This window comes from Mesorhizobium sp. C416B, from assembly GCF_030323165.1.
Lineage (GTDB): Bacteria > Pseudomonadota > Alphaproteobacteria > Rhizobiales > Rhizobiaceae > Mesorhizobium.
Genome location: NZ_CP100471.1, coordinates 6,639,535 through 6,687,536, shown reverse-complemented (window position 1 = coordinate 6,687,536; position 48,002 = coordinate 6,639,535). Strand labels below are relative to the sequence as shown.

The following is a 48,002-nucleotide window of genomic DNA, read 5'->3' as shown; positions in this document are numbered from 1 at the left end:
AGGAACAGCAGCGCCAATTGCAGGAAGAGCAGGCTCGGCAACGATACGAAGAGGAAAAGCAACGTCTTGAAGACGCAGCTGTGGCCGCTGCCCAGAACAATCTCGGCGGGACCTATCCGCAGGATGGCGGAGCCACCGGCGCCGAACCGCCCCCGATAAGGCAGGGATCCCCCCTGAGGACGGCATGACATCGGCCCGCCACCCGCGACCGGCGCCGAAAGTCCGCCGGAGGCGCAGGCGCCACCGAAACCAGCGCCGCCGCCCATCGACCAGGCGCAAAGCCCTCCTTCCGGCGGCGCCCTTCCACAACCCGAGACGGGCGCTGTCGAGGTGGTGCGCCATCCAACCATCGATGCGCCGGATGAGATTGTCGCCGGCGAGACGGTGACCGTTTCGATCGCCCTTACCGAAGAGCAATTCACGCCCGAAGTGAAGGTGAAGGCAGCGCCGGCTCGTCGGTGACGGAAGATGGCGCCCTGGCCATGGCGATGCCGGCGGGAACCGAGCAATGGCCGATCGATATCGATCTGTTCGCCTCCGGCTTCGATCTCGCTGACGGCGGCAAATGGAGCCGACGGACGACGCTCTACCGCCAGGGCGACAGCGACTTCGTCCGCTTCGACGTCAAGGCGCGCCGATCGCCAAGGACAGCAAGCCGGCCCAGTTCATCGCGCGCATCTACAGCGCCGGGAGGTTCCTGGGATCGGCATCGCGGTCGGTTATCATTCGCCGCACCGCGCCTGTCGAGGCAGCCGCTCTGAGCGCCACAGCCGAACGCTCCGCAGCACTGCCATGCTGATGCTGGCCGCAGCGGCGCCGCAGCCGGCGGTAACTGGCAATGTGACGCTCGGCGGCGCAGCCGGCGATGACGTCCCGATCTCGACGTGACCATCCTCTATGACGATCCGAGCGGGCTGGGTTCGGGGCAGATCATCATCCATTCGCCGCATCTGGCCGGTCCGGTGACCGATACGTTCTCGACGCCACCTGAGATGGCGGCATGGCTGGACTCCGAATACCGCCGCCTGCTGCAGCTCGGATTGAGCCTGCGCGCGCCGTTTCGCTGCAGCAGCCTGCCGCAAGCAGCGATACGGGGGCGCAAAAGCGCTTTGTCACGCTCGCCGCCGAAGGTTTGGCGATGCGCTCTACCGCGACTATGTGCCGAAACCGTTCAAGGACGTGTTCTGGTCGCTGCGCGGCAAAGGCGAACTCCATTCGATCCAGATCACCTCGAACAGCCCGACGCTGCCCTGGGAATTGATCCGCCCGCGCAGCGCCGACGGCGCCGTCGCCGACGGTTTTCTCGGCATGGGCTACCGGCTGGCGCGCTGGGCTCCGCGCAGCAGTGCCTCACAGGTCGACAACCCGCTCGACCGCATGACCTTCACCGGCGTCGCGGCCGTCGCGCCCTCCTATCTCGACAAGCGCTCGCTGCGCTTTCAGCAGGACGAGATCGCGGCGCTGAGCAAGCTTTACGGCTACCGCCGCTTCGATGGCGATTTCACCTCTTTCGAGAAACTGGTCGGTGAAGTCTCGACCGGTTTCATTCATTTCTCCGGTCATGGCGAGGTCAACCAGCCGAGCAGTGGCCGGCCGGTCTTTGCCATCGATCTCGTCGACCAGTCGCTCGACCCGATACATGGGCCGCGCTGGTCGCGGCCGCGCATGGCAAGGGCAATCCGTTCTACTTTTTCAACGCCTGCGACACCGGCCGTTCGCAGATGCTCGGCGGTTTCGTGCAGGCTGGGGTCCGGCGGTGCTGGCGGGCGGCGCTTCCGGCTTCATCGGCGGCATGTGGCCACTGACCGACCGCGCGGCAGCGGCCTTCTCGACCGATTTCTATGGCGGCATCAGCACGCGGATCAAGGACGGGCCGGTCTATCTGGCCGAGATCCTGCAGGATGTCCGCAGAGAATTCTACCGGACCGGCGATCCGACCTATCTCGCCTACACATTCTACGGCAACGCCAATCTGAGGATTGTCGGGCAGTAGGCGACGGATCGTCGTTGGCGGATTGGCTTCGCCTACAATGCGTTTTGCGGGCATGGCACGCCGGCGCCGCCGCAGCGTGAGGCCATCGGCCTGGAGCTCATGTCTTCGGACTGCCGCACAAGCTCCGCAAAGAGAAGGGCGAAACTTCCCATCACAAGGAAGACGATAATCAGGCGTGTCACCGGCAATAGACAGGTCTCGACTGGCTAGCCCCCAGCCACCCATCCTCTGTCGGCTAACATGATCGATCAGGCTTTACGAGTGCTTAAGCTCGCACTTAACCATCACATTCGCCGTTCCGGCGACATGAAGCGCGAGCCGCCGATTTCGTTTCGCCGCGGCCGCAACTGGCCCGGACGATGCCTCCTTTGCAGATGCGCTTGCCCATGCTACCCCACGCAACCGCCGCCGACCGCCATCGGCCGACCGCCATCGGAATGTCATGAGCAAAGCCAATCTCGCCTTCGTCTCCTCCGACACTGCCGATGCCAAGGCGGCGATGGAGAGCCTGTCGGCCCGCTATGGCCAGGCATCCTTCGACGACGCCCAGGTGGTGGTGGCACTGGGTGGCGACGGCTTCCTGCTGCAGACCTTGCGCGACACGATGAGCACGGGAAAGAAGGTCTACGGCATGAACCGTGGCACCATCGGCTTCCTGATGAACGAGTACCGCGTCGGGGGCCTCACCGAGCGCATCGCGGCCGCCGTCGCCGAAACGATCCGCCCGCTGGAAATGCTGGCGTTGACGCATGAGGGCGAGACGGTTTCGGCACTCGCCATCAACGAGGTGGCGCTGTGGCGTCAGTCCTACCAGACGGCAAAGATCCGCATCACCGTCGACGAGCAGGTCCGCATCGAGGAACTGAACTGCGACGGCGTGATGATCGCGACGCCGGCCGGCTCCACCGCGTACAATCTTTCGGCGCACGGGCCGATCCTGCCGCTGGATGCGCCGTTGCTCGCGCTGACCCCGGTCAGCCCGTTCCGGCCGCGCCGTTGGCGGGGTGCCTTGTTGTCAAACAAGGCGACCGTACGCTTCGATATTCTGGAGTCGGAAAAGCGCCCGGTGAACACCGCCGCCGACCACACCGAGGTCAAGGCGGTGGCTTCCGTAACGGTCCGCGAATCGCCGACTGCGACGGCAACGCTGCTGTTTGATCCCAACCATTCGTGGAACGAACGCATTCTCGCCGAGCAGTTCCGCTATTGAGCCGGCGCAAAGAGTGACTACCTAATTAAGCATCGCGATTAAGCTTACGTTTTCACAATCGTGCCAATCCCGCCCGTTTCTGTTGACAAATCGCGGGCTTGCGCCTAATCGCAATACCAATCTTGCAGGCACGCTGTGCTTGCCGCGACGGATGCCGTTGCGCTTCCCCGAACCAGCCAAAGACAGCAACTCTTGTCCTCAGACACCACGACCGCTCTAGAAGCGTTGACCTTTTCAGACCTCGGCCTGTCGCCCAAGGTCCTTTCCGCAGTCACCGATGCGGGCTACACCGTGCCGACGCCGATCCAGGCTGGCGCCATCCCGCATGCCTTGCTCGGCAAGGATATTCTGGGCATAGCACAGACCGGCACCGGCAAGACGGCTTCCTTCGTGCTGCCGATGCTGACCCGCCTCGAAAAAGGCAGGGCCCGTGCCCGCATGCCGCGCACGCTGATCCTCGAGCCGACGCGCGAGCTCGCCGCGCAGGTCGAAGAGAATTTCATCAGATACGGCAAGAACCACAAGCTCAACATCGCGCTGCTGATCGGCGGCGTCTCCTTCGACGAGCAGGACAAGAAGCTGGAGCGCGGCGCCGACGTGCTGATCGCCACGCCCGGCCGTCTGCTCGATCACCGCGAGCGCGGCAAGCTGTTGCTCAACGGCGTCGAGATCCTCGTCATCGACGAGGCCGACCGCATGCTGGACATGGGCTTCATCCCCGACATCGAGCGCATCTGCGAGATGATCCCGTTCACCAGGCAGACGCTGTTCTTCTCAGCGACCATGCCGCCGGAGATCACCAAGCTCACCGAGAAGTTCCTGCATGCGCCGGTGCGCGTCGAGGTTTCCAAGGCGGCATCCGCTGCCACCAACATCATCCAGCGCCTGGTCAAGTCCGGCTCCAAGCCGTGGGACAAGCGCGAGACGCTTCGCAATCTGATAAAGGCCGAAGACGCCGAGCTGAAGAACGCTATCATTTTCTGCAACCGCAAGGTCGAGGTCGCGGAGCTGTTCCGCTCGCTGCTGAAGTATGATTTCGACGCCGGCGCCCTGCATGGCGACATGGACCAGCGCGCCCGCATGCAGATGCTGGCCAATTTCCGCGATGGCAAATTGCGCTATCTCGTGGCGTCCGACGTCGCCGCGCGCGGCCTCGACATTCCCGACGTCAGCCACGTCTTCAACTACGACGTGCCGATCCACGCCGAAGACTATGTCCACCGCATCGGCCGCACCGGCCGCGCCGGACGCTCGGGCAAATCCTTCACCATCGCCACCAAGTCCGACACCAAATACATCGACGCCATCGAGCGGCTGATCGGCAACAAGATCGAGTGGCATGACGGCGACCTGTCGACCGTGGTCGCCAGCGAAGGCGGCGAGGACGAAGCGCCCCGCCGTGGCCGTGGCGCTCCGCGCCGCGCCGGCCGCAAGGACGAGGACCGCAAGGCCCATGATCGCAAGGAGGGTGGCGAGCGCAAGCCGCGCGAACGCCATGCCAAGCGCAGCGACGACGCGCCAGCGGCAGATGCCGCGCGCGAGGAACAGCCGGTGGTAGCCGAGGCCGCGGTCGCCGACATCGGCGAACGGCATCAGCGCAAGGAAGCGATCCGCTCCGAAAACAGCGACCGCAAGGTCTCCGATCGCAACAACGAGAACCGCGCCCCGGAACGCGGCGACACAAGGCCGCAGCGCGCCAGCAACAGCCGCCCTGCCCGCGGCAACAACCGCGGTGAAGACAATGACGGCACCGTCGGCTTCGGCGACGACATGCCGGCCTTCATGAAGATCGTCGCCAAGGTCTGATTCCATGAGCCGCGGCGTCCCGAGGACGCGCGGCTTTCCTGGACGCGATTGGGATGCGAGATCTGGAGCCCGCTCAGGATCAATCAGCGCCATGCGCGGTAATCGCAAGACAGGCTCGATCTGCCCGATCTCTTCCGGCCTGGAGCGCTTCAAATACCCGTCGATGCTACAGGCTTTTGAGTTCCAGGCGGGATGCCAATAAATCCAGAAATGCCCGAACCTTGGCCGAAGATGACCGGCCTTCCTGCCACAAGGCATGGATCGGCACCGGTGCCGGCTCGAATTCCGTCAAAACCAGTTCGACGAGACCGTCGTCGACCAAATGTCTTATCTGCCACAGAGGCGAGAAGCCCAAACCCAGTCCGTGGATTGCGGCGGCATAGACCGAGGTCATCAGATTGGAGCGAAAAGCGCCTGCGACCTTCACGGTCCGGGGTTTCCCGTCGATCTGAAACGTCCATTCACCTGGACGCTCGTTAGCGGTTCTGATGATGCAACTGTGCTCACTCAGCTGGAAGGGATGGGCCGGCCGGTCGCACCGCGCGAAATAGGAAGGCGCGCCGAACACAACGCGCCGCAACGCTCCCAGGCGTTTGGCTTTCAAGTTGGAATCCGGCAAATCGCCGATGCGTATTGCCAGGTCGAGACCTTCGGCGCCAAGATCGGCAAATCCATCGGAAAGTTGAAGATCGACCTCGACCCGGGGAAATGTCCGCATGTATTCCGCGATGACAGGCATCAGGACGTTCGGGCCAAACAGAACCGGCGCCCCGATGCGCAGGACGCCTGCCGGCTCCGATCGTTGATTGATCGCCTGAAGTCTTGCGTCGTTTATTTCGTCGACCGCGGGTTTGATCCGGTTGAAAAAGGCTGCTCCGACTTCACTTGGTGTCGAGCGACGCGTTGTCCTGTGGATCAGCTCGACGCCGACTGATTGCTCCAGTGCCGCCAGGGACCGGCTGACCGACTGCAGCGAGCGGTTCAGCCGATGTGCGGCAGTCGTCAGACTTCCATGCTCGACGATCGCGATGAAAGCCTCGAAATCGTCCATTCGGCTCATGCATTCTCCCGACATTCGACATAATATATCGCAAAAACGGGTAATTGTAACGACAATTGCGACGTCGTACCTCTCTGCAAGTTGTCCCGCGAGGACAGGCTTGATGGAAGGAAATCGTCATGCAAGTAGCCAATCCAACTGTTCTGGTTGTTGGTGCCACAGGCCGAGTTGCGGGACTTGTCGTGCCTGAACTTGTCCGCCGCAATGCCAATGTTCGAGCGCTCGTTCGCGACCCTGCGAATGCCGAAAAGGCCCGGAAGGTGGGGGCATCCGAGGTTGCGACAGGAGATTTGCGAAATCGTCAGAGCCTCGAAAGGGCGGTCGCGGGCGTCGACGGCGTCTTTCACATTGGGCCGGCTTTTGCTCCCGATGAAGCAGCCATGGGCGTTGCCATGGTTGAGGCCGCCACGCGAGCAGGAGTTCGAAAGTTCGTCTTCTCGTCGGTGATCCAGCCTACCAATACGCGACTGAAGAACCATGCCAGCAAGGTGCCTGTCGAGGCTGCTCTCTACTCGACGACGATGGAATATACGATTCTGCACCCTGCCAATTTCATGCAGAACCTCGCAGCGGCCTGGCCGTCCGTCGTTGAACATGGTGTTTTCTCGGAACCGTTTCCAAAGACGGCGAAGCTGGCCCGCGTCGACTACCGCGATGTCGCTGAGGTGGCGGCGATCGCCCTAACCGAAGCGCGATTGTCCTACGCGACCCTCGATCTGTGCGCTGACGGCATGCACAGCCGGGAAGACATCGTTGCGATGATGAGTGAGGAACTTGGCAGACCCATCTCTTCTGGTGAGCCGACATTTGGCGAGTGGGCGGCCGAGGCACGCCTTCCCTACAATGACCGCCAAATGCAGGTGCTGGCCAAAATATACGCCCACTATGCCCACTATGGCCTTGGCGGAAACAGTCTGACATTGCGCGCCGCCCTGGGCCGCGAACCGCGTTCGTTGCGCGGCTTTATTCGAAACCTTGCCCAGCAAATGGCGCAGGCCGCCTGACTGCGCCCAGCCGCGCATACTTCCACTTTTCGAGAAGGAGATAGGTGATGCGACCGTCATCCCACAAGGTTTTGAAATCGAGGAAGCTACCGGCCTCCTACAATGCGCTGGTAATGCCATTCGTACTTTCCATCCTGATGTCGTGCATTGTTTCCGCGGTAGCGACGCTGATCAATGCGGGCTGGACAACCGGTTTCGTGGCGACCTGGCCGTATGCATGGGGAGCATCATGGCTAGTGGGCTTTCCAAGTCTGCTGCTGGTCTTGCCGATCGTGCGCCGTATCGTTGCGGCAATTGTCGATCAGCCGACCTCGTAGGCCTTGATTACGGAGTCCGACATGCCAAACAAGAACGGCCCTTGCGGGCCGCTTTTACCTTCGACTGACGGCTCGCAGCGCCATTGTCGACTTCCGCGACCAGATACCTGTCTTCATGCGGGCAGCCTTCATGCGCGCCGGCCCTCATGCCGATCGTCGTCCGAGCCTGATCCCGAGCGCTCTCAAATGCAGCCGGCCAGCTTGCACTCTTGGCACGCTCCTATCCTGGCCCGTCCGTCACATCGGGCCGGGCATCATCTTGGTCGGTTTTTCCAGCATCGGAAACTCTGCCTTGCTGCATTTCACGTTCGGGTTGGTCGGACTGAACATGCCGTTCGGATTGTCTCTGAACAGCCAGGCATGAAGGTCGTAGTGGACGAACTCCCTCGGAATGAGCGGATAGTGCCCTTCCATCGGTCCCATGAAGGTCTGGCCAAATAGTTTTGGAGGTTCCTTGGTGTCTGGCGTCAGGGGCATCAGCCATTCCACGCCAACCAATTTCAAGCCTTTCTTGGTCGGCTCGTAGATCAGCACATTGGGGCGCATCGGATCGAGTTTCTGACCGACACTCGGGACGTTGACGAAATGGATGCCCATAGCGCCCTTCGGATAGTCCATTGCGCCCTCGATCCTGTCCCCGCTGTAATAGACACACCCGACAGTCGACAGATAAAGGTCGCGGACGGCGACCGTGTAGTCCTCATATTTGGCGAGCGATTTCTTCAAAGCTTCGATGTCGGCTTTGTTGGCGTCCTCGGCTCGAGCCGTGGCGGCTGCGCACCAAGCTGAGGCCAGACCTGTCAAAATGAGGACGCCGCAGCGCCCAAGACGAGCTGTTCTTGTCATGCATTCCTCCCAGATTTCCCTTATCTGGCCGTGCAGGACCGGGGCCGACTAAGTGACTGCGCGGCCGTTTGTATCGCCCCATCCCCTCTGGAACCGCGCCAATGCTAATCCCTTCCAAGGTCTCCGGAAAGGGATTATTAGAAATCTCTAATGCATTAGACCTTTTGGCGGACCACAGGAGCCCAAAAAGAAAGCGGCCCCTTGCGGGGGCGCCTTCGCATTTCGATGCCGAACAATTCAGGTCAGCGGCGAAAGCTGGATCTCGACGCGCCGGTTCTGCGCACGGCCGGCCGCCGTTCCATTGGACGCGATCGGACGGGTCTTGCCGAATCCGGTGACGGCGAAGCGGCGCGAATCGACACCTTGGCCTGAGAGATAGTTGGCGACCGCCAATGCGCGGCGCTGCGACAGATCGAAATTGTGTTCGTCGCCACCGGTCGAATCGGTATGGCCGAACACGTCGACCGTGGTCTGCTTGAACTTCTTCAGCACCAGCGCAACCGAGTTCAGCACCTGGTAGAAGCCGGGCTTCACCGCATCCTGGTCGACGTTGAAAGTAATGTCGGACGGCATGTTGAGGATGATCTGGTCGCCGGTGCGGGTGACGCTGACGCCGGTGCCTTCGAGTTGGCGGCGCAGTTCAGCCTCGTTCTGGTCCATGGTCGCGCCGATGGCGCCGCCGGCCAGCGCGCCGATACCGGCGCCGATCAGCGCGTTGCGGCGGTCATTGCCGCCGGCAAGCAGGCCGAGGCCCGCACCCGCCAGGGCGCCAAGGCCGGCGCCGGCTGCGGTGTTCGAAACCTTCTGCTCGCCGGTGTACGGATCGGTCGTGGTGCAGGCACTCACCAGCACAGCCGTCGCAACGGCGACGAGCACAGTCTTTTTCATAGAATCGTCCCTCTCCAAAGCGCGGCCTTTGCGGCTCGCGCATATAAGCCCTTCTCGGGTCTTGTAACATGAAATGCGGCGAAAAACCGAGCGGCGAAAGCGGCTTTTCCCCGCTCGCGCCACTCTTCCGCTTCGGTGGCTGGTGCTGGCCTACCAGAGGTTCTTGCCGTCAATGACGACCACCTCGACCTTATCGAGGTCGAAATCGTCGAACAGCCGCGAATTGACTGATATCTTGGGATTGTCGAAGTCCGGTTTGCCGGTCGACCAGTCCGGCGTTTCGGTGAAGGTGCCGCAGCCGCAAATGGCGCAAAACCCGTGTTTGACGGTCTTCGATCCCCATTGATAGAAGGAAACGTTTTCCGGCGAGCTGGTGAGCTTGAATTGCGACGGAACGTAGTAAGCCCACAGCGAACCGCGCTTGGAGCAGAACGAGCAGGTGCATTGTGTTACCGTCTCGGGCGCCTGCGAAACCTCGAACGTCGTCGCCTTGCAATGACAGCTGGCCTTGATGGTCATGAAAAGCTTTCCTCTCCGTTGCCGCCACCCATGCGGCAAGGCACCATAAAGGAAGGCTCCTGACAACTGTCTGTCAGCAGGCGCCGGTCGATCGAGCCGAGCGGCGATCTGGCCGAAGCGGACCCGTCGTCACCTCCCAATCGTCGTCACCTGCCGATATAGGCGGCCAGTTCGTCCGGCGTCCCGTTTGGGAAAGCCTGTTTCAGAAAATCCAGGAACGCCGACACGCGCGCGCTGAGCAGCCGCCGCGACGGGTAGAGCGTCCATAGAGAGATCTCCGGGCCGTCGATATCCCCCCAATTCACCAGTGTGCCGTCAGCCAGGTCGTGGGCCACCAACGAAATGGGAAGCCGTCCTGCGCCGATGCCGGCTCGCACCGCATCCCGGACCATGATGAGCGTCGACAAGGCGAGGACCGGCTCGATTCTAAGTGTTGCCCGGCCACCTGGTGTCTTCACCTGCCATGTTTGCCGCTCGCCCGTCCCGCGCGCAACGCCAGGAGCGGCGAGCCCGTCGGCCGGGCGAGGAAGGTCCGGGCTCGCGACGACGACCAGGCGGTCGTGGAGAAACGCCCGTCCGACCAGGCTTTCATCGGGATCCGGATTGACCCGGATTACCAGATCGTAGCCTTCCTCGATCATGTCGACATGCCGGTCTTCGGTGGTCACTTCAAGCCTCACCTCAGGATACCTCAGGGCAAATCCCGCAGCGATCCTCCCCATTGCAGTCTGCGAAAAATGCAAAGGCGCGCTGATCCGCAATCTGCCCTTGGGTCTCTGACCGCCCAAGGCAATCGCCGATGCCGTCTCGTCCAGCTCGGCAAGCAACGCCCCCGTCCGCTCGAAGAGCGCCCGTCCTTCTTCGGTCAGCTTCAGGTTACGCGCACCCCGTTCGAACAGACGCAGATCGAGACTGCTTTCCAATTCGCCAACGCGCCGGGACAATGTTGCTTTGGGCCGGCCGGTGGACCTTGCCGCTTTGCCGAAGCCGCCATGGCGAGCCACGAGGTTAAAATCGGCAAGGGCTAAAAGATCCATGACTGTCCCACCAGTGAGACGACGTGTCTAAAATTGCCGTCTACTGGGCTCTTTGTGAGCCACACATATTGGGGCTGTCAAGCAACCCAACAGGAGAAATTCCATGACCATTCTCGTTACCGGCGCCACCGGCAATATCGGCCGCCAAGTCGTCGAACAGCTCGCCAAGCACGGCGCCGGTGTGCGTGCTCTCGTGCGCGATCCGTCGAAAGCCAGTTTTCCGGCAGGCGTATCCGTCGCGCAAGGCGACTTTCTCGATGTCGATTCGCTGCGCAAAGCCATGTCTGGCGTTTCCACGCTGTTTCTCTTGAACGCCGTGGTGCCGGACGAATTCACCCAGGCTTTGATCGCCTTGAACGTCGCCCGATCGGCCGGCATCGAGCGGATCGTCTATCTCTCGGTGATCCACGCTGACGTCTATGTGAACGTGCCGCATTTCGCGGGCAAGTTCGGCGTCGAGCGAATGATCGAACACATGGACTTCAAAGCTACGATCTTGCGCCCGGCCTACTTCATCCAGAACGATCTGACGGTCGAAGACGTCATCACCGGCTACGGCACCTACCCAATGCCGATCGGCCCCAAGGGTCTCGCCATGATCGACGCCCGCGATATCGCCGAGATCGCCGCCCTTGAGCTGCTGCGTCGCGAACAGTCCAAGGAGCCGCTTGCGTTCGAGAGGATCAACCTCGTCGGTCCGCAGACACTGACCGGGACGGACATTGCCGCAATCTGGTCAGACGTACTCGCCCGCCCGATCAGCTACAGCGGCGACAATACGGAGGGTTTTGAGCAAAATCTCAAGCAGTTCCTGCCCGCCTGGATGGCCTACGACATGCGCCTGATGGGCGAGCGTTTCTTCACCGACGGGATGCTGCCCGAGGCCGGCGACGTCGAGCGCCTGACGGCACTTCTGGGTCGCCCACTGCGCCCGTATCGCGACTTCGCCTCGGCACTCGCTGCTTCCGTCTGACGCAAGCGCCTTCAGCACCACCAAGGCCGGCCTTCCGATGAGAACTGCCAACAGAACTCAGTAGGAACGCGGTGGCACGAACAGGCAGATCGTCTTGCCTGCGTCGAGGCCGGCCTGATGCGCGCACCAGTGGAAATCGCCGTCGGGTGAGTCCTTGACCCGCTTGTCGCTCATCGGAACGACCTCCCCCGTTCCGGCGATGACATAGCCCTCCGGCTTTTCCAGCACCTCGCCGGTATGGGTGGTGCGGCAGTCGTAGTTTGCGCAGCAGGCGAAGGGATAACTCCAGCCTTGCGGCTTCGCCGCCGTAGGCTTGGCGTCATGGGCGAAGGCGGGTGCGGTCAGCACCGCCGCAAGCATCGCGATTGCAAAGATCGGGGTCACGAACAAGGAAAACAGGAGTCGGCCAGCCGGTTGAACGGCTCTGGCCGATCGGAGAGTGGCAGCAGACATGGAAGCGTTCCTTTCAAACGAGCATCAAGCGTTTCGCTTGCCCGTTCCCGGAACGTGTCTTCCCAGTGGCCGGATCGTCAGGTCGCAGATATGCCGCGTCCGGCCATAAATGCTTTTTCTCTTCCAGCCCTCGGATGCTGGGCTGATTCCTAGGCCGGCGCAAGAAGTTGCTGCGCGAGGCCGCACATCTACGCCGCTATCTGCAACCGCTGACGAGATCCAAGGCCAGGCTCAACTCCCGGCAGACGGGCAACGAAACAACGGGATTGGCCGTATGTGGTTCCAGCCTATGCGTCGCCTGGACCGGCGATCACATGCCCTTCATATTGCGGCAAGTCGTCGGCGATGGTGAACCATGGCGCCTTGGAGCCGACGAAGATGTGCGCGGTCGGCCGGATCGTCGGATCGTCGACCAGCGTGCCCATGGCGACATGGACATAGGCGCCGTCGCGGACCAGCGAATACAGCAACGAGCCGCAGCGGCTGCAATGCGCATCGTGGCCGCTGTCATCGCCGAAATGGATGAGCCCGTGATGCCCTTCGGCAAGGGCAAGTTTCTCGCGCTCGATGCCGGCGAAGGGCTTGAAGGCGGAACCTGTGGTGCGCCGGCAGTTCGAACAATGGCAGATCGCGGCATAGACGAACTCGTCCGCCACTTCATACTGAACCGTGCCGCAAAAGCATTTGCCGGTGAGCCTGCGACTCATGGTTCCTCCTTCGCTCCCCCGCCAAGGGATGTTCTTATTCAAGTCAGCCGACTCGAAAGTGGCGGAAGCGCAGGTATCATCCATTCGCAGGCCGGCCTCAGCTGAATATGAACATATCCTAGTCGAGGTCGGCCACGGCTTCACCGGCACCACCCTCGATGCGCTGCGACAACGAGGCTTCCATGAAGTCGTCGAGGTCGCCGTCGAGCACGCTCGAGGGGCTGGTGCTCTCGACGCCGGTGCGCAGGTCCTTCACCAACTGGTAGGGCTGCAGCACATAGGAACGAATCTGGTGACCCCAGCCGATGTCGCTCTTCGACGCTTCTGTGGCATTGGCCACCGCTTCGCGCTTCTTCAGCTCTTCCTCGTAAAGGCGCGAGCGCAGCATTTCCCAGGCCTTCGCCTTGTTCTTGTGCTGCGAGCGTTCGGCCTGGCAGGCAACCGCGATGCCGGTGGCGATATGGGTGATGCGAACCGCCGAGTCCGTGGTGTTGACGTGCTGGCCGCCCGAACCGGATGAGCGGTAGGTGTCGATGCGTACATCCGATTCCGAGACGTCGATCTCGATCCTGTCATCGACGACCGGGTAGACCCAGACGCTGGAGAAGGACGTGTGGCGGCGCGCATTGCTGTCATAGGGTGAAATGCGGACCAGGCGATGAACGCCCGACTCGGTCTTCAGCCAGCCATAGGCATTGTGGCCCTTGATCAGGAGCGTGGCGGACTTGATGCCGGCCTCTTCGCCGTCATGGACTTCCAGCACTTCGACCTTGAAACGGCGACGCTCGGCCCAGCGCGTGTACATGCGCAGAAGCATCGAGGCCCAGTCCTGGCTCTCGGTGCCGCCGGCGCCGGCATGGACTTCGAGATAGGTGTCGTTGGCGTCGGCCTCGCCCGACAGCAGCGTCTCGACCTGGCGGGCCTTGGCCTCGCCCTGCATCGAGCGGAGGGCTGCTTCCGCCTCGGCGATCACGCTCTGGTCGCCCTCTTCCTCACCCAGTTCGATCAGGCCGATATTGTCTTCCAGCGCCTGAGTCAGGCTTTTGACGCCGGCGATCCCGTCTTCGAGGCCCTGGCGCTCGCGCATCAGCTTCTGCGCTTCCAGCGGATCATTCCAGAGGCTGGAATCCTCGGCGCGCACGTTCAGGTATTCAAGCCGTTTTATGGCCTGATCCCAGTCAAAGATGCCTCCTCAGCAGGGTGATCGCCTGCCTGATCTCGTCGACAATATTCTGCGTTTCCGCGCGCATGGCTGGTTGTTCTGTCCTGTTTTCGAAGTGGCGCTTGGGTCGGCGCGATACATAGGCACGGCATTGCTGCCTGTAAAGCGAAATGGGCCGGCTCAACAAGCCAGCCCATTCGACGTAAAAAATCAGGTCGTCAGTAGAGTCCGCCGCCGGGTGCCTGGATGGCTTCCGTTGCCTGCGGCGATAGCGGTCCGCCGGCGCCGTTGGACCCGTCGGCGCCCATGCCGATCACCCAATAGCTGTCGGCTGGGCCGGTGCCAGGCTTGAAGGCTTCGATGATGGTGCCGGGATCGCCCGACGCGGCACGCATGCCGGTCTTGCGGTTGATCGCGACCAGGTTCATGCCTTCCGGCACCTTGAAGTCGACATTCGGCGTGCCGTCCAGCGCAACGCGCATGAAGTCCTTGAAGATAGGTGCCGCCAGACCGCCGCCAGTGGCGCCATGGCCGAGACCGCGCGGCGTGTCGTAACCCATGTAAAGGCCGACTACGAGGTTCGGCGTATAGCCGATGAACCAGGCGTCCTTCTCGTCATTGGTCGTTCCGGTCTTGCCGGCGATGTGGCGGCCAAGCTCGGCGATGGTGGCGCCGGTGCCGCGCTGGACCACGCCTTCCATCATCGAGGTGATCTGGTAGGCCGTCATCGGATCGAGCACCTGCTCGGAATTGTCGACCAGTTCCGGTTCGGGCTGGTTGTTCCATTCGGGCGCGTTGCAGCCTTCGCAGCCGCGCTCGTCCTGCTTGAACACGGTCTTGCCGTAGCGGTCCTGGATGCGGTCGATGAGCGAGGGTTTGATCGACTTGCCGCCATTGGCCATGATCGAATAGGCCGACACCATGCGCATCACCGTCGTCTCGCCGGAGCCCAGCGCCATCGGCAGATACGGCGCCAGATGGTCGTAGACGCCGAACCTCTCGGCATACTCCACCACCAGCTTCATGCCCATGTCGTTGGCGAGCCGCACCGTCATCAAATTGCGCGACTTTTCGATGCCGGAGCGCAAGGTCGCGGGGCCGGCCACCGTGCCGTCATAGTTCTTCGGCGTCCAGGTCGTGTTGCCGCTCTGGATGGTGATCGGTCCGTCCATGATAACCGAGGCCGGCGTATAGCCATTGTCGAGCGCGGCCGAATAGACGATCGGCTTGAAGGACGATCCCGGCTGGCGCATCGCCTGCGTGGCGCGGTTGAACTCCGACTGCGCATAGGAGAAGCCGCCGACCATGGCCAGCACGCGGCCGGTATGTGGATCCATGGCGATCAGGCCGCCCTCCACTTCCGGCACCTGGCGCAACGTGTAGGCGCCTTCCGACCCTTCGTTCTTCTGCACGAAGATGACGTCGCCGGGCTGCAGTACATCGGCCGGAGACTTGGCCTTGACCGTCTTGCCATCGACCACATGGCGCATGGCAAAGCTCATGTCTTCCTTGCTGACGGCGCCTTCGACGCGTTCCTTGACGATATCGCCCGAAATCTGCCGCGTCGGCTGCAGGCCGATGGAAAGGCCGGTCGCCGAGCTGTCGAGCACGACGGCAAGCGACCATTCCGGCACGTCTTCCAGCCCCTTGACGTTGCCCAGCGCCACGCCCCAGTCGCCGGAAGCATCGATATGCGTCACCGGTCCGCGATAGCCGCGCAGCGTGTCATATTTGAGCAAGCCGTTCTGCATCGACTTGCGGGCGATGAGCTGGATCTTCGGATCGAGCGTCGTGCGCACCGAAAGGCCGCCCTCATAGAGCGCGTTCTCGCCATAGCGCGAGATGATCTGGCGGCGCACTTCCTCGGTGAAATATTCACCCGCAAACAGATAGGAGCCGTTACGACGCGGCGTCACGCCGAGCGGCTCGGCCTTGGCCTTGTCGCCTTCCTCGCGCGTCACGTAGCCGTTCTCGACCATCTGGTCGATGACCCAGTTGCGGCGCTCGATGGCGCGGTCGGCATGCTTGAAGGGATGGTAGTTGTTGGGCCCCTTCGGCAGCGACGCCAGATAGGCGGCTTCCGCGACCGTGAGTTCGTTGACCGACTTGTCGAAATAGGTCAGTGCCGCGCCCGCAACGCCATAGGCGCCGAAACCGAAGAAGATTTCGTTGAGGTAAAGCTCAAGGATGCGGTCCTTCGAATAGGCCTGCTCGATGCGGAAGGCCAGGATCATCTCCTTGATCTTGCGCTCGTAGGTCTGGTCCGAGGACAAGAGGAAGTTCTTCGCCACCTGCTGGGTGATGGTCGAGGCGCCGACCTGGCGCCTGCCCGAACCCAGATTCTGCAGGTTGACGTAGATGGCGCGGCCAAGCCCGGTGATGTCGATGCCGGGATGGTTGTAGAAATTCTTGTCCTCGGCCGACAGGAACGCCGCCTTGACCCGGTCCGGAACCGCCTGGATCGGCAGATAGAGCCGCCGTTCGCGCGCATATTCGGCCATCAACGAGCCGTCGGAAGCATGGATGCGGGTCGTCACCGGCGGCTCGTACTTGGCCAGCACCTCGTAGTCGGGCAGGTCTTTCGACAGATGGCTGATGTATATCGCCACGCCCGCGGCGACGATAAGCGCCAGCGTCGTGCCGATACCAAAGAAATAGCCGATAAGACGAATCATGCCCGCTCCAGTCCGAGGTCCGGGAATTTCCTAGACGAAGCCGCCTTTCGCGCAAGCCTTCGCAACTGTCCCGATCCGTGATGGAAAACCCATGTCGCCACCATGTGGGCAAAATACGGCAGTGCCCGGTTTAGGCATCCCCCACCTGAAATAAAAGCGCCTGGTGTTGTCGTCGTGCAACGCTGCCTCCGGTCGTGGGCGGCGGCGACCATCTCAGCCTCCGGTTCCCGTTCCCATCTTGGCGGAGGCAAACAGGGCGACGGCGTTGGTGATGCTCTGCGCCGCCTTGCCGCGCCAGTCGGCGTCGAGCAGTTGCGCTTCATCCTTGGCGTTGGAGAGATAGCCAAGTTCCACCAGCACCGACGGCACATCGGGCGCTTTCAGCACTTTGAAGCCGGCCGAACGCTGCGGATTGTTGATCAGGCCGACGCTGGTGGACAACTGGCCGACCAGAGTGTGGGCAAAGCTCATCGAGAAATTATGCGTCTCGCGGCGGATCAGGTCGATCAGTATGTCGGTGACTTCCTTGTTGTCGTCCTTGATCACCATGCCGGCGAACTGGTCGGAGAGGTTTTCGCGGTCGGCAAGCGCCTGCGCTTCCGGGTCGGATGCCTCGTCGGAGACGGTATAGACGGTGGCGCCTCTGATACCCTTGACGCGGATCGTGTCGGCATGGATCGAGATCAAAAGGTCGGCCTCGTGCTGACGGGCGATGCGCACGCGGTCATCGAGCCGCAGGAACTCGTCGGTATCGCGCGTCATGAACACGTCGTAGTTGCCGACGGCGGCGAGCTTGTCGCGCAGTTCGGTGGCGAAGGCCAGCGTCACGTTCTTCTCGATGGTGCCGTTGAGGCCTTCGGCGCCACCGTCGATGCCGCCATGGCCGGGATCGATGACGATGGTGAAGCGATGCCCGGGATTGGAGATCGGCCCTGTGCCGACCCTGGAGCCCTTGTCGGTGGAGACGGTCGAGCCAGTGGTCAGCGCCTGGTTGGCAAGGGCTTCGTCGAACTCGCGGTCGGAGGCTGCCGACATGTCGATGGCGATGCGATAGCCTGCGCCGTCCTCGTTCTTGAGCACCTCGAGCTTGTCGACCGAGAACGGCCCCTTGCCGGTCAGGATCAGCCGCGATCCCTCGCCCTGATCGCCATAACGCACCGCTTTGACCAGGCCGCGGGCCTTGGCGTCCTTCGCGCCAATGGCGAATCGGGTGCGCGGCAGGTCCACGACCAGCCGGTTGGGGCCGCGCAGCAGGAACCATTTGATGTCGGGCTCGCGGTCGAAATCGATGACGATGCGCATCTTGGTTGCGTCGCCGGCCATCTTGTAGGCGGTGGCGCCGAGTGGCGCATCGGCGGCGCGTGAAACCGGCGCAAAAGCAAGGCAAAGCGCCAGCAGCAACAGCACACCGGCAGCGCGCAGGAAACGGCCTGCACGGCCATGGCCCTTGTCTGTGATGCCCGCCAGTCCCATTTCTTTGCAGTCGCTCCCGGTTTGGCGCTTGCGCCCGCGTGGTTGGTCGAAATGCCGGTCAAGGCCGCAGACTCGATTAACGATTGGTATCCAGAGAAGGTTAACCAAGCCTTTTCATTGAGGATTAAGGCCTGTGCTTCCGTTACGGCACTGCTTTTTGCCGGCATCCGAAATCGGGGTTGCCTTCCACCCCGTCAAATCATAAAAGCGATGGTGGATCACTGCAATCCTGGAACCGCTTCTCCCGCAGCTTCCTGCTACAGGTCAGATGAAAGGCGGCTCCTTTCGCTCCAGCGAAAAGGCTTCAGGTGATCGCGACGAATTTCGCAGGTGTGCGCCCGTGGCGGGGGAATCGCCTGCGTGAGGAAAACGGCCGGGTTTGTTCCCGTGCCGGCTCTGTATGAGCAAACAAGCTGGTCCGGTTCGTCCGGGCTTTGGTTCAAAAGGTTCTGCTGGTGACGATGGCTTCAAGCGCAATCATGGAAAGGTCCGCATCAAACCGCGCCATTGTGGCTGCGGGCGGCACCGCCATGGCGCTCAAGCGGCGTCCGGCGGACATTCAGACATCCGGCACCCACATCCCAGACACGCAGCAGCGGGCTTTGCCTCGCAAGCTGCGGCTGACGGCTGCCGGGAGGAAACGAAATAATGCCCAACAAAATGCTGATAGACGCCTCCCACCCGGAGGAAACACGCGTTGTCGTTATCCGCGGTAACCGTATTGAAGAATTCGACTTTGAATCTCAGGACAAGAAGCAGCTCAAAGGAAACATCTATCTCGCCCGCGTAACGCGTGTCGAACCTTCCCTTCAGGCAGCCTTTGTCGAATATGGCGGCAACCGTCACGGTTTCCTCGCCTTCAGTGAAATTCACCCCGACTATTACCAGATCCCGGTCGCCGATCGTCAGGCTTTGCTGCGCGCTGAAGCGCAGGAAGCGGAGGAAGAGGAGAACGAGGACAATGACGGCGACGACCGCCAGAGTCGCGATCGCGGCCGGCGCGGCCGCCGGCGCGGCGGCAAGGGTCGTGAGCGCGGCGAACACAAGCGCGACGCCGGCGCCGATGATGAGAACGGCGAACATGGCGATGCCGGCAGCGATGCCGTCTCCAAAGCGCCTGCTTCCGAGCATGCCGCGGCCAATACCGCCGGGCATGACGATCATGGCGGGCATGGCGACAGCGAAGCCTCCGACGCCGAGACATCCGGGACCGAACCGTCGGAAGGCGGCCCGACATCGATCGCGGCAAGCGTCGAAGCGGATGTGATCTCCGAAGCTGTCCCTGCGGCGGAGCCGGGTGACGAAAGGTCGTCCAGCGAGGCAAGTGGCGAAGCCACCTCCGAGGACAATGATCGCGGCATGCTGGAAGAGGTGCAGTCCTCGCATCCGGACGACCACGAGATCGAATCCGTAGGCGCCGAGGATGCGCTGGAAGAGGTGCGCAGCCGCCGCAAGCCGGTGCGCCGCCAGTACAAGATTCAGGAAGTCATCAAGCGCCGGCAGATCCTGCTGGTGCAGGTGGTCAAGGAAGAGCGCGGCAACAAGGGCGCTGCACTCACCACCTATCTGTCGCTTGCCGGCCGCTATTCCGTGCTGATGCCCAACACCGCACGCGGCGGCGGCATTTCGCGCAAGATCACCAGTGCGGTCGACCGCAAGCGCCTCAAGGAGGTCGTTGCCGATCTCGAAGTGCCGCAGGGCATGGGCGTCATCCTGCGCACCGCCGGCGAAAGCCGCACCAAGGCGGAAATCAAGCGCGACTACGAATATCTGATGCGGCTTTGGGAAAACGTCCGCAATCTGACGCTGCAATCCACCGCCCCTGCCCTCGTCTATGAGGAAGGCAGCCTGATCAAGCGCTCGGTGCGCGACCTCTACAACAAGGATATTGACGAGATTCTTGTCTCCGGCGAGGAAGGCTACCGCGAGGCCAAGGATTTCATGCGCATGCTGATGCCGAGCCACGCCAAGGTGGTTCAGCCCTTCCGCGACACGACGCCGATCTTCGTGCGCAACGGCATCGAGGCGCAGCTCGACCGCATGCTGCAGCCGCAGGTGACGCTGAAGAGCGGCGGCTACATCATCATCAACCAGACCGAGGCCCTGGTCGCCATCGACGTCAATTCGGGCCGCTCCACCAAGGAGCACTCGATCGAGGACACCGCTCTCCACACCAACCTTGAAGCGGCGGAAGAGGTCGCCAGGCAATTGAGGCTGCGCGATCTCGCCGGCCTGATCGTCATCGACTTCATCGACATGGAGGAGAACCGCAACAACCGCTCCGTCGAGAAGCGGCTGAAGGATCACCTCAAGAACGACCGAGCCCGCATCCAGGTCGGCCGCATCTCACATTTCGGTCTGATGGAGATGTCGCGCCAGCGCATCCGCGCCAGCGTGCTGGAATCGACCATGAAGCCCTGCCCGCATTGCGGCGGCACCGGCCATGTGCGCTCCGATTCGTCGGTGGCGCTGATGGTGGTACGGGCGATCGAGGAATTCCTGCTCAAGGATTCGCGCAGCCACATCACGGTGCGGACCCCGGCGGCGACCGCTCTCTATGTGCTCAACCACAAGCGCGGCACGCTGGTGGAACTCGAAAGCCGCTTTGGCCTGACCATCACCGTCGAGGCCGATGATACGGTCGGTGTGCAGCACTACGCGATCTTCCGCGGCGCCATTGCCGAAAAGCCGGAAGGCTTTGTCGAAGCGCGAACCTTCCCGGCCTATGTCGAGCCGGAAGAGCCCGAGGACGAGATCGTCATCGAGGAGGAAGACGACGAGGTTGTGGTACAGGCAGAGCAGCCGCGTCAGGCGCAGCCGCAGTCGCAGCAGCAGCAGCCGAGATCGGCTGAGGACGGCGAAGGCCGCGATCGCAAGCGTCGCAAGCGCCGCAGGCGGCGCGGCGGCAAGGATCGCGAACGCGAACATGGCGATCGCGAGCATGGCGCCGAAGGTGCTTCGGTTTCGGCGGCAAGCGACGACTTTGCCGCTGAACCAGGCGATGACGATGCAACACAGCAAGACGAAGCCCAGGTTGGCGCCGTCGAAACGGTGGAAGCATCAGATGACGCCCAGGGCAAGAAGCGCCGTCGCGGCAAGCGCGGCGGCAAGCGCAATCGTCGCGAAGACGGCACGGAGACCGAAGCCGGCGAAACCGCCTCGGTGGCCGAGGCCGCTGAAGTCGGAACGGCCGCAAGCGAGCCCGTGGCAGCCGTAGCGGTTGAAGAAGCAGCGGCTCCCGCCGCGGCGAACGACGACGCTCCAGCCGAAAAGCCGAAGAAGAAGCGCGCTTCAAGGGCAAAGAAGGCTGTGGTGGAAGTCGCCGATGAGACGGCGGCCGAGGCTGCACCGGAAGCTGCCGTCGAAGCAGCCGCCCCCGCTGCGGCCGATGCCGCCACGGAAACGACAGTCGACGACGAGCCCGCCAAGGCTCGCCCGTCACGGCGCAAAGCCGTGGCCGCGGATACCTCCGCGGTGCCGGTGGTTTCCTCCAGCGTTGCTGACGAGGCAAAGTCAGAGGAAAAGCCGAAGCGCGCCGGCTGGTGGCAGCGGAAGGGCTTTTTCTAAGCTATTCAGCCGATTAAGATAGGTTCCTGACAAAAATCCCGCGCCGTTCAAACCACGGCGCGGGATATTTGCATGCGCGAATGACGGAAGGCGTCAGGGGGCGAAAATCGACCAGTTCATCATCCTGGCCAGTTTTTCCAAGGCGATCGACCCCAGCTTGGAATTGCCGTTGGCGTTCAAGCCCGGCGACCATACGGCGAGCGAAGCAACACCCGGCACGATCCCCAATATGCCACCGCCGACGCCGCTTTTGCCGGGAATGCCGACACGGAAGGCGAAATCGCCGGAGCCGTCATAGTGGCCGCAGGTCAGCATCATGGCGCCGATGCGCCGCGCCCGCTCGGCAGACACCACGGAGTGCCCGGTTGCCGGGTTTCTGCCGCCATTGGCGAGGAAGCGGCCGGCCAGCGCCAATTGCCGGCAGCTCATGGCGATGGCGCAATGGTGGAAGTACACGCCCAGCGCCAGCTCCGGTGCATGGTGGAGATTGCCGAAGGATTTCATGTAGTTGGCAAGCGCGAAGTTGCGATAGCCGGTGGCGCGTTCGGAAGCCGCGACCTCGCGGTCGATGATGATCGCTTCGTCATCAGCAAGGAACTGGATGAAGCGCAGGATTTCGCCGATCGCCTCGCGCGGCTGGTGGCCGGCAAGCAGTATGTCGGAGACGACGATGGCGCCGGCATTGATGAACGGATTGCGCGGAATGCCGTTCTCATGCTCGAGCTGCACGATCGAGTTGAACGGATTGCCCGACGGCTCGCGTCCGACACGCTGCCACAGCGCGTCGCCGACATTGCCGAGCGCCAACGTGAGCGTAAACACCTTGGAGATGGACTGGATCGAAAACGCCTGGTCGGCGTCGCCGGCGACCAGCACGCGGCCGTCATTGGTCACGGCGGCAATGCCGAATTTCTTCGGATCGACCTTGCCGAGCTGCGGAATGTAGGTGGCGACCTCGCCGCGATCGGAGCGCTCGGCCATCTCGGCGGCGATGTCGGCCAGCGCTTGTTCAAGATCCGGCATGCTCGTCCCCGCTATTTCAGCCAGCGCTCGATGCGCGCCATCGCCTCGACCATGTCGTCATGGCTGCCGGCATAGGAAAAGCGCATCGTGCGGTGTCCTGCCAGCGGATCGAAATCGCGACCGGGCGTCGCCGCCACATGCGCTTCGGCCAGCATTTTGCGCGCAAAGGCCATGCTGTCATTGGTATGCCGGGTGACATCGCAGAAAGCGTAGAAGGCACCGTCCATCGGCGCCGCCAAGGGAAATCCGAGTTCCGGAAGGCGCCGCATCAACAGCTCGCGGTTCCAGGCATAGCGCGCCTTCACTGCTTCCAGCTCTTGCGTCGCCTTGAAGGCTTCGATCGCCGCGATCTGCGACAGTTCCGGCGGCGAGATGTAGAGGCTCTGGGCGATGCGCTCGATCGGCCTCACCAGAGCTTCCGGCAGCACCATCCAGCCAATGCGCCAGCCGGTCATGCAATAATATTTCGAGAAGGAATTGATCACCGTCACGCCTGAGCCATGGGCCAGCGCAGTGGTGTCGGGCGCGGCATAGGCCAGCCGATGATAGATTTCGTCCGATATCACCGCGATGCCGAGTTCTTCGGCTGTCCTCACCAGTGCGGACAACTCGTCGGCGGGAATGACCGCACCTGTCGGATTGGCCGGGCTGGCGAACAACACGCCCTTCAGCGGTTTTTCCTGGTGCGCCGATTTCAAATGCTCGGCGTGCAGGTAGGCGTCCGTGCCGAGCTCGATCTCGACGATCTCGATGCCGAGCGCGGCCATGATGTTGCGGTAGGCCGGATAGCCGGGTGCTGCGATGGCGACGCGGTCGCCGGGATCGAACATCGCCAGGAATGCCAGATTGAAGGCGGCCGACGATCCCGTGGTCACGGCGATCCGGTTCGGCGCGACATCGATCCCGTAGTGATCGCCATAATGTCCGGCGATCGCCTTGCGCAGATCCGCCAGACCGAGCGTGTCGGTATAGCCGATGCGTCCGATCCTCAGCGCATTTGCGGCTGCTTCCCTCACGCCCACGGGCGCCGGATCGGATGGCTGGCCGACGGCCATGGAGACGACAGGCACGCCCGTCGCCTTCAGCCGGTTGGCTTCGGCCAGAATGTCCATGGCGTGAAACGGCTCGACTTCACCGCGGCGCGACAGCGAAACTACCATTTGACCTCAATCTTTCCGTCCGGCCCGCCGCTCAAAGCCATCAACCGGCGGCAGCGCCGCACAAATGCCCGATTGATGTGAGGATCACAAGTTCGCCTAGTTTCGGTGCCGTGACTTTTCATCGTTCGCGCGCTCGTTTACCAGTGGACCTCATGCAGAGCCGACCCAAATCAACGATGTCCAAATCTTCCATCAGGAAGACAGCGCGCGGCTTTGCGACGCTTTTGCTTGCCGCCGCCGTCGCTGCAACCGGCTCGGTGACGGCCTTCGCGCAGGCGGTGCCGGTCGTGCGCGATGCCGAGATCGAGGCGCTGGTGCGCGACTATGCGCGGCCGATCTTTAAGGCGGCCGGTCTTGCCAATGACGGCGTCGATATCGTTCTGGTCAACGATCAGAGCTTCAACGCCTTCGTCACCGGGCGCCGGCTGTTCATCAACACCGGCGCGCTGATGCAGGCAGAAACGCCCAACGAGATCATCGGCGTCATCGCCCATGAGGCCGGCCACATCGCAGGCGGCCATCAGCAGAAATTGCGCGACCAGCTCGAGCGCGCCAAGACCATGGCCATCATCGCCACGCTGCTTGGCGCCGGCGCCATCGTTGCCGGCGCTACCACCAACAGCCGCGGCCTTGCCGGCGCCGGCATGGGTGTCGCCGCGGGCGGCGGCGAGATGGCGCAGCGCAGCATTCTTGCCTACCAGCGCACCGAAGAGTCGACCGCCGACCGCTCTGCCATCACCTATCTCAATGCCACCGGCCAGTCCGGCATGGGCATGCTGAAGACCTTCGCCCGCTTCCAGAGCGCGCTGTCGCTTTCCGGCACGCAGGTCGATCCCTACCGCATCAGCCACCCGATGCCGCAGGAGCGCATCGCCAATCTCGAAGTGCTGGTCAAGCAGAGCCCTAACGTCGACAAGGTCGATCCGCCGGCACTGCAGCAGCGGCACGACATGATGCGCATCAAGATCGCCGCCTATATGGGCGGCCAGGCCGCCGCCACGCGGCTGATCCGCAAGGCCCCGGGCAGCCTCGCCTCGCGCTATGGCGAAGCGCAGATGGCCTATCTCTACGGCAATCTGGGTGCAGCACTGACCAAGGCCAATGCATTGATCAAGGAACAGCCGAAGAACCCCTACTTCCAGGAAATGCGCGGCGACATACTGATGAAGGCCAACAAGCCCAAGGACGCCGCGGACGCCTATGCCAAGGCGGTCAGCCTCGATCCGGTGAGGTCGGGCCTGTTGCCCGTTTCCCTCGGCCAGGCGCTGATGGCCATCGGCACGCCCGACTCGCTGAAGAAGGCGGTGGTGCAGATCAACAACGGTCTCGGGCGCGACAAGGAAAACACGGTCGGATACCGCTATCTCGCCCAGGCCTATGGCGAGCTTGGCAACATTCCGGCGGCGGAACTCGCCACCGCCGAGGGCCACTTTTATTCCGGCGATTACACGAATGCGAAAATTTTCGCCATGCGCGCGCAAAAAGACTTGAAGCGCGGCGAGCCCGGCTGGATTCGGGCGCAGGACATCATAAACTACAACCCTTCAGGCAAACTCAAGAAATGAACCTTCCGGTCGCCCGCGGCGACTAGGATAGACCGGAACCGGTAAAGAGGATGAGACGATGAACAAGGCAATATTGCTCGGCACGACGGGAGTGGCGGCTGCTCTTGCCATGCTGGCTTTCGGGTTCGTCGCCGGCAGTCCGCAGGTGGCCAAGGCCGGCACGGCGCAGACCGTGCAGACCGCCTCTGCCGACACCAAGATCGATCGCACCGAGGTCGAGGGCATTATCCGCGACTATCTCCTGAAGAACCCCGAAGTGCTGCTCGAAGTGCAGGAGGCGCTCGAGGCCAAGCAGAAGGAAGAGCAGCGCATAGCCAGCCTCGGCGTCATCGAGAAGGCCAAGTCCGAGATTTTCAACTCGACCTTCGACGGCGTCGTCGGCAATCCGAAGGGCAAGGTCACCATCGTCGAATTCTACGACTACAATTGCGGCTTCTGCAAACGCGCCATCGACGACATGCAGGCTCTGACAAAGGCCGATCCGGAGCTGCGCTTCGTGCTCAAGGAATTCCCGATCCTCGGGCCGGATTCGCAAAAGGCCAGCGTCGTCTCGATGGCTTTCCACCTGATGCATCCAGAGAAATACGGCGAGTTCCACAACGCCCTGCTCGGCGGCCAGGGCCGCGCCACCGAGGCGGCGGCCATCAAGGTTGCGCTGTCGCTAGGCGCCGATGAGGCGAAATTGCGCGAGAAGATGAAGGATCCGACCATCACCGAGGCTTTCTCCAAGACCTTCGACCTCGCCAACAAGCTGGCCATCACCGGAACGCCTTCCTACGTGGTCGGCAATGAGGTGGTGTTCGGGGCGCTCGGCCAGGAAGTGCTGGCTGAAAAGATCGAGGCGGCGAAAGCCGCGCTCTGATCTTGCACGCGAGCCTATCTCTCACGGGCACATTTCCGCCTGTTGTGGACAGTGAAAGATCGCACTTGTGCTCTTTCCGCGGGCGGCTATGCCCATTATAGAAGGCCCTGCGCGCCGGCTTGAGGCCGGCGTCGGAAAAGGTCGGCATTTTTGAAAACGATTTTCGTCCTGAACGGCCCCAACCTGAACGCGCTCGGCAAGCGCGAGCCGGGCATCTATGGCGGCAAGACGCTTGCCGCGATCGCCGACGACTGCAAGCAGGCGGGCGCCGCGCTTGGCCTCGAGATTGATTTTCGCCAGTCGAACCATGAGGGCGACCTCGTCGACTGGATCCAGGAAGCCGGCGACAAGGCAGCCGGCATCGTCATCAATCCGGGTGCCTACAGCCACACCTCGATTGCCATTCACGACGCCATCCGCGCTGTCGCGCCGCTGCCGGTCGCCGAAGTTCACCTCTCCAACATCCACGCGCGGGAACCATTCCGCCACGTCTCCATGGTCGCGCCGGTCGCTGTCGGCATGATCTGCGGGTTCGGGCCGCTTGGCTACTCGCTGGCGCTGCAGGCGCTGGCGGCACGCCTATGACCGGCCCACAAACAGAAGGCTCGAAAATGTCGATAAAGAAGACCGGTGTTGACCAGCAACTGATCCGCGATCTCGCGGGCATACTGAACGACACCAATCTCACCGAGATCGAAGTCGAGCTCGGCGACCTGAAGGTGCGCGTGTCGCGCCAGGCGCCGGCCGTCCACGCCATCGCCGCCCCGCAGGCCGGTTATGCTCCGGCAGCGCAGCAGCCCGCGGCGGGCGCGGCTGCCGCACCAGCAGTGGCCGACCCGTCCAAGAACGCGGTCCCCTCGCCGATGGTCGGCACCGCCTATCTCGCGCCCTCGCCCGACGCCAAGGCCTTCATCGAAGTCGGCCAGAAGGTCAAGGAAGGCCAGACGCTGCTGATCATCGAAGCGATGAAGACGATGAACCAGATCCCTTCGCCGCGCGCCGGCACGGTGACGGCGATCCTGTTCGAGGACGGCCAGCCGGTCGAGTACGGCATGCCGCTCGTCGTGATCGAGTAGAGCGGGCCGGATGTTCCAGAAGATCCTCATCGCCAACCGCGGCGAAATCGCGCTTCGGGTGCTGCGCGCCTGCAAGGAACTCGGCATCCAGACCGTGGTCGTGCATTCGACCGCCGACGCTGACGCCATGCATGTCAGGCTCGCCGACGAAAGCGTGTGCATCGGTCCGCCGCCGTCGCGCGACAGCTATCTCAACATCCACCAGATCGTCGCAGCCTGCGAGATCACAGGCGCCGATGCCGTGCATCCGGGCTATGGCTTCCTGTCGGAAAACGCCAAGTTCGCCGACATTCTCGCCGCCCACAACATCACCTTCATCGGCCCGTCGGGCGACCACATCCGCATCATGGGCGACAAGATCGAGGCCAAGCGCACCGCAAAGCGGCTCGGCATTCCGGTTGTGCCGGGCTCCGACGGCGCCGTCACCGATCAAAAGGAAGCCAGGCGCATTGCCGCCGAGATCGGTTATCCCGTGATCATCAAGGCATCGGCAGGCGGTGGCGGGCGCGGTATGAAGGTCGCCCTTACCGAGGCTGACCTTGAGATCGCCTTGCAGACAGCGAGCACGGAAGCGGGAGCCGCCTTCGGCGACGATGCCGTCTACATCGAGAAATACTTGGAAAAGCCGCGCCACATCGAGGTGCAGGTATTCGGCGACGGCGCCGGCCGCGGCGTGCATTTCGGCGAGCGCGACTGTTCGCTGCAACGCCGCCACCAGAAAGTCTGGGAAGAGGCGCCCTCGCCGGCCCTTAACGCCGAGGAGCGCGCCCGCATCGGCAATATCTGTGCCAAGGCCATCGCCGACCTCGGCTACTCCGGCGCAGGCACCATCGAATTCCTGTACGAGAATGGCGAGTTCTACTTCATCGAGATGAACACGCGGCTGCAGGTCGAGCATCCGGTGACGGAGGCCATCACCGGCATCGATCTCGTCCACGAACAGATCCGCGTTGCCTCCGGCGGCGGGCTTTCGGTGCGCCAGGAGGACATCAAGTTCAACGGCCACGCCATAGAATGCCGCATCAATGCCGAGGACCCGCGCACCTTCACGCCTTCGCCCGGCACGATTACGCATTTCCACACGCCTGGCGGTCTGGGCATCCGCGTCGATTCCGGTGTCTATTCCGGCTACAAGATCCCGCCCTATTATGACAGCCTGATCGGCAAGCTGATCGTGCACGGCCGCAACCGCGTCGAATGCATGATGCGGCTGCGCCGGGCGCTCGACGAGTTCGTCGTCGATGGCATCAAGACGACGCTGCCGCTGTTTCGCGACCTGGTCGGCAATGCCGATATCGCCAATGGCGACTACGACATCCACTGGCTGGAAAAGTATCTGGCCAAAGAGGAATAGCGCCCGACTTGCCGCTATGATGCCGCGATGACCCGTCCTTACGCTCCCGGCTATCGCATTCCGACCGACCTGTTGCTCAAGGCCTATGCCTCGGGCGTCTTCCCGATGGCCGAGAGCGCTTCCGACCCGGAAGTGTTCTGGGTGCGGCCGGAGACGCGCGGCATCATACCGCTCGATGGCTTCCACACGCCGAAGAGCTTGCGGAAGACAATTCGCAAGCACCCGTTCGACATCCGCTTCGATTTCGATTTCGAGGCGACGATCGACGGCTGCGCCGAAAAGCGCGAGGAGCGCCGCTCGACCTGGATCAACGCGCCGATCCGCGAAGCCTATATCGAGCTGCACCGTCTGGGGCACTGCCATTCGGTCGAGGCATGGCGCGAGGAACGGCTGGTCGGCGGCCTCTATGGCGTCTCGCTCGGTCGCGTGTTCTTCGGCGAAAGCATGTTCGCCCGGGAAACCGACGCGTCCAAGACCTGCCTGTATCATCTGGTCGAGCGGCTGAAGGCGCGCGGCTTTGCCCTGCTCGACACGCAATTCACCACCGAGCATCTCAAACGCTTCGGCGCGGTCGACGTGCCGCGCGTCAAATACGAGAAGATGTTGGCCGAGGCGCTGAAGGGCGAAGCCGTTTTTTATCCCTGATCGGAGACCGAGCGGCCGAGCCGGCTCGACCGGTGAAAGGGGTCAGCCCTTCGCGGTTTCCATCGGCGTCTGCGAATGGAACATCATCTTCCAGCCGTTGACACGGTGGACATAGCCAGTGCTGACCAGCGCCGCGTAGGGCTCGCCGTTTTCCCGTGTCGCATGAGCCTCATAGGTCAGCATGATAATGTCGCTGCCGGGCTCGATGATACCCTTGAGGTCGATCTGAAGGTCGCGCCAGCGGTTGGGCTTGGTCGCGGTCTTGGCCAGATCGGCATTGTCCATTGCCTGTGCCATCTCAGGAAATGCCACCAGGCATTCTGTGTCGACGTTGGCGGCGTAGTAAGCTTCGTCGCCCGTCCAGAACCCCTTTTCGAGTTCGAGCAGGTCGTCTTTGCTGGCCGTGATCCGTTTGCTGTCCGACATCAGAATATCCTCCAAGCGCGCAAATGCGCGGTCGTCCATGGCCCAACGCATGGTGGCCATGACGGTTCCGGAGGATCAGTTGGTGTTGGTAGCGTCAGGTTCCGTGGGGTCCGGCTGTTCGGCGGCCGGAGCAGCGGCGGGCTTTGGCTTGGACGTGTCGACCTTGGGCGTCTCGGCATTGGCCGCGTCGGGCGGCGGCACATCCGACTTCTGCTTGCAGCCCTTTAGCCAGACGTCATAGACGGCGTGCTCGACGGCGTTTAGGCCGGGGCTCTCGGCGAACATCCAGCCGGTGAAGATGCGGCGGATCTTGCGGTCGAGTGTGATTTCGTCGACTTCGACGAAGGAATCGGTCTTCGGCTCTTCATTCTCCGGCCGCGAATAGCAGATGCGCGGCGTCACCTGCAAAGCGCCGAACTGCACGGTTTCGTCGATGTAGACATCGAAGGTGATGATACGGCCGGTGATCTTGTCGATGCCGGCAAATTCGGCGACCGGATTGGTGATGCGATCGGAGATTGCGGGTGCTGCCGCAGGCGCCTGCGCCGCGGCAAACGCTGTCGGGAACATGGCGACAGCGCCAATTGCCGCCAGTCCGGCCATCGATGTCAGGCTGAAAATGTTCATGCGGAGATACCGGTGGTTTGGGCCCGGGTGATTCTGTCACGCCCAAGGCTATTCGCCGTTGTCATATCAGCAAGCAGCTAAACGCCAATTGTGGCGACAAAGGACCGGCCGGCGGTCAAGAACCAGGCGTCCACGCATCGTAGTCGCCCGTCACCTGCGGACGGTGCTGATTGGTGAGCACGGAACCCTTCGGGCGATAAGCCGCCGGTGTTCCCGTGAGGTTCGGCTCATGCGCCTTTTCCCATTCGCGCGGCCGATAGTCGTCGCTTGGCGGCGCCACATCGACGCGGTGATGCATCCAGCCGTGCCAGCCCGGAGGGATCGCCGACGCCTCCGAATAATTGGCGTAGATGATCCAGCGGCGGGTGCGGCCTTCCGAATCGACGCCGCCTTCGTAGTAGACATTGCCGGCCCCATCCTGGCCGACCTTGTTGCCGTGGCGCCAGGTGTGAAAACGGGTTCCCAGCGTCTGGCGGTTCCACCAGGTGAAAAACTGCAGAAGGAAAGTTTTCATTCAGATCCTCGCGGGCGCGCGGCGGTGGCTGTTCCCTGCTTATGGCGTCAGGCCTTGGCGAAGGCAAGGGTTTTGCGGCGCCTGCGGCACTGACGGCATGCCGAAACGCTCGGTCATTGGCCGATCCATTTCGCACCTGCGAACCGACGCTTGCCAAGCCGGCTGCGTCTTCCTAAAGCTCTCATCGCCCGGCGCTGCCGCATGACCCCGGAGGTGAGGAATGGCCTTAGCTGTCGCCAGGATCAGTGCGGAGACAATACGCGCCCGCAAGGGCGGCGTGCCGGTCGTATGCCTTACCGCTTACACCTATCCCGTCGCCCGCCTGCTCGACGATCATGTCGACCTTCTCCTGGTCGGCGACAGCGTTGCCATGGTGCTGCATGGCCACAAGACCACGCTTGGCGCGTCGCTGGAAATGATGATCGTCCATGGCCAGGCCGTGATGCGCGGCTCGGCAAAGGCCTGCGTGGTGGTCGACATGCCGGCCGGCAGCTACGAGACTTCGGCCGCGCAAGCCCTTGCCTCGGCGCGCCGCATCTCTGAGGAAACCGGCTGCCAGGCGGTGAAGCTGGAAGGCGGCGTCGAAGTCGCCCTCCAGATCGCGGCAATCGTCGCGGCCGGCATTCCTGTGATGGGCCATATCGGCTTGCAGCCGCAATCGGTGGAAAAGGACGGTGGCTACAAGATCAAGGGCCGCACCCCGGAGAATGTGGCCGCGCTCATGCGCGACGCCGACGCGGTCGCAAAGGCCGGCGCGTTTTCGCTGGTCATCGAAGGCACGGTCGAGGCCGTTGCCACCGACCTCACCCGGCGGATTGCCATTCCCACCATCGGCATCGGCGCCAGCCGCGATTGCGACGGCCAGATCCTGGTCATCGACGACATGGTCGGCCTGACGGTCGACCGGGTGCCGAAATTCGTCAAGGAATACGCCGATTTGCGCAGCGTGGTCGCCAATGCCGCCGCGCGCTACGCGGCGGAGGTGCGCAGCCGCACCTTCCCCGGGCCGGGCCACGTCTTTTCAGCCGCGAGCGACAAGGACAAGGCATGAACCGGCCCCCCATCAGCCAGCCGCTCGTCGTCGACACCGTGCCCGGCCTTCGCGCGCAGATCCGCGAATGGCGGCGCGAAGGCCTGAGCGTCGCCATGGTGCCGACCATGGGCGCTTTGCATGACGGCCATATCTCGCTGGTCAGGGCCGCGCTCGCAACCGCCGATCGCTGCGTCGTCTCGATCTTCGTCAACCCGGCCCAGTTCGCCCCCACTGAAGATCTCGACAAGTATCCGCGGCAGCTGGCCCGCGATCTCGACCGGCTGACCGAGGCCGGCGCACAGCTTGCCTTCACGCCTACGGTTTCCGAAATGTATCCGGCAGGCTTTGCGACGAAGATTTCGGTCGGCGGCCCGTCTTCTGGCCTGGAATCGGATTTCAGGCCGACCTTCTTCGAGGGCGTCGCCACGGTCGTGGCCAAGCTCTTTCTGCAAGCCCTGCCCGACTACGCCATCTTCGGCGAAAAAGACTACCAGCAGCTTTGTGTCGTCCGAAAGCTCTGCCGCGATCTCGAACTTCCGGTGCACATCGTCGGCGCGCCAACCGTGCGCGATGCGCATGGCCTGGCAATGTCGTCGCGCAACGCCTATCTCGACGCCGCCGAACTCGACGTCGCGCGACAGCTCAATGTCATCTTGCGCCAGACGGCGGCAGCGCTCGCGGCCGGCGCCGATGAAAACGGCGTTACCGGTAAAGCCACTGCCGCGCTTCTCGAGGCAGGCTTCGACAGCGTCGACTACGTCGCCGCGCGCAAGAGCCTGACGCTCACCTCGTGGCGGCGTGACGGCGATGGCCGCCTGCTTGCCGCGGCGTGGCTTGGCAGAACCAGGTTGATCGACAATGTGGAACTTTCCTCATTATTCCCCGAAAAATTCCAATTCCGTTCACTTTGATTTGTATCGCAGACCGGCCCGAGCGCTCTTAGACAACGGCTCATCAGGCACGTTCTGGCCAGCCCTTAAGCGCTCACAATACTCCGCACGCCGCTGTGAGACGTTTCACAGACGTAACCAAGCCGGCTATGTTGTGTGCGACCCCAGGCAGAGACAGTGTGTGACCTGCCACTACGCTGCAATACTTACGAGGCTCTACGTGTCTGTCCGAGCCAACATATTCGGTCGCGCCCTGCCGCAGATCGTCGAAGCGATTTGCGATTCGATTGCCGATGTCGGCCGTTGGCCATCGACGCTCGAATCAATCTGCAAATTGGCGCTCGGCCGGCTTGCTATGCTGGCGGTCGTCGATACGGTGAGAAACTCGGCCCGGTTTTCGACTTCCTGCGGCGATCCGGTCCTGCTTGAGCCGCTGCAGCGCGACTACGCCTGCGAGGTGCCCTTCTTCAAGGCGGTGCCGAAGATGGAAATCGACATGCCGTTCACCGTCGACAGCGTCTACGCCCTGCAAGGCCCCGACGCCCGCCAGAACTGGCTCGAAAGCCGCATCGTGCGCGAGTGGGTGGAACCCAACCGTCTCGACGATTTCTTCTGGGTGGCGCTGATGAAGCAGCCGGCGCGCACCGGCACGCTGATGGTGGTTACCGACAAGGACAGGCCCCAGATTTCAGCCAGGGATATCGACCTGATGTCCACGCTCGCCCCCCATGTCCGGCGTGCGGTGACCATCGGCGACCTGTTCGAGGCCGAGCGGCGCAAGGCCGACATCTTTCGCTCGATCGTCGAGTGCCTCGATCATCCAGTGCTGATCGTTTCCGACGACATGCAGATCATTTTCGCCAATCCGGCAGCCGAAGCCCTGCTCACCGAAACCGCCTCAGTGTCCTCGGTGCGCGGCCAGCTGTCCTTCGCTTATGCCAACGCCAACACCGCCATCGGCCGCGCCGTCCAGCTCGGCACGCGCGACGAATTCGCGCTCGGACCGTCCGGCATCAACATTCCGCTGGTGAAGGCCATGTCTCCGGCGGTGGCGCATGTCATGCCTCTGGCGCGACGCGACATTTCGGCCCGCATATCGCCGCGCGCCGCCGCGGCCATTTTCATTGCCGCCGCCGGCGCCGCATCAGTGCCGGCGCTGGAAGCGATCGCTGCGCTGTTCGGACTGACCGCAGCGGAAAAGCGTGTCGCCGGCCATGTCGCCGCCGGGCTGACACGGCGTGAAATCGCGGCTGCCAGCGGCGTCTCGGACGGCACCGTCAAATCACAGCTGGCAACCATCTTCGACAAGACCGCCACCGGCGACCAGCGAGAGCTGGAACTCCTGATGCGCGAATTGACGCCGCCGCTGCGCTCGGCCTGAAGCCATACTCGGAGCCAATCGTCAAATTTTTCAACTATTTGCCGGTACGCAGGCGTAATCCACGATACCAAGCCGGCATCGTTGCAATTCGGCCAAAATCATGGTGCGGTTCTGCTCCGGTCCGGAGACGGTGCATCGTGCACGACCGGACGTGGAAACCATTTCCTGGGCGGTCCCCGAACTTGATACCGACACGAATTGAACGGCTGCTGCCTTACCTCTTCCTGCTGGCCCTGCTTTGCATCGCGCTCGCTTTCCGTCCGCTACTGCCGGTCGACGAGACGCGTTATCTCAGCGTCGCCTGGGAGATGTATCTCGGTGGACATGTCTTCGTACCGACGATGAACTTTGCGCCCTATCTGCAGAAGCCGCCGCTGTTGTTCTGGCTCATCGATCTCGTCTGGAACATCTTCGGTGTGAGCCGCGCGGCGGCGATGCTCGTCATCTTCGCTGCCTCGTCGCTGGTCATCTGGCTGACGACACTTCTGGCCAAAACCCTGTTTCCCGAGCGCCCGGAAATCGCCAGTCGCATCCCCTGGCTGGTGGCCGGCAGCACCGTCTTTGTCATCTATTCGACCCTGATCCTGTTCGACATGCTTTTGACGGCCTGTGTGGTCGCCGCACTGCTGGCGTTGCTGGGCTTCGCCAGGACCGGCAACCGCTGGCAGGCGGTGCTGGCGGGTCTCTTCATCGGGCTCGGCGTGCTGGCCAAAGGCCCGGTCGTGCTCATTCACATCGGCGCGCCCGTCCTGCTCTATCCCCTCTGGCGTGACCGGCGAGCCGGCCTTGCCCCTTTGCAGTTCTTTGCCGGAGCCGGCCTGGCAATTCTCGCCGCCCTTGTCCCGGTCGCTATATGGCTGGCGCCCGCGACCATCCTGACCAAGGGCAGTTTCGTCTACGATCTCGTCTGGAACCAGTCGGCAGGTCGGGTTACCGGAAGCCTGCACAATTCGCATGGCCGGCCGTTTTACTTTTACCTGATGCTGTTGCCGCTCATGTTCGTGCCCTGGGCCTTTATCCCCCCGGTGTGGCGGCTGAGGCCGGTTGCCCGGATACGCAGCCTGATCGACACCAAATCCCCGGATCTGCGTGCCCTGCGCCTGCTGTCGTTCTCGTTCATTGCGGTGCTGCTGGTCTTCAGCGCCATATCCGGCAAGCAGCCGCACTATGTCGTGCCGGCACTACCGTTCGCGACCATTCTGCTGGGCTATTTCATGGCCGAGATTTCAGTCGCCAGGCTGAGGGCGACGGCCTTTGTCATGCTTGCCCTTTTCGCCATCGGCCACGCCGCCGCCTCGGCGACCGTGTTCAAACGCTACGATCTCACGCAGCTGGCGAGCTTCATCGACGAACGAAAGGACGCCGACTGGGCCGTCGCTTACGACTATCAGGGCGAGGTCGGTTTCCTTGGGCGAATAGAGAAGCCATTCGAGAACGCCGACAAGCCTGAGGAATGGCTCAAGTCTCACCCCGGCGGCTACGTCATCGAAAAGCAATCGAAAGATCCGGGCACATCCGAACAGATCGCCTTCCGGCAGCCGGTGGAACGCGGCTATCTGGTCGTGCTGAAAGGACAGCACTGAGCGTTTCGTCGGGCGCCTATCCCAGCGGTTTCTCGAAGATCAGCGCCGGCAACCCCGAACCGCCGCCGCAATCGGCGGTGCTGCCGACCGGCAAAAATCCCTTCGAACGGTAGAAGGCGATGGCCGGCACGTTGGCCTCTTCCACCTCGACGCGCAACCTGTTCGCCTCGGGAAAGCTGGCTTCGACCTCGTCCAGCAAGGCCTGGCCGATGCCTTGCCGCTGGCAGGCCGGCAGTACATAGAGCTGGTTCAGCAGCACGATCTTCGCATCCGTCGTTGCGGCGGCAAAAGCCATGCCGCCGATACGCTTGCCGTCATCGGCGACCAGGAATTCCGAGTTCGGCCTTGTCAGCCGCGCCTTGAGCGAGGCGATCGAATGCCAGTCGTCGGTAATTTCGATCACCCGCTGGGCGCCATAGATCGCGTCGTAGGTTGCGTGCCAGGTTTCGACCAGCAGCGCGCGGACAGCGGCAAGGTCACGTTCGCTGGCGGTGCGGACGAACATTGTTCTATTCGATACCGAGCTTGGCCTTGACCAGATCGTTGACCGCCTGCGGGTTGGCCTTGCCGCCGGTGGCTTTCATCACCTGGCCGACGAACCAGCCGGCCATGGTCGGCTTGGCGCGAGCCTGCTCGACCTTGTCGGGGTTGGCGGCGATCACCTCGTCGACCGCTTTCTCGATGGCGCCGGTGTCGGTGACCTGCTTCATGCCGCGGCTTTCGACCAACTGGCGCGGATCGCCGCCCTCGTTCCAGACGATCTCGAACAGATCCTTGGCGATCTTGCCGGAGATGGTGCCTTCCTTGATCAGGTCGATCACGGCACCGAGCTGCTCCGGTGTTACAGGAGCATTTTCAATGCCCTTGCCGGCCTTGTTAAGCTGGCCGAGCAGGTCATTGATGACCCAGTTGGCGGCAAGCTTGCCGTCGCGGCCCGAGGCCACCTGCTCGAAATAGTCGGCGATCGGCTTTTCCGACACCAGGATCGAGGCGTCGTATGTCGACAGGCCAAGTGAGGAGATCAGGCGCGCCTTCTTGTCGTCGGGCAGTTCCGGCAACTCCTTGGCCAGCGCGTCGACATAGGCCTGGTCGAACTCCAGCGGCAAAAGGTCGGGATCGGGGAAGTAGCGGTAGTCATGCGCCTCTTCCTTGCTGCGCATCGAGCGCGTCTCGCCTTTGACGGCGTCGAACAGCCTGGTTTCCTGGTCGATCTTGCCGCCATCCTCGAGGATGGCGATCTGGCGGCGCGCCTCGAACTCGATGGCCTGGCCGATGAAGCGGATCGAGTTGACGTTCTTGATCTCACAGCGCGTACCGAATTCGCCGCCGGGCTTGCGAACGGAGACGTTGACGTCGGCGCGCATCGAACCTTCGTCCATGTTGCCGTCGCAAGTGCCGAGATAGCGCACGATGGTGCGCAGCTTGGTGACATACGCCTTGGCCTCGTCGGCGGAGCGCATGTCGGGCTTGGAGACAATCTCCATCAGCGCCACGCCGGAGCGGTTGAGATCGACATAGGACATGGTGGGATGCTGATCGTGCATCGACTTGCCGGCGTCCTGCTCCAGGTGCAGGCGCTCGATGCCGATCTCGATATCCTCGAACTCGCCCTGCCGGTCGGGACCGACCGAAATGACGATCGTGCCTTCGCCAACGATCGGCTGCTTGAACTGCGATATCTGGTAGCCCTGCGGCAGGTCGGGATAGAAATAGTTTTTCCGGTCGAAAACCGACTTGTGGTTGATCTGCGCCTTCAATCCGAGGCCGGTGCGGATCGCCTGCTTGACGCATTCCTCATTGATGACCGGCAGCATGCCGGGCATGGCCGCGTCGACCAGGCTGACATTGGCGTTGGGCGCCGCGCCGAAAGTCGTCGACGCCCCGGAAAACAGCTTTGCTTCCGAGGTTACCTGCGCATGGACCTCGAGGCCGATGATGATCTCCCAATCGCCGGTAGCGCCGGGAATAAAACGTTTGGCATCGGGCGTGCGGGTATCGATAAGGGTCATGGTGGCCTGCGCTTTTGGCTCGCGAAAACTGCGATTTTCGCGAATTTGGGTATCGGTCTTCGCTAGTGCAAACCGCTTCGCGAGACAAGCGCCCAAAGCAGCGCAGAGCAGTGGGCTGGCCTTTTCAGCCCCTTTCGGCCGCTCGGCAACCGATAGAATGAACGCCGCCGGCCGGTATTCGGACGGCGGTTTCTTCGTCAGGTCAGGCCGTTGCGATATAGGCCCTGATTTCGTCGGCCTCGCGCTCGACATCCTCGATGCGGCGCTTGACCACGTCGCCGATCGACACGATCCCGTCGAGCAGCCCATCCTTTTCCACCGGCAGATGGCGGAAACGGCCTTTGGTCATGATCTCCATCACCTCGTTGACCGTGTGGTTCTCGTTGCAGATCTTCACTTTCGGCGTCATCGCCGAGCGTACCGTTATATCAAGTGCGGCAGCGCCTTCCCTGGCAACGACCCGCACGATGTCACGCTCGGAAAGGATGCCGACGATCTTGCGATCGCCGTTGGTGATGACCAGTGCACCGATCTTGTGGTCGGCCAGGATTCGAATGGCTTCGCTGAGCTTTACATTCGGCCCGAGCGTGAACACGTCATGGCCTTTTCTCTCGAGAATTGCCTTAACCGTCATGGCGTCCTCCTCCTCCTGCTTGGCTAGCCAGCTCCCGCCCTGACCGGCTTCACATAAGAGTGAACATCGTGCGCCGTGATCGGTTGCTTTTCAAGTGTGCCAGTGGGGTGTGCCAGTGGGGTGCGCCAATAGAGTGCGCTAGTGGGGGGTGCGCTGGTCGTCGGGGATCTCCCATTCAGGCGCCCGCCAGCGCCGGTCGAACCAGCGCAATCCGAAGAAGCCTGCGACGAGGCCGCCAATGTGCGCTTCCCAGGCGATCTGGCCGGGTTCTCCGAGCCCGAGACCGTAAAGGCCGGTGGCGAGATTGATGACCATCCAGGCGCCGAGAAAATTGACGACGCCGCGCATGCGCAAAACGACTGCGATCGGCAGCACGGGACCGGCAAAGGCCGCCCTGCCGGAGGAGCGGTCGGTACGGAACCCGAAGCGAGCCGCCGCACCCATCATGCCCGATATCGCCCCGGAAGCGCCGACCAGCGGTGCTTCGCCGTATGGATGGACCGCCCAGAACAGCACCACCGCGGCCAGCCCGGTGGCGGCGAAAAACAAGGCGAACCAGAACCAGCCGAGACGGTTGGCCAGCGGCGACCCGAAGGCGGCCAGCGCAACCATGTTGATGGCAATGTGGGCAACGCCACCATGCATGAAGGCATAGGTGAAAGGACGGGTGAAGAGGAACCAGTCGAAACCGTATTGGCCGGTGTAGAGGACCGGAATGAAGGCGCCGTCGGTGAGCAATGTTATCTGCTGCTCTTCGGTCAGCACATATTGCTGCAGCAGGAAGACGGCAACGCAGATGCCGATCACCGCCAGCACCGCCGGTGGCAGGTTGAACACCGGCTCGCGGCGCGGCGGCGGCGCCTCCGCGGTCTGTTCGGTCTCCAGGGGGCCGGCCGGTTCGCTCATATGCTCTGATCCAGGGATTTGCGTGTCGCGAGCATCTAGGCCATGCCCGGACAAATCACAAACTACGAATCACAAAGCGCGAATCACAAACCGCGAATCAAAAAGAAGCCGTCCAAGGTTTCCCTTGAACGGCTGGTCGAGCCCCCTGCTCCCCTAAAACTATTGACCGAAGTGCTGTTGGTCGTCGCGAAACGACCGCTTCTGGAGTGGTTTTGGTGTGCCATGGCAAGCCTGCGCGCGCAACGTAAACCACTTGTTAACCTTAACGCCCCCGACCCGTGAACAAGTCTTAACGACGCTGGCACGCATCCTGCTCCGGAACGCATGTAGGTCATCGGAGGGCGCCCTTTCTGTTCACCGATGGGACCATCAGACGGCAGAATGCGCGGAGTTTAATAGCATGAACCAGAACGGATCAATCGCGCTGTTCCATTATTGGAATCGCCTGCGTGGTGGACGTCCTGCCCCAAAGCGTTCGGAGATCGAACCTGCCGACATCAAGGCGCTTTTGGCCGACACCTTCATCCTGGAAAGGGATACGCGTGGCGAAGCGGTGTTCCGGCTTGCCGGCACCAGGCTTTGCGCCGGCTACGGCCGCGAGCTCAAGGGTTTTTCGTTCCCCTCGCTATGGCGTGAGAAGGACCAGCGGCTGGTGTCGCGCCTCATTCACGGGGTTTTCGAGCAGAAATCCGTGGTGCTGATCACTTATGAGGGGTTCAGCCGCAGCGGCCGTTCCAACCACTTCGAACTGCTTGCGCTGCCGCTCGATGGCGGCGTCGAGAACCCGCGCTGCCTCGGCGTCATCAGCGCCGTGGAAAAGCCGTTCTGGCTGGGCGCCGACCCGATCACCGATGCGCTGATCGATGCCATCCACGTCATCGATCCCGACAAGGACCCGATGTTCCTGAAAAACCGGCCGGAAATATCCGTTCCGTCGTTGGCTCCCGAACTCGAAGCGCCGGAGACCATCTCGGCGCTCGGTCGGTCGCGCCGTATCCGCCACCTCGTCGTGTTCGACGGCGGGCGCGAGCAATAGTCTCCAAGCCGGCGCTAATCTTAACTATCGGCGGCCCGCTTTTCCCCTTTGTTAACCTGCTTGGCTGTAGTTTTTGCCGAGATTCCACGCACGACGCGGGAATGCCAACGGGGTGTAGGCAGTCATGAGGTCAGCGGCGGTCGAATACGCACCGTCCCGCGCCGAAAGGCGTAATTTTCAGCGCGTCCGGGTCAAGATCTACGGGCGCTTCATGCTGGAGGACCGCACCGAGCACCCCTGCCAGGTCGTCGATATGTCGCCGGGCAATGTCGCGCTGCGCACCGAGCGCGTCGGCATGCCGGGCGAAAAAATCATTGCCTATATCGATCATATCGGCCGCATCGAGGGCGTGGTGACGCGCACTTCGCAGGACGGCTTTGCCATGACCGTCATTGCCTCGGATCGCAAGAAGGACAAACTGGCCGCGCAGTTGACCTGGCTCGCCAACAAGCATGAACTCGACCTGCCGGAAGACCGCCGCCACGAACGCGTGGCGCCGCGCAACCCGACAAGCGTGCTGCAGCTCACCGATGGGCGGCAGTACCAGTGCCGCATCATCGACCTGTCGCTGTCGGGCGCGGCGGTCGAGATCGACGTCAAGCCGGCGCTCGGCATCCAGGTGATGCTGGGCACCATGCGTGGCCAGGTGGTGCGTCATTTCGAGGATGGCGTCGCCATCGAATTCGCCGTCATCCAGCGCCCGGAAACGCTCGATTCCGAGTTCAACGCTCCGCGCGCCTGAACGATCGGCAACAGGCAGCAAAGACGAACCCGCCCTGCGCGGCCGGTTTTTGTTGCCGGCGTTCCGCCTGCCTCTGCAGCTTGTAGCGGCACTCGCAAATCCACGGCTCCACCCGGAATCCGCGCCTCCGACACCGCGGTTTTACGCCGAGACCCTGAACGATTTTATATTAAAATAGATCAAATTTTACGCTTATTCTATTGGGGTTTTACTCAATGTCTACTTCGGGTTTTTGCGTCAAATAAATCCAACGCTGTCATTGTCTCCTCAAACGGGGAGACTGACGAATGGCAAAGACGTGGGGCAAGCTGTTGCTCTTGGCAATGGCGATGCAGCTTCCCGCTTGGGGAACGGCGCAAGCAGCAGGACCGGCCTACATGCACACTGGCGGCCGCACGACACAGCCGGTCGGTCACTACGAATTCTGCCAGAAGCTGCCGCAGGAATGCGCTCAGCGCACGCCGAAGCAGACACCGGTCGAACTGACCCGCAAGCTGTGGGCGGCGATCGTCGACGTCAACAATTCTGTCAACACCCGGATCGTGCCGCGCACCGACATGGAAATGTGGGGCAAGGAAGAGGTCTGGTCCTATCCCGACAGCGGCTTCGGCGACTGCGAGGATTATGCGCTGGAGAAGCGCCGCGAATTGATGGCGCTTGGCGTTCCCGCCGGCAATCTCTTGATGACCGTGGCGCGCCAACAAAATGGCGACGGCCATGCGGTGCTGACCGTGCGCACCAGCCTCGGCGAGTTCATCCTCGATAATCTGGAGTCCAAGGTGCTGTCCTGGACCGACACCGACTACACCTACCTGAAGCGCCAGTCCGACCAGAATTCCGGCGTGTGGGTGACGATCAACGACGGCCGCGCCGACGCGGTCGCCAGCGTCCGCTAGGACGCCATTACAGAGGTCAAGCACATCGAATAATGCGACGTGCCTAACGAGAAAGCCCGGTCGAGTCCCCACCCTCCCCGTCCCCAACGACCGGGTTTTAAGGAGCCGGCCCCGTCCCCGGGCCGGCTCCACCATTTCAGACCATGATCCCGAACCGAAGGACCGCGTCAGCGAAAGCGAGAAACGATTTTTGCTGCGCTGACCCGCCGTTCGGGAAAGATCATCGTCAAACAGGAATAGAGTTCAGGCCTTCTTCAGCCCGGCCTTGAAGCGCTTGCCGTTGGCGACATAGTGCGCGGCCGAGGCGCGCAGCCTGGCGACCGCGGCATCGTCCAGCGTCCTGATCACCCGCGCGGGCGAGCCGACGATCAGGCAATTGTCGGGGAACTCCTTGCCTTCGGTGACCAGTGCGCCGGCGCCGACCAGGCAATTCCTGCCGATCCTGGCGCCGTTGAGCACGATGGTGCCCATGCCGATCAGGCTGTTGTCGCCGATCGTGCAGCCATGCAGCAAGGCGCGGTGGCCGATGGTGCAGCCTTGCCCTATCGTCAGCGGAAAGCCGGGATCGGTGTGCATCACCGTATGCTCCTGGACATTGCTGTCGGCACCGACGACGATCGGCTCATTGTCACCGCGGATGACTGCGCCAAACCAGAAGCCGGCATTGCGACCGACGCTGATGTCGCCGATCAAGGTCGCATCGGGCGCGATCCAGTTGCTGTCGGCATCCTCGAAACGGGGCGATTTTCCGTCGATTGCATAGGTCGGCATTTCCAGTCTCCGATTCGTCGCAGGCCGGGACAAACCCTAGAACAATCCTGGGAAAACCGCGTAGCGGTTTCCCCAGCAATTGCCTCAAGGCAAATACCGCGCCAGCGATTCCACCAAAAGCTGAAGCGCACCAGGAGAGCCAATGCCCCAGGAGGCAATGGCGATCAGCACGATGCCCAGCGCCAGCGCCCAGGCGATCACCGTGCAGCCGCAGGACACCAGCATCAGCATCGAAATGCGGCCTTCGCGCCGCGCATCGAGCGCATCGTTGGCGAGCATGAACGGACCGGCGCAAGCGGTCGCGGCCAGCGAGCGCAGGATGTACGCCGGCGACACATAAGGCTCGGCAAAGGCAAGCCGGCGGCCCGCCGCCAGTTCCATCACGGACCCGGTAAGCCCGCAGGCAGTGAGGCCGACTGCAGAAGCGAAGAGAACGGGCAGCAGCAGGCTCATCTTTACCTTCCGTTTACCATGAGATCGCACAGTCGCGTCCAGCGCAGCAAGAGCCGTGCCACGGCATGTGTGCCGCCCAGGGACAGACGGCGGCGACTATGGGGATTGCGATGAAGCAGGCAGCGACCGCCGAAGAGTTCAACGTCGTCGATTCCGTGCTGATGAAGCGGGTGTTCTATGCCTTTGCCGCACTGGCGCTGCTGTCGCTGGCGATCAGCCTTGGCGGAAAATGGTTCGGCCGCTCGATCGCCATGGCCGGCTACACCGACGACTCCACGGTCCACCGGGTGGTGATCGGCAACAATGTCATTGCCGTGCCGGCCAACGCCATCCGCTTCCTACAGGCGCGGCGCGACGGCATCGCTTCGCGCCTCGACCTCTATCTGCGCTATCCCCAGATGGACGGTTACAGCGAAGCCGCACGCGACGATTTCAACCACACGGGCACGGCCAAAAACATCATCTTCCTGTCGTTCGAACCGCAGATGATGTCGCGCGACATGAGCGGCCGTTTCGCGCCGATCTACAGCGCGCTCATCAGCCAGCCCGGCGCGCCCGGCCCCGGCGGCACGACGATTTACGGTTTTACGGAAAAATCAGGCTATCTCAACGAGGTGCTCGCGGTCGCCGGCCGGCCCGGCAAGGACCCGTTCGTCGCCCGCTGCCTGAGCGGACCGAGCGCCGAGGAATCGCTGGCGCCCTGCGAGCGGGACATCCAGGTCGGCGACAGCCTCAGCCTGACCTACCGCTTTCCCCGGGAGTTGCTGGGCAACTGGCCGGCGCTTGACGCCGCTATCGTTGCCGAGGCCACGCGCGTCTTAAAGACCGCACGGTAGCGGCCCTCTGCTTTTGTCATACACGGGCGCGAAGCCGCGCGGACCCGAGGATCCGTTCCATGCCCTTAAGGCAGCGAAGCGGTGCAGAATTACTGTTGGGAAGCAGCAGAGGCAGTTCTGGACCGCCACATTCCTGAGCCGAGGCCCGGAATGTATCCCAGGGTCTCAGCGACGCCGCTGTGCGGCTGCTTCTCCCCGGGATGACGATGGCGCAGGTGGCTGCCGCCAATCGCCGAAGTCCGTAGCCCTCTGGGCTCAGGCCAGATCGATGTCGAGGATCGCCATCGAGAAATTATAGTCGCCGTCGTCCTCGTCCTTGAAGACGATGCCGAGGAACTCGTCGCCGACATAGACCTCGGCCGAATCTTCCTTGCGCGGCCGCGCCTTCACCTCGAGTTTGGGATTCTGGAAGACGCGCTTGAAATAGGCGTCCAGCTTTCTGATTTCGTCCGGCTTCAAAAGTCTTCTCCGATCGTCGGGCTTGCTCGTTGGAACGCGCTTCTGGCACGTCGACAATGGCGATGTAAAGGCAAGCCGGTTGGATAGAACGCGAACCCTGGAGCCGGATGATTTCAGGTCGAATCCAAATCCGCCTCTAAATCAAGGAGGTAGAGCATGATGTCGTCCGAAAACCGCTTCACACTTTTCGGCATCATGCTCCAGAGGCAACGGCGCCGGCAACCGGACTCAGTCCGGCACGCCGGGTGTTGCAAATCAGATGTCGAAGCTGACGACCTGGTCCATCGACTGCGACGGCAAAAGCTGGTCCATCTGCCGCGAAGGCTGGTCGCAGCCGGTCTCGCCGACGACGCGGGCCGGTACGCCGGCAACCGTCTTGTTGTGCGGCACCGGCGACAGCACGACCGAGCCTGCCGCGATCTTCGAGCAATGGCCGATCTCGATATTGCCGAGAATCTTGGCGCCGGCGCCGATCAGCACGCCGTAACGGATCTTGGGGTGACGGTCGCCGCCGGCTTTGCCGGTGCCGCCCAGCGTCACGCCGTGCAGGATCGACACATCGTCCTCGATCACCGCCGTCTCGCCGACGACGAGGCCGGTGGCGTGGTCGATGAAGATGCCCTTGCCGATGCGGGCGGCCGGGTTGATGTCGGTCTGGAACACCGAGGACGAGCGGCTCTGCAGATAGAGCGCGAAATCCTTGCGGCCCTGATTCCACAGCCAATGTGCCAGCCTGTGCGTCTGGATGGCATGGAAACCCTTGAAATAGAGCACTGGCATGATGAAGCGGTCGCAGGCCGGATCGCGGTCGTAATAGGCCTGGATGTCGACACGAACGATCGACGACCATTCCTTGTCGTCGGCCAGCATCGACTTGAACGTCTGGCGGATGAGGTCGGAGCCGATGTCCTGATGCGCGAGCCGCTCGGCGAGCCGATGGATGACAGCTTCCTCCAGGCTCTCCTGGTTGAGGATGGTCGAATAGAGGAACGCCGCCAGAAGCGGGTCGCGGTTGACCGCTTCCATCGCCTCGTCGCGGACCGAACGCCAGATCGGATCGACCGGCTGCACCTTTGTGGGGCGGGAAATGCTGATGCTGTTCATCGACGTCTTGTCCTGCGTCCTGGCCGCTTGCCTATTCTCCGGCGGCACATATAAGCCAGATCATAGCACGATTGAACTCAATTTTCCTTAGTGCTCGGTGAAATGGATTTGGTTCACGGAAATTCAAGCCGCCATGGAAAACGAACCCTTGATCGACGCCCCGCTGAAACGCGCGCTTTGCCGGCTCTATCAAGCTCCGGATCGCCACTATCACAACCTCGCCCATATAGAGGCGTTGCTGGCGCTGGCGGACGAATATCGAGCATCGCTGCATGATTCCGGCGCCGTCGAAGCCGCAATCTGGTTCCATGACGCCATCTATGACAGCCGCGCCAAGGACAACGAGGCCAGGAGTGCGGCACTTGCTCAGGACAAACTTGGCGCCCGCACCGATCCGGAGCGCCTCGGCCGCATAGCGGCGATGATCGTCGCCACCGCCACGCATGAGCTGCCCAGCCTTCAACCACGGGGCCTTGCCGATGAGAACGCCCTCCGCGACGCAGCGCTTTTCCTCGACATGGACCTGGCGATCCTGGGTGCGTCACCCGACGCTTTCGACGCCTACGAACAAGCGGTCCGCCGCGAATATGGCTGGGTCGAGGAGCCGATGTGGCGCGCCGGCCGCGGCGTGATTCTCAAGACTTTCCTCGCGCGCCAGCATATTTTTCACTCGCAGGAATTCCGCCAGAGGTTCGAGCCCCAAGCCAGGCAAAACATGGCGCGGTCGCTCGAAACGCTCAAACCCTAATCCGGAAAGGTCTCCATGCGTTGCGCATAGGCTTTGAAACCGGCACGCCGGTAAACCGCTTGCGCGCCAGGGTGATCGAAGGTGTCGGTGTGAAGCCAGACCCTTTGCGGCGCATGCAACCAGACGGCGCGAAGCGGCTGGTCGAGCAGGAATGGCCCAAACCTGCGGCGGTGGAAGACGGGGATCAGCCCGAAATGAACCAGCTCGACCTCAGGCTGGCCGACGCCGTTGAATTCGCACAGGCCAGCGGCCACGCCCTCGACGCGCAGCACGTGGATATGTGTCGAGGGCAGCGCCAGCAGGCGCTCGAGGTCTTCCGCCGGCATGCGCAGCCGCTGGTCCCATTGCACGGGCTCGCCGACCGCGTGGTAGAGGCTGATATAGTCGGCCACATCAAGTGTTTCACGCGCCACCGTGGCGCCCGATAGCGGGCAGTCGAAAGCCGGCGCCGAATTCGGTTCGCGCATGTCCATATAGGTGACAAAAGCGGCACCGCCTCCGGCTGCAAGCCAGACGAAGATCGATCACCTGAAGGCGCCAACGGACTTGGTGGCCGCCCAAACAAAGAACAGGCCGATCACCAACGACAGCCCGTTGAGGATGATACCAACGATGCCGAGGACACGATTGTCGTTTGAACGTCCCAGTGCCATCAAGCCAAAAACCACGCCGGTGATGTGCGCCAGCGGCGCCGCAACGAGAAACACCACCAGAAAAACCCCGCCGAGGACGTTTTGAGCGGCCAGCGACGCCTCGCCTGGCATCAACGCCAGCGTGACCACCGCCGCAAAATCCATTGCGAACGCCAGCAGGGCCAGGATCACCGAGCGTTTGCCCAAGCTGCTCCGCCCCGCCACGCCGGGCATTGCTATCGTGCTTCTTCCCCATCCGGCCATTACTCGTCCCCGATCAGGTGAAAGCGCCGATCGTCGATGCCATTGCCACAAGCAGCAGGAAGCCAACCGCCAGGGAGCCGCCGTTGAGCAGGATGCCGACGACCCCAAGCACGCGGCTATCGTTCGAACGCACCAGCGCCATCAGCCCGAAAATCAATCCGGCAATATGCGCCAACGGCCCTGCCAGCAGGAAAACCGCCATGAAGAAAGCCGTGGCGATGTTCTGGGCACGCTCGGATGCGTGGGCCGGCAGCGCCACCATTGTGGTCAGCGCTATCACACCGGCACCGAAGGCGAGCAGCGCCAGGATGACGGAACGCTTGCCGAACATGCTTGTCACGACGGCGCCCGGCAGAGCGTCGGCGCTTCTTCCCCATTGAGCCATTGTTTGCCACCCCTCGCCGGCCGCCCAATCCATATCGCCCGAAAAATCGCTTACCGGTTAAAGCGGATTTTCGGCATAAAACTCCAAAACCCGCTGCTTGAAGGTCTTGTCGCCCACAGCCAGCATATGGTCGCGGCCGTCTATGTGAAACACCTTGGCGTTCGGCATCAGCGCGGCGAGCTCGTCGGGCGAGCCGCCGATATCGTCTGTCGTCCCGACCGCAATCAGCGTCGGTTGGGCGATGCGCGTCATGTCGTGTTCGCTGAGCAGTTCGCGCGACGTGGCGATGCAGGCAGCC

Annotated in this window: 54 protein-coding genes (1 of these 54 running past the window's edge); 25 read left to right on the top strand and 29 right to left on the bottom strand. The window is 62.5% G+C overall.

The genetic code is table 11. The features are described from left to right. From NLY43_RS32425 to NLY43_RS32415, 3 genes are all read left to right on the top strand, one after another. The coding region (locus NLY43_RS32425; RefSeq protein WP_286459390.1) for a hypothetical protein at positions 1-188 on the top strand (188 nt) is incomplete at its 5' end. 142 nt (positions 189-330) lie between these two features. Then, positions 331-462: a hypothetical protein gene (locus NLY43_RS32420; RefSeq protein WP_286459388.1), complete on the top strand. Its 132-nt coding sequence runs from the start codon at positions 331-333 to the stop codon at positions 460-462. Next, positions 459-761: a hypothetical protein gene (locus NLY43_RS32415; RefSeq protein WP_286459387.1), complete on the top strand. Its 303-nt coding sequence runs from the start codon at positions 459-461 to the stop codon at positions 759-761. The genes NLY43_RS32420 and NLY43_RS32415 overlap by 4 nt, the downstream gene beginning before the upstream one ends. Before the next feature lie 393 nt (positions 762-1,154). On the opposite strand, the gene NLY43_RS32410 is transcribed toward NLY43_RS32415, so the two are convergent. Next, positions 1,155-1,310 (bottom strand): hypothetical protein, encoded by a 156-nt coding sequence (locus NLY43_RS32410; RefSeq protein ID WP_286459386.1) that lies wholly within the window; start codon positions 1,308-1,310, stop codon positions 1,155-1,157. A 40-nt stretch (positions 1,311-1,350) separates the two neighbouring features. Next, positions 1,351-1,641, bottom strand: coding sequence for a hypothetical protein (locus NLY43_RS32405; protein ID WP_286459384.1), 291 nt, complete (start codon positions 1,639-1,641; stop codon positions 1,351-1,353). A 115-nt stretch (positions 1,642-1,756) separates the two neighbouring features. Here NLY43_RS32405 and NLY43_RS32400 point away from each other — a divergent pair, with 115 nt between their 5' ends. From NLY43_RS32400 to NLY43_RS32390, 3 genes are all read left to right on the top strand, one after another. After that, positions 1,757-1,993, top strand: coding sequence for a hypothetical protein (locus NLY43_RS32400; protein ID WP_286459381.1), 237 nt, complete (start codon positions 1,757-1,759; stop codon positions 1,991-1,993). A gap of 442 nt (positions 1,994-2,435) precedes the next feature. Then, positions 2,436-3,203: an NAD kinase gene (locus tag NLY43_RS32395; protein WP_023681482.1), complete on the top strand. Its 768-nt coding sequence runs from the start codon at positions 2,436-2,438 to the stop codon at positions 3,201-3,203. A 192-nt stretch (positions 3,204-3,395) separates the two neighbouring features. Continuing rightward, the gene (locus tag NLY43_RS32390; protein ID WP_031196539.1) at positions 3,396-5,009 is read left to right on the top strand and encodes a DEAD/DEAH box helicase; all 1,614 of its coding nucleotides are present in this window, start codon (positions 3,396-3,398) and stop codon (positions 5,007-5,009) included. Between the two features lie 166 nt (positions 5,010-5,175). Here NLY43_RS32390 and NLY43_RS32385 read toward each other — a convergent pair whose 3' ends face one another. Beyond that, complete coding sequence (locus tag NLY43_RS32385) at positions 5,176-6,069, bottom strand: LysR family transcriptional regulator (protein WP_023691233.1); 894 nt, start codon at positions 6,067-6,069, stop codon at positions 5,176-5,178. Positions 6,070-6,188: 119 nt separating this feature from the next. Between NLY43_RS32385 and NLY43_RS32380 the strand changes: the two genes are divergently transcribed. Beyond that, positions 6,189-7,073 carry an NmrA/HSCARG family protein gene (locus NLY43_RS32380; RefSeq protein WP_023691232.1) on the top strand — a complete coding sequence of 295 codons (885 nt, stop codon included), beginning with the start codon at positions 6,189-6,191 and terminating at the stop codon, positions 7,071-7,073. A 47-nt stretch (positions 7,074-7,120) separates the two neighbouring features. Continuing rightward, positions 7,121-7,390, top strand: coding sequence for a DUF2798 domain-containing protein (locus tag NLY43_RS32375; protein WP_023667468.1), 270 nt, complete (start codon positions 7,121-7,123; stop codon positions 7,388-7,390). Between the two features lie 237 nt (positions 7,391-7,627). On the opposite strand, the gene NLY43_RS32370 is transcribed toward NLY43_RS32375, so the two are convergent. From NLY43_RS32370 to NLY43_RS32355, 4 genes are all read right to left on the bottom strand, one after another. Next, positions 7,628-8,236 carry a hypothetical protein gene (locus NLY43_RS32370; RefSeq protein WP_023695361.1) on the bottom strand — a complete coding sequence of 203 codons (609 nt, stop codon included), beginning with the start codon at positions 8,234-8,236 and terminating at the stop codon, positions 7,628-7,630. Positions 8,237-8,473: 237 nt separating this feature from the next. Continuing rightward, positions 8,474-9,124, bottom strand: a complete 651-nt coding sequence (locus NLY43_RS32365) for a YiaD family glycine zipper/OmpA-like lipoprotein (protein ID WP_023667470.1) — start codon at positions 9,122-9,124, stop codon at positions 8,474-8,476. Positions 9,125-9,274: 150 nt separating this feature from the next. Beyond that, positions 9,275-9,643, bottom strand: a complete 369-nt coding sequence (locus tag NLY43_RS32360; RefSeq protein WP_023667471.1) for a GFA family protein — start codon at positions 9,641-9,643, stop codon at positions 9,275-9,277. 146 nt (positions 9,644-9,789) lie between these two features. After that, positions 9,790-10,680, bottom strand: coding sequence for a LysR family transcriptional regulator (locus tag NLY43_RS32355; protein ID WP_023695362.1), 891 nt, complete (start codon positions 10,678-10,680; stop codon positions 9,790-9,792). 103 nt (positions 10,681-10,783) lie between these two features. Between NLY43_RS32355 and NLY43_RS32350 the strand changes: the two genes are divergently transcribed. Further along, positions 10,784-11,653, top strand: a complete 870-nt coding sequence (locus NLY43_RS32350) for an NmrA/HSCARG family protein (RefSeq protein ID WP_023710566.1) — start codon at positions 10,784-10,786, stop codon at positions 11,651-11,653. A 57-nt stretch (positions 11,654-11,710) separates the two neighbouring features. Here NLY43_RS32350 and NLY43_RS32345 read toward each other — a convergent pair whose 3' ends face one another. The 5 genes from NLY43_RS32345 to NLY43_RS32325 form a co-directional block, all read right to left on the bottom strand. Next, positions 11,711-12,106 (bottom strand): hypothetical protein, encoded by a 396-nt coding sequence (locus tag NLY43_RS32345; protein WP_023667474.1) that lies wholly within the window; start codon positions 12,104-12,106, stop codon positions 11,711-11,713. A 287-nt stretch (positions 12,107-12,393) separates the two neighbouring features. After that, the gene (locus NLY43_RS32340; protein WP_023710567.1) at positions 12,394-12,813 is read right to left on the bottom strand and encodes a GFA family protein; all 420 of its coding nucleotides are present in this window, start codon (positions 12,811-12,813) and stop codon (positions 12,394-12,396) included. A gap of 118 nt (positions 12,814-12,931) precedes the next feature. Beyond that, positions 12,932-14,063 (bottom strand): peptide chain release factor 2 gene (gene prfB / locus NLY43_RS32335; RefSeq protein ID WP_155922402.1). Its coding sequence is split into 2 segments (ribosomal slippage): positions 12,932-13,996 and positions 13,998-14,063, totalling 1,131 coding nucleotides; the frame shifts between segments, so codons are not numbered across the junction. Positions 14,064-14,193: 130 nt separating this feature from the next. Next, positions 14,194-16,650, bottom strand: coding sequence for a penicillin-binding protein 1A (locus tag NLY43_RS32330; RefSeq protein ID WP_023695364.1), 2,457 nt, complete (start codon positions 16,648-16,650; stop codon positions 14,194-14,196). A 213-nt stretch (positions 16,651-16,863) separates the two neighbouring features. Beyond that, entirely contained in the window at positions 16,864-18,123 is a 1,260-nt protein-coding gene (locus tag NLY43_RS32325) for an N-acetylmuramoyl-L-alanine amidase (protein WP_023710569.1), read from the bottom strand. A gap of 648 nt (positions 18,124-18,771) precedes the next feature. On the opposite strand from NLY43_RS32325, the gene NLY43_RS32320 reads away from it, so the two are divergent. Continuing rightward, complete coding sequence (locus NLY43_RS32320) at positions 18,772-21,690, top strand: Rne/Rng family ribonuclease (RefSeq protein ID WP_023710570.1); 2,919 nt, start codon at positions 18,772-18,774, stop codon at positions 21,688-21,690. A gap of 93 nt (positions 21,691-21,783) precedes the next feature. On the opposite strand, the gene NLY43_RS32315 is transcribed toward NLY43_RS32320, so the two are convergent. Beyond that, complete coding sequence (locus NLY43_RS32315; RefSeq protein WP_023710571.1) at positions 21,784-22,713, bottom strand: glutaminase; 930 nt, start codon at positions 22,711-22,713, stop codon at positions 21,784-21,786. A gap of 11 nt (positions 22,714-22,724) precedes the next feature. After that, positions 22,725-23,873, bottom strand: a complete 1,149-nt coding sequence (locus NLY43_RS32310) for a pyridoxal phosphate-dependent aminotransferase (RefSeq protein WP_023710572.1) — start codon at positions 23,871-23,873, stop codon at positions 22,725-22,727. A 152-nt stretch (positions 23,874-24,025) separates the two neighbouring features. On the opposite strand from NLY43_RS32310, the gene NLY43_RS32305 reads away from it, so the two are divergent. From NLY43_RS32305 to aat, 6 genes are all read left to right on the top strand, one after another. Beyond that, a complete protein-coding gene (locus NLY43_RS32305) occupies positions 24,026-25,438 on the top strand; it encodes a M48 family metalloprotease (protein WP_023710573.1) in 1,413 nt (470 codons plus the stop codon). Positions 25,439-25,496: 58 nt separating this feature from the next. After that, positions 25,497-26,300: a DsbA family protein gene (locus NLY43_RS32300; RefSeq protein WP_023667484.1), complete on the top strand. Its 804-nt coding sequence runs from the start codon at positions 25,497-25,499 to the stop codon at positions 26,298-26,300. Positions 26,301-26,450: 150 nt separating this feature from the next. Continuing rightward, complete coding sequence (gene aroQ / locus NLY43_RS32295; protein WP_023667485.1) at positions 26,451-26,885, top strand: type II 3-dehydroquinate dehydratase; 435 nt, start codon at positions 26,451-26,453, stop codon at positions 26,883-26,885. Positions 26,886-26,911: 26 nt separating this feature from the next. Continuing rightward, positions 26,912-27,376, top strand: coding sequence for an acetyl-CoA carboxylase biotin carboxyl carrier protein (gene accB / locus NLY43_RS32290; RefSeq protein ID WP_023681496.1), 465 nt, complete (start codon positions 26,912-26,914; stop codon positions 27,374-27,376). 10 nt (positions 27,377-27,386) lie between these two features. Continuing rightward, complete coding sequence (gene accC / locus NLY43_RS32285; RefSeq protein WP_023681497.1) at positions 27,387-28,730, top strand: acetyl-CoA carboxylase biotin carboxylase subunit; 1,344 nt, start codon at positions 27,387-27,389, stop codon at positions 28,728-28,730. A 27-nt stretch (positions 28,731-28,757) separates the two neighbouring features. Further along, the gene (aat, locus tag NLY43_RS32280) at positions 28,758-29,375 is read left to right on the top strand and encodes a leucyl/phenylalanyl-tRNA--protein transferase (RefSeq protein WP_023710574.1); all 618 of its coding nucleotides are present in this window, start codon (positions 28,758-28,760) and stop codon (positions 29,373-29,375) included. A 42-nt stretch (positions 29,376-29,417) separates the two neighbouring features. Here aat and NLY43_RS32275 read toward each other — a convergent pair whose 3' ends face one another. The 3 genes from NLY43_RS32275 to NLY43_RS32265 form a co-directional block, all read right to left on the bottom strand. Then, positions 29,418-29,801: a hypothetical protein gene (locus NLY43_RS32275; RefSeq protein ID WP_023667489.1), complete on the bottom strand. Its 384-nt coding sequence runs from the start codon at positions 29,799-29,801 to the stop codon at positions 29,418-29,420. A gap of 75 nt (positions 29,802-29,876) precedes the next feature. After that, a complete protein-coding gene (locus tag NLY43_RS32270; RefSeq protein ID WP_023681499.1) occupies positions 29,877-30,428 on the bottom strand; it encodes a DUF2155 domain-containing protein in 552 nt (183 codons plus the stop codon). Between the two features lie 115 nt (positions 30,429-30,543). Continuing rightward, positions 30,544-30,942 (bottom strand): NADH:ubiquinone oxidoreductase subunit NDUFA12, encoded by a 399-nt coding sequence (locus tag NLY43_RS32265; RefSeq protein WP_023710575.1) that lies wholly within the window; start codon positions 30,940-30,942, stop codon positions 30,544-30,546. A gap of 220 nt (positions 30,943-31,162) precedes the next feature. On the opposite strand from NLY43_RS32265, the gene panB reads away from it, so the two are divergent. The 4 genes from panB to NLY43_RS32245 all read left to right on the top strand — a co-directional run bounded on the left by panB (position 31,163) and on the right by NLY43_RS32245 (position 35,829). Beyond that, entirely contained in the window at positions 31,163-31,993 is an 831-nt protein-coding gene (panB, locus tag NLY43_RS32260; protein ID WP_023710576.1) for a 3-methyl-2-oxobutanoate hydroxymethyltransferase, read from the top strand. Between the two features lie 11 nt (positions 31,994-32,004). Then, positions 32,005-32,886, top strand: coding sequence for a pantoate--beta-alanine ligase (gene panC / locus NLY43_RS32255; RefSeq protein WP_023710577.1), 882 nt, complete (start codon positions 32,005-32,007; stop codon positions 32,884-32,886). 199 nt (positions 32,887-33,085) lie between these two features. Next, complete coding sequence (locus NLY43_RS32250; RefSeq protein WP_023710578.1) at positions 33,086-34,246, top strand: helix-turn-helix transcriptional regulator; 1,161 nt, start codon at positions 33,086-33,088, stop codon at positions 34,244-34,246. A 182-nt stretch (positions 34,247-34,428) separates the two neighbouring features. Further along, positions 34,429-35,829: an ArnT family glycosyltransferase gene (locus NLY43_RS32245; RefSeq protein ID WP_050485847.1), complete on the top strand. Its 1,401-nt coding sequence runs from the start codon at positions 34,429-34,431 to the stop codon at positions 35,827-35,829. A gap of 16 nt (positions 35,830-35,845) precedes the next feature. On the opposite strand, the gene NLY43_RS32240 is transcribed toward NLY43_RS32245, so the two are convergent. The 4 genes from NLY43_RS32240 to NLY43_RS32225 all read right to left on the bottom strand — a co-directional run bounded on the left by NLY43_RS32240 (position 35,846) and on the right by NLY43_RS32225 (position 39,378). Beyond that, a complete protein-coding gene (locus NLY43_RS32240) occupies positions 35,846-36,334 on the bottom strand; it encodes a GNAT family N-acetyltransferase (protein WP_023710580.1) in 489 nt (162 codons plus the stop codon). Positions 36,335-36,338: 4 nt separating this feature from the next. Continuing rightward, entirely contained in the window at positions 36,339-37,838 is a 1,500-nt protein-coding gene (gatB, locus tag NLY43_RS32235; RefSeq protein ID WP_023688375.1) for an Asp-tRNA(Asn)/Glu-tRNA(Gln) amidotransferase subunit GatB, read from the bottom strand. Positions 37,839-38,040: 202 nt separating this feature from the next. Beyond that, a complete protein-coding gene (locus NLY43_RS32230) occupies positions 38,041-38,472 on the bottom strand; it encodes a CBS domain-containing protein (RefSeq protein WP_023667498.1) in 432 nt (143 codons plus the stop codon). 138 nt (positions 38,473-38,610) lie between these two features. Continuing rightward, a complete protein-coding gene (locus tag NLY43_RS32225; RefSeq protein WP_023706620.1) occupies positions 38,611-39,378 on the bottom strand; it encodes a rhomboid family intramembrane serine protease in 768 nt (255 codons plus the stop codon). Between the two features lie 400 nt (positions 39,379-39,778). Here NLY43_RS32225 and NLY43_RS32220 point away from each other — a divergent pair, with 400 nt between their 5' ends. From NLY43_RS32220 to NLY43_RS32210, 3 genes are all read left to right on the top strand, one after another. Then, on the top strand, positions 39,779-40,414 hold the full coding sequence (locus tag NLY43_RS32220) for a PAS domain-containing protein (protein ID WP_023706619.1): 636 nt from the start codon (positions 39,779-39,781) through the stop codon (positions 40,412-40,414). A gap of 124 nt (positions 40,415-40,538) precedes the next feature. Beyond that, positions 40,539-41,156: a PilZ domain-containing protein gene (locus tag NLY43_RS32215; RefSeq protein ID WP_023667501.1), complete on the top strand. Its 618-nt coding sequence runs from the start codon at positions 40,539-40,541 to the stop codon at positions 41,154-41,156. Positions 41,157-41,443: 287 nt separating this feature from the next. Then, positions 41,444-42,052, top strand: a complete 609-nt coding sequence (locus tag NLY43_RS32210) for a transglutaminase-like cysteine peptidase (RefSeq protein WP_023710582.1) — start codon at positions 41,444-41,446, stop codon at positions 42,050-42,052. A gap of 243 nt (positions 42,053-42,295) precedes the next feature. Here the strand turns inward: NLY43_RS32210 and NLY43_RS32205 are convergent, their stop codons facing one another. Next, the gene (locus NLY43_RS32205) at positions 42,296-42,823 is read right to left on the bottom strand and encodes a gamma carbonic anhydrase family protein (protein ID WP_023710583.1); all 528 of its coding nucleotides are present in this window, start codon (positions 42,821-42,823) and stop codon (positions 42,296-42,298) included. 84 nt (positions 42,824-42,907) lie between these two features. Beyond that, a complete protein-coding gene (locus NLY43_RS32200; RefSeq protein ID WP_023710584.1) occupies positions 42,908-43,276 on the bottom strand; it encodes a DUF6949 family protein in 369 nt (122 codons plus the stop codon). 110 nt (positions 43,277-43,386) lie between these two features. Between NLY43_RS32200 and NLY43_RS32195 the strand changes: the two genes are divergently transcribed. Then, positions 43,387-44,112: a hypothetical protein gene (locus NLY43_RS32195; RefSeq protein WP_023710585.1), complete on the top strand. Its 726-nt coding sequence runs from the start codon at positions 43,387-43,389 to the stop codon at positions 44,110-44,112. A gap of 255 nt (positions 44,113-44,367) precedes the next feature. Here NLY43_RS32195 and NLY43_RS32190 read toward each other — a convergent pair whose 3' ends face one another. Continuing rightward, a complete protein-coding gene (locus tag NLY43_RS32190; RefSeq protein WP_006200852.1) occupies positions 44,368-44,571 on the bottom strand; it encodes a DUF3126 family protein in 204 nt (67 codons plus the stop codon). A 255-nt stretch (positions 44,572-44,826) separates the two neighbouring features. Next, positions 44,827-45,675 (bottom strand): serine O-acetyltransferase, encoded by an 849-nt coding sequence (gene cysE, locus NLY43_RS32185; protein ID WP_023695384.1) that lies wholly within the window; start codon positions 45,673-45,675, stop codon positions 44,827-44,829. Positions 45,676-45,808: 133 nt separating this feature from the next. On the opposite strand from cysE, the gene NLY43_RS32180 reads away from it, so the two are divergent. Next, complete coding sequence (locus NLY43_RS32180; RefSeq protein ID WP_023695385.1) at positions 45,809-46,423, top strand: HD domain-containing protein; 615 nt, start codon at positions 45,809-45,811, stop codon at positions 46,421-46,423. Here the strand turns inward: NLY43_RS32180 and NLY43_RS32175 are convergent. The 4 genes from NLY43_RS32175 to NLY43_RS32160 form a co-directional block, all read right to left on the bottom strand. Continuing rightward, positions 46,420-46,890: a GNAT family N-acetyltransferase gene (locus tag NLY43_RS32175; RefSeq protein ID WP_245263957.1), complete on the bottom strand. Its 471-nt coding sequence runs from the start codon at positions 46,888-46,890 to the stop codon at positions 46,420-46,422. The two genes, NLY43_RS32180 and NLY43_RS32175, sit on opposite strands and share 4 nt — an antisense overlap. 57 nt (positions 46,891-46,947) lie before the next feature. Continuing rightward, on the bottom strand, positions 46,948-47,262 hold the full coding sequence (locus NLY43_RS32170; RefSeq protein ID WP_023710587.1) for a hypothetical protein: 315 nt from the start codon (positions 47,260-47,262) through the stop codon (positions 46,948-46,950). Positions 47,263-47,332: 70 nt separating this feature from the next. Further along, on the bottom strand, positions 47,333-47,704 hold the full coding sequence (locus tag NLY43_RS32165; RefSeq protein ID WP_023695388.1) for a hypothetical protein: 372 nt from the start codon (positions 47,702-47,704) through the stop codon (positions 47,333-47,335). Positions 47,705-47,761: 57 nt separating this feature from the next. Beyond that, on the bottom strand, positions 47,762-48,002 hold the 3' portion of the coding sequence (locus tag NLY43_RS32160; protein ID WP_023710588.1) for an alpha/beta fold hydrolase. It continues 527 nt past the right edge of the window; the window shows 241 of its 768 coding nt (coding positions 528-768); its start codon lies off the right edge, out of view — the gene reads right to left on this strand; the stop codon is at positions 47,762-47,764.

Excerpts from the sequence above, each read along its gene's own strand:
- NLY43_RS32175 (WP_245263957.1), bottom strand. The coding sequence starts at position 46,890 with ATGCGCGAACCGAATTCGGCGCCGGCTTTCGACTGCCCGCTATCGGGC.
- NLY43_RS32205 (WP_023710583.1), bottom strand. The coding sequence starts at position 42,823 with ATGCCGACCTATGCAATCGACGGAAAATCGCCCCGTTTCGAGGATGCC.
- NLY43_RS32320 (WP_023710570.1), top strand. The coding sequence starts at position 18,772 with ATGCCCAACAAAATGCTGATAGACGCCTCCCACCCGGAGGAAACACGC.
- gatB (WP_023688375.1), bottom strand. The coding sequence starts at position 37,838 with ATGACCCTTATCGATACCCGCACGCCCGATGCCAAACGTTTTATTCCC.
- NLY43_RS32345 (WP_023667474.1), bottom strand. The coding sequence starts at position 12,106 with ATGTCTGCTGCCACTCTCCGATCGGCCAGAGCCGTTCAACCGGCTGGC.
- NLY43_RS32180 (WP_023695385.1), top strand. The coding sequence starts at position 45,809 with ATGGAAAACGAACCCTTGATCGACGCCCCGCTGAAACGCGCGCTTTGC.
- NLY43_RS32350 (WP_023710566.1), top strand. The coding sequence starts at position 10,784 with ATGACCATTCTCGTTACCGGCGCCACCGGCAATATCGGCCGCCAAGTC.
- accC (WP_023681497.1), top strand. The coding sequence starts at position 27,387 with ATGTTCCAGAAGATCCTCATCGCCAACCGCGGCGAAATCGCGCTTCGG.
- NLY43_RS32330 (WP_023695364.1), bottom strand. The coding sequence starts at position 16,650 with ATGATTCGTCTTATCGGCTATTTCTTTGGTATCGGCACGACGCTGGCG.
- NLY43_RS32215 (WP_023667501.1), top strand. The coding sequence starts at position 40,539 with ATGAGGTCAGCGGCGGTCGAATACGCACCGTCCCGCGCCGAAAGGCGT.
- NLY43_RS32200 (WP_023710584.1), bottom strand. The coding sequence starts at position 43,276 with ATGAGCCTGCTGCTGCCCGTTCTCTTCGCTTCTGCAGTCGGCCTCACT.
- NLY43_RS32385 (WP_023691233.1), bottom strand. The coding sequence starts at position 6,069 with ATGAGCCGAATGGACGATTTCGAGGCTTTCATCGCGATCGTCGAGCAT.
- accB (WP_023681496.1), top strand. The coding sequence starts at position 26,912 with ATGTCGATAAAGAAGACCGGTGTTGACCAGCAACTGATCCGCGATCTC.
- NLY43_RS32325 (WP_023710569.1), bottom strand. The coding sequence starts at position 18,123 with ATGGGACTGGCGGGCATCACAGACAAGGGCCATGGCCGTGCAGGCCGT.
- NLY43_RS32315 (WP_023710571.1), bottom strand. The coding sequence starts at position 22,713 with ATGCCGGATCTTGAACAAGCGCTGGCCGACATCGCCGCCGAGATGGCC.
- NLY43_RS32300 (WP_023667484.1), top strand. The coding sequence starts at position 25,497 with ATGAACAAGGCAATATTGCTCGGCACGACGGGAGTGGCGGCTGCTCTT.
- NLY43_RS32165 (WP_023695388.1), bottom strand. The coding sequence starts at position 47,704 with ATGGCTCAATGGGGAAGAAGCGCCGACGCTCTGCCGGGCGCCGTCGTG.
- NLY43_RS32305 (WP_023710573.1), top strand. The coding sequence starts at position 24,026 with ATGCAGAGCCGACCCAAATCAACGATGTCCAAATCTTCCATCAGGAAG.
- NLY43_RS32340 (WP_023710567.1), bottom strand. The coding sequence starts at position 12,813 with ATGAGTCGCAGGCTCACCGGCAAATGCTTTTGCGGCACGGTTCAGTAT.
- NLY43_RS32265 (WP_023710575.1), bottom strand. The coding sequence starts at position 30,942 with ATGAAAACTTTCCTTCTGCAGTTTTTCACCTGGTGGAACCGCCAGACG.
- NLY43_RS32355 (WP_023695362.1), bottom strand. The coding sequence starts at position 10,680 with ATGGATCTTTTAGCCCTTGCCGATTTTAACCTCGTGGCTCGCCATGGC.
- NLY43_RS32365 (WP_023667470.1), bottom strand. The coding sequence starts at position 9,124 with ATGAAAAAGACTGTGCTCGTCGCCGTTGCGACGGCTGTGCTGGTGAGT.
- NLY43_RS32240 (WP_023710580.1), bottom strand. The coding sequence starts at position 36,334 with ATGTTCGTCCGCACCGCCAGCGAACGTGACCTTGCCGCTGTCCGCGCG.
- NLY43_RS32270 (WP_023681499.1), bottom strand. The coding sequence starts at position 30,428 with ATGAACATTTTCAGCCTGACATCGATGGCCGGACTGGCGGCAATTGGC.
- panB (WP_023710576.1), top strand. The coding sequence starts at position 31,163 with ATGGCCTTAGCTGTCGCCAGGATCAGTGCGGAGACAATACGCGCCCGC.
- NLY43_RS32395 (WP_023681482.1), top strand. The coding sequence starts at position 2,436 with ATGAGCAAAGCCAATCTCGCCTTCGTCTCCTCCGACACTGCCGATGCC.
- NLY43_RS32360 (WP_023667471.1), bottom strand. The coding sequence starts at position 9,643 with ATGACCATCAAGGCCAGCTGTCATTGCAAGGCGACGACGTTCGAGGTT.
- cysE (WP_023695384.1), bottom strand. The coding sequence starts at position 45,675 with ATGAACAGCATCAGCATTTCCCGCCCCACAAAGGTGCAGCCGGTCGAT.
- NLY43_RS32225 (WP_023706620.1), bottom strand. The coding sequence starts at position 39,378 with ATGAGCGAACCGGCCGGCCCCCTGGAGACCGAACAGACCGCGGAGGCG.
- NLY43_RS32310 (WP_023710572.1), bottom strand. The coding sequence starts at position 23,873 with ATGGTAGTTTCGCTGTCGCGCCGCGGTGAAGTCGAGCCGTTTCACGCC.
- NLY43_RS32275 (WP_023667489.1), bottom strand. The coding sequence starts at position 29,801 with ATGTCGGACAGCAAACGGATCACGGCCAGCAAAGACGACCTGCTCGAA.
- NLY43_RS32405 (WP_286459384.1), bottom strand. The coding sequence starts at position 1,641 with ATGTATCGGGTCGAGCGACTGGTCGACGAGATCGATGGCAAAGACCGG.
- NLY43_RS32375 (WP_023667468.1), top strand. The coding sequence starts at position 7,121 with ATGCGACCGTCATCCCACAAGGTTTTGAAATCGAGGAAGCTACCGGCC.
- NLY43_RS32380 (WP_023691232.1), top strand. The coding sequence starts at position 6,189 with ATGCAAGTAGCCAATCCAACTGTTCTGGTTGTTGGTGCCACAGGCCGA.
- NLY43_RS32195 (WP_023710585.1), top strand. The coding sequence starts at position 43,387 with ATGAAGCAGGCAGCGACCGCCGAAGAGTTCAACGTCGTCGATTCCGTG.
- NLY43_RS32230 (WP_023667498.1), bottom strand. The coding sequence starts at position 38,472 with ATGACGGTTAAGGCAATTCTCGAGAGAAAAGGCCATGACGTGTTCACG.
- NLY43_RS32220 (WP_023706619.1), top strand. The coding sequence starts at position 39,779 with ATGAACCAGAACGGATCAATCGCGCTGTTCCATTATTGGAATCGCCTG.
- NLY43_RS32210 (WP_023710582.1), top strand. The coding sequence starts at position 41,444 with ATGGCAAAGACGTGGGGCAAGCTGTTGCTCTTGGCAATGGCGATGCAG.
- aat (WP_023710574.1), top strand. The coding sequence starts at position 28,758 with ATGACCCGTCCTTACGCTCCCGGCTATCGCATTCCGACCGACCTGTTG.
- NLY43_RS32370 (WP_023695361.1), bottom strand. The coding sequence starts at position 8,236 with ATGACAAGAACAGCTCGTCTTGGGCGCTGCGGCGTCCTCATTTTGACA.
- NLY43_RS32410 (WP_286459386.1), bottom strand. The coding sequence starts at position 1,310 with ATGCCGAGAAAACCGTCGGCGACGGCGCCGTCGGCGCTGCGCGGGCGG.